Genomic DNA, 54,501 nt, shown 5'->3' on the forward strand with positions numbered 1-54,501 from the left:
AACTCCCGCACCGCTCGGAATGTTCCCCATCAGTCGCGCCGACGGCAGCACAGGTTCAGGCTCGATTTTGTTGATCTAATGGCCGCAAGGGCCGGTTTTGCGTTGCAAACGAACAAGACCTGCCCCGGCCCCGCCGGATCGCGCTTTGGCGGTCAAAGACCGTTCGACCAGCAATCTCAACTGCCTCGCAGCCGGCGGCCGGCCCGACCGTGCAGATCGGGCGGGTCGGCCGCCATCGCGGTCGCCGGGCCTGCAATGGTCGGCTGCACGCGTGTTTTCCCGCAACAGGTGCGGAATTTCGCAGATAGTTGATGCGTTGCGGCGCCGTCGCCTGTAAACCGCTGTCGAGTTTCGGCTGCGCTCCGTTCCCTGCCCCATGTGGTGGAGAGCCAAACGGCCCGGCACCAACCATGAAAGCAACAAGGCCTCGTCGATGGGATTTAAAGAACCGAGTTTTGCTGACCGCCAAAAGGCGGCGCTCGACGCCAAGAAGAACATCCTGACCAAGTTCAAGTCGCAGCCGGGCCCCGACGATCCGGCCGTGAAGGCGCGCGCTGCCGAGCGCGAGGCACAGGCCGCCGCACGCGCTCAGGCCAAGCTGTTGCGCGACGCCGAAAAGGCCGCGCAGAAAATCCGCGAAGCCGAGGAAGCTGCTGAGGCCGCTGCCCGCGCCGCGCGCGAAAAGGAAGAGGCCGCCGCCGCCGAGCTGGCGCTGGAAGCCGAAAAGAAGGCCGCGCGCGACGCCCGCTACGCCGCCCGCAAGAAGCGCAAGTAGATCCAGCAGGTCAATGCAGGGCGGGCCCGCGATATGCGAGCCCGCCGGACGCCGATGCGAAGAAGTTACTTCTTCATCTCGTCCTTCTTCATCATGCCGTCCTTCTTCATTCCGTCGTCCTTCTTCATGCCGTCGTGCGACATGGCATCCTTTTTCATGCCGTCGTCCTTCTTCATCATGCCGTCTTTCTTCATTCCGTCATCCTTGCCCATCTTGTCCTGAGCGAAGGCGGCCGGCGCCAGTGCCAGGCTGAGCGAGAGGGCAGCGGCAGAAATGCCAAGCGCGATCTTGGTGGTGATGGTCATGAGCTGTCGTCCTTTGAACCGGTTCTGAAACGCGACCTCTGTCGCTTCCATACAGACGCATAGGCGAACGGCTTTGTTACGGGCCGGTTTGCACAAATTTTCAATAGCGCCGCGCTTCGCTTTCGCAAAACCCGGACGGGCGTCCGCATTGCACCAAAATCTGTCGTCCGCCTTTCGTCCTCGACTTTGGTGAAGACCGCGTGTGGTCGCCGAGGATACCGCGCAACGTAGAGCGGCGGGGCAATTGAACACCTCATCAGGCTGATCCGAAACCGCTTAGATGGGATCTAAGCCGCAGTATGAATTCGCGGTTTCAATGGCTGTCGTCGACAAGTATGTGGAAAGCATCGCTATCGCCATCTCGACTCGTCTCGGAAGGATCCACCGTGCAGTTGCCGAGCATTACCATTATGGGCGAAGAGGATCCGATCGAGATCAGCTTCGCCGCCGTGGCCGCCTATCACGGCCAGGGGGCACTTGCCATGCTGGCAATCACATTCCAGGCCATTCGGGTCGCATTGGAAGCGCTGTCATCCGACACCCCGCCCAAGAGGGCTGACATCACGGTTGTCAGCGGCCATCCAGGCCCGGGCGTTCGGGATTCTTTCGAGTTCGTGACACGCGCCGTCACTCGCGGTGCATATACGGTCGATCGTTCGCTGCCGCTTGCGCGCTTCGTGGCCGGCGCCGACATTTCCTACAGCTTTCGCGTCATGCTCTCCGGCAGGACGGCCGAGATCACACTGCGGCCGACGACGCTCCCGGCGAGATTCTTCGAACTGACATTCTCCAGGACACGCACGCCATCGGAAGAAGCGGAGTTGAGGCAGACTGAGAAAGTCGATTGCGAGCGATGTCCTTGCTGCAGTACCGGCGGACCTGTTTGAACTAAGCGTCAGCTGAACGATGAAGCCAGCCCTCTTTCTGTCCAATGGCGGGGTCAATCCGGCGATAGGCAAGATGGCCTCGCGTCCGGAGGCGCTCGGCGGCATCGTAGATCACGACATCTACAATCTGGCGACTATCGAACTCGACAACTATAGCGCACTACTGATCGGCATGCATGCGGATCAGCGATTTCTCGCCGGGCACGCCGCGCAAATCGAACGCTTTCTCCGCGGCGGCGGCACCGTCGTCGCCAATGGCCATATCGCCTATCCATTTCTGCCCGGCATGGCTGGATTTCACACGCAGCCATCCGGACGTCTTGAAGACCTGGCGATTGTCCGCATGGCGGAGCATCCTGTCTGGGACGGCGTTTCCGCGCATGAGCTGACATTTCGCCGCGGTGTTGCCGGCTTCTATGGGCGAGTATGGCATGATGCGCCAGAGGGCGCATACGTGATCAATAGCGTCGGGAGCCCCGACAAGCCGCTCGATTTCATCTACCCGGTCGGGCACGGCCGGGTGCTGTTCCATGGCGGTAACGACCTCTGGCAATTCGGCGGTGCCGAAAGCACCGGCCGTATCGTGCCGCAGCTGCTGCGATGGCTGTTCAACACGGCAACAGCGTCCTCGGAGTGCATATCGTGACGCTCGCCGTGCTGGATGGCGGAACATTCTATCATCATACCGCGATTCAAGGTCCGCGCTTTCGCAGCCTGTTCGACCACACGATCTACATGCCGGAGCTCCACACCGGCCAACTCGACGGCGTGACGGTGTTGATCGTCACCGACCACATCAATCCGAATTTGCTGCGCGCACATCGCGACTTGCTGATCGATTTCGCCGAGCGCGGCCATACGCTGGTGGTGTTCGGTGAGAACCAGGCAGAAACTTGGCTGCCAGGCGTCCGCTGGACTTCGCGCCCAACCAATTTTTGGTGGTGGCTGGATAAAGACGCGACGCCGCCGAACCGGCTCGTCTGCCCGGACCACGACTTGTTTCGCGCCGTGCCTTTCGCCGACACGATCTGGCACTTTCACGGCCTGCTGGCGCCGCCACCCGGCGCACAGACCCTGATCGACGTACCGCCGGACCCCGAAGGCCGCGACGACGGCGGCGCACTACTGTATGACGACCGGGCCACCACAGCTGGCCGCCTCATCGTCTCGACGCTGGATCCGTTTTATCACCACGGCAGCAACTTCATGCCCGCCGCCACGCGGTTTCTGGACAGCTTCCTCCCCTGGGCGCGGGAGCTGTCCAGGCTCTGAGGTGTGCCGATCCGCGGGCAGCGTCAGTCCGCCGCCGGGGCCGATGGGCTCAATCCATGCAACGGAACGATCGCCGATACCGTCTCGCCGGCGGAACGGACATCGACGCGGCGGACCGGCACGCCATACATACGGGCCAGATTGTCTTCGGTCAGAACCGATGCTGCAGGACCATAGAGATGCTGGGCGTCGCGCAGCATCAACAGCGTGTTGCTGGCGATCCCCAGCGCGTGATCGGGATGGTGGGTGGTGAAGATCACCGACAGTCCGTGCGACCGAGCCAGCCGCTGGATAAGCCGCAGCACTACCCCCTGATTGGCCAGATCGAGCGCGGATGCCGGTTCATCGAGCACAAGGACATGGCAGCCGGTCGCCAAAGCGCGCGCCAGCAAAACCAACTGACGCTGCCCGCCGCTGAGCCGGTCGTAGCGCTGTTCGGCGACCGCGCTCAGGCCCACCTCTGCCAGACATTCATGCGCGCGATCGGTGTCGCGGCGGCCCGGCGCGTGAAAGCGCCCGAGAAAGCGGCTGCGGCCGAGCAGCACCATCTCGATGGCGCTGTAGGCCTGATCTGCATTCAGGGCCTGCGGCACATAACCGATATGCTCGCCGGCATGCACACTGCCCTCCTTCACCGCTAGCGTACCGCACAGCGCGCGCAACAGGGTGGTCTTGCCGGCGCCGTTCGGACCGAGGATGGCGGTGATTTCCGAAGGCAACACCGCCATCGACAGATGCCGGAACAACCAGCGCTCGCTGCGAAACCAGTGACCGATGTCATCGAGACGGATCATGTGGCCCTGCTCGTGGCGTTACGGCGCAGCAGGACGGCGAACACCGGCGTGCCAACGATGGCCGTGACAATGCCGACCGGGATCTCGGCGGCAGTCAGCGCCCGCGCAAGGGTGTCGGCAACGACCAGGAAGATGGCCCCCATCAGCGCCGACGCCGGCAGCAGGCGGCGGTGATCGGCGCCAACCAGGGTCCGCGCCAGATTTGGAATGATCAGTCCGACCCAGCCGATGGTGCCGCTGACCGCGACCTGCGCCGAGATCGCCAGGCAGGTCGCCGCCAGCAGGATCAACCGGTCGCGCGCCGGATGTACACCCAGGGTGCGAGCCTCCTCGTCGCCGAGCGACAGCACATTGATGCGCCAGCGCATGCCGAGCAGGATCACCGCAGCCACACCGGTGCAGATCGAGATCAGCGCCAGGTTTTGCCAAGTGGCGGAGCCAAAGCTGCCAAGCAACCAGAATACAATGTCAGACAGCTTGGTCTCGGGGTCGGCCAGGTAGGTCGCGAGCCCCACCAGCGCGGCGCAGAAGGCGCTCACCACCACCCCCGCCAGCACGAGGGTGAGGACCGGCGATATGCTGTCGGAGCGATGAATCGCGAGCACTGCGAGCAATGCCAGCGCAGCACCGGCGAATGCGCCAACGTAGACGTATCCACCGAAGCCCACGAACAGGATCGCGACGACGCCACCTAGTGCGGCACCCGAAGACACGCCGATGGTCTGTGGGCCGACCAGGGGATTGCGAAACAATCCCTGCAGCACGGCACCGCATAGTGCGAGGCCGGCTCCAGCGACGACGGCCATCAGCACACGCGGCAGCCGTACGGTCTCGACGACGATCGCGTCGGTCGGCGTCCACGTTGGCGTCACGTCGACGAGACGCGCCGCCAGGATGGCAATGACTTTCGCGAACGGAACCTGGTAGCGGCCCGACGCCGTGGCCCACAGGGCCGACACCAGCAGCGCTGCTGCCAGAAACCACATCAGGGCTACCCAGCGGATGTATGGCCGACCTGCGTCGCTGCGCGCGATCACGCCATCGGGAATATGCCGCGTCATCGCGCGAGATATCGCGCATAGCCCGCAGAGGCCCGGTTCTGCGCAGCAAAAACGATGTCGTCAATCTCGCTGTCGGTCAGCGCGTGCCCATACAGGAACGTATACCAGTCGCGCATCGCGGCGCGAAGATCCTCTTGCGTGCGCTCGGGCTGCAGCAGTCCAGCGAGCCAGATCCACGTCAGCGCGGATTCCTGGCTCGGCGGATCCCAACGATAGCCGCCGAGGGGCACGCGATAAACCCGGCGCGTCTTGACGGCATCGACACCTTGCCACCGCGGATCGCCATAGATATCCGCCGGCATCGTCGCGTCGAAATTCCCCAACAGGATAACCTGCGGATTCCAGGTCAGAACCTGTTCGATGGTGACGGTGCTGATCGCCCGCAGGTCGGCGGCAACATTCTGGCCACCCGTCAGTCGGACATAGAAGTCGTTATAGGTCCCCTTGCCGCTCACGCGCAGCGTCTCAGACGCGCGGTTGAGGTACATGACGCGCGGCCGCTGCTGCGTCTCGACATCGCTCATCGCAGCCTCGATCCTGCTTCGCACGTCCTGCTGCCGCTGAACCAGCGATGCCGCCCGTTCGACCTTTCCCGACACCTCGCCCATCATGGCAACATAGGCTGCAAAATCTTCCTGCGATCCGGCCCGCATGCCCAACACCGCCAGGCCTGCCCGGTCCAGAGCGCCGATCACGTCGGTACTCGCTGTAGCCCATTGGAAAACCACATCGGGACGCATGGCGAGAATGGATTCGACGTTAGGCGCGAAGTTGTTGGCGCCACCGCCGCCCATCACCACATTGGTCGAGATGCCCGCGGCGCGGGGAAACATTTTTCCAAGTATGCCCTCTCGCATGGCGCTCGCCGAGTAGGAATTCATACCGGCGATATGACGCTCGGTGCCGTCAATCGCGATATAGGTCGCGGCCGCCGGAATCGGCAGGAACACCGTGCGTTCCGCAGGCTTGTCGAGATGGATAGTATGGCCGCGCTGGTCGGTGATATCGGCAGCCGACGCGTGACTGATCGCGATTGCAGAAGCGACCGCAGCGACAGCGATCCGGCTGATCGTTCGTGTCTCACACCACAGCAGAATTGCGCGAAAAGGAAAAATCAACTCAGCATAGAACACGGACGTCTTTCACTTATGATCGCGGTGCGCGCCGTTCCCATCAGGCGCGACATCGATTCAATTTCACGCTTGCTTACAGAAAACCCCGGCGCGAGTCGCGCAACCTCATCGACATTTGGAGCAATTGTAATCCGGGCTTCACTTCGCAACGTTTCCCAGTCGCTGATAAAATGACGCGGATTCGACAATCGCTCTAATGTCGACGACACACGCTTGTCTGTCGCAAACACGGCGCGCTAGACGTCCGGCATAAATCGAATGCACGAAAGGCCGGAATATGTCGCGAACACCACAGGCAATGGAGCTGAACGCAGCCAGCCACACGGCTTCATACGTGGCACGGCGCTCTCCCGACCTGATCCGTCACTGTGCTTCGGTGTCGAGCATCGTTCTGATCCAGCTGGTCTGCAGCGGGGCTGCGTTCGCGCAATCATCGAGTGCCGCGCCGACAGACGCCGGCCAGTTGCAGACCATCGACGTGACAGGAACAAGCAGCGCAGACTCGCTGAAGCCGCTCGGCGGCAAGCTGCCCGAGCCCAAACCGCCGCGACAACTCACGCAGAGCGTCTCGGTGATCGGGCGAGGCCAGATCGAACAGACCTCACCCGTCGGCCTGCTCGATATCCTCGCAACGGTACCCGGCATCTCAATTGCGCGCGCCGGCGGCATCGGCGGACAGATCTACCTGCGCGGCTTCAGTTCAAACAGTTTTCGTTCGCCGCTGTTCGTCGACGGCGATCGCTTCCGCGGCCGCAACACGCTTCAGCTGAGCTACTTCGCACCCGAGGAAATCGAACGCGTCGAAGTCGTGCGCGGTCCGGCCTCGGTGCTGTATGGCAGCGAGGCACTGACCGGCCTCGTCAACATCGTAACCAGGACGCCGACCGGCAACCCGAACGGACCGTTTCGATTCACCGGCGGCGGATGGTCGGCGGGATACGGCAGCGCCGCGGATTCCTTCAGTACCTATGACTGGATCCAGGGCGCCGGCGGCGGCTTTGATTTCCTCGGCGGCGTCAGCGGCCGGTGGGGCAGCAATTACAGCAGCCCGCTCGGCGAAGTCCCCAACAGCGACTACCGCAGCCTCGGCGGTAACCTGAAGATCGGCTATTCGCCGGATATCGGCCAGCGCTTCGAACTGTCGCTACGCAAATACAACGAGACCGACGGCCGCGCCGGCGGCGTCGGCGGTGCGCCGGGAGCTCCCTATCTCGGCGTGCGCCAAAGCCCGAACGAGGTCACCACCGCACGGCTGGGTTATGTCGGCGAGCTCGACGGGATCATCAAGCATGTCGAAGCATCGATCTACGCGAACTATTTCGACACCACCCTGCTGACGGTGAACAACACCATCAACGCCCGCGGCGTCGCGACGCGCACCGTGAATTCCACCAGTCACGTGATCGGTCCGTGGACCACCGGCGGCCGATTCCTCGCTTCGATCCCGTGGTCTGGCGGATTCGGCGAAGCCAAGACGACCTTCGGCACCGACGGCTTCATTGAAATGCGGCCCGGCAGCGAAGGGTCCTCGCAAACCATCAACCGCAACGCTGTCGGTGCGGTGACCGGCACTGTCAACGTCGCCAATACCAAGAACGGCCCGGATACCTCACAGTCCAATGTCGGTGCCTTCGTGTTGCAGGATTGGACGCCGATCCAGCCGCTGACGCTGTCGGTTGGCGGCCGCTTCGACTGGTTCAACACCACCACCGAACTCACGCCGTTGTCGGCGGCGACACGGTCGGCCTTCATCGGCAAGGACAACGTCGACGCCACCGCACCGACCGGCAGCGGCGGCATCGTCTATCGGATTCTGCCGACCGTCGATCTGCTCGCCAGCGTCGCCACCTCGTTCCGGCAGCCGACGAATTCGGAACTGTTCGCCTCCAGCGCGACCACCGTTCCCAATCCCTTCCTGCAACCGGAGAAAGGCCTCACCTACGAGGGCGGGTTCAATTTTCACACCGCCGACGCCAACCTCAAAGTGACGGCCTTCAACAGCAACTATGAGAACTTCCTGCAGACCGTGGCCGTGACCTTCAACGGCTCGTCCGGCTTCACCCAGAGCCAGAATGTCGGCAGGGCCGAGGTCAACGGCGTCGAAATCGAAGGGCGCTGGCAGGCCACACCGACGGTCAACATTTTCGGCACGGCGGCCTATCTTCGCGGCGACAACACGGTGACGAATACGCCGCTGCCGTTCCTTGCGCCGTTCCGCGGCCGCATGGGCGTGCAGTACGTGGCAGGCGATGGCAGCTTTTCGGTGCAGGGGGTGGTGGATTGGGCAACCAGCAAGAGCCGAATCGATGCGGCGCAGGAATACCAGACGTCCGGTTATGCCATCCCCAAACTCTATGCGACGCTGCAGCTAGGACAACTCGTGTCGCGGGATCTTGGCGACACCAAGCTGATCCTCGGACTGGAAAACATCTTCGACACCGCCTATCGCGACGCCTCAACCTTCAGCAACATGGCCTACTCGCAGAGTCTGACCAATCCCCTGCTTGAGGTCGGCAGGAATTTCACGGTGAAGGTGCAGCACACATTTTAAGCTTACACGAACTCCGAAGCTCCGCCAATTTCTGCTGCGGCTCCGGGGCAATCGCCGATGCCCGCTTTGCGCCAGATCACCGAACGCGATCCCGGTGGTGATGGCCATGAGCGACCGTCCTTTGAACCGTTCCGAGATGCGATGGCTGTCGCGGCCATATAGAGGCATCGGACGGAATTCTATTATCGCCCCGGTGTGCGGTGCAGCATCGGATTGCAGGGAGCAGCCTTGCACAAACTTTAACTTTCAGACTAGAGCACAGCACCGCGAATGCGGCTAAGGTGATCCAACGCCCGCGCCACGGACAATCAAGAAACGCACCAGGGAGTGAACCCATGCTGACCCGCCGCCACATCCTCGCCTCGGCCCTCGCCGCCCCCGCCATCTTGCGCCTCGGCACCGGCACAGCCCATGCCGCCACGACGCTGAAGATCTCGCACCAGTTCCCCGGCGGCACCATCGACAAGGGCGACTTCCGTGACCGCCTGACCCGCAAGTTTGCCGAGGAAATCGCCAAGCGCAGCGGCGGCGACCTAGTCGGCGAGGTCTACCCGAATTCGTCGTTGATCAAGACCAACGCGCAGTTTTCCGCCATGCGCAAAGGCGCGCTCGATCTCAGCCTGTATCCGATGCCCTATGCCGGCGGCGAATTGCCGGAGACCAATATCGGCCTGATGCCGGGCCTCGTCTCCACCTATGACCAGGGCTTGCGCTGGAAGGACCAGCCGGTCGGCAAGGCGCTGACGGACTTCCTGGCCGACAAGGGCATCATGCTGATCACCTGGGTCTGGCAGGCCGGCGGCGTCGCCAGCCGGACCCGGCCCCTGCTCGCTCCGGAAGATGCCAAGGGCCTCAAGGTGCGCGGCGGTTCGCGCGAAATGGACATGGTGCTGCAGACCGCCGGCGCCGCCGTGCTGTCAGTGCCATCCAATGAAATCTACGCGGCCATGCAGACCGGGGCCTGCGACGCCGGCATCACCTCCTCCACCAGCCTGATTTCGTTCCGGCTGGAAGAGGTGGCCAAACACCTGACCTCGGGCGCCAACGCTTCCTACTGGTTCATGCTGGAGCCGCTGATGATGTCGAAGGCCATCTTCGACAAGCAGCCGAAGAAGCACCAGGACATCATCCTGAGCGTCGGCGCCGAGCTGGAAGCGTTTGGCAAGCAAGGCGCCCAGGCTGACGATGTCGAAGTGGCAAAAGTGTACGAGAAGGCTGGCGCCAAGGTCAGCATGCTCGACGCCGGCATCGTCGCCAAATGGCGCGACATCGCCCGCGACACTGCGTGGAAGGACTACAGCGCCAAGACCCCGCTGGCTGCCAACCTGCTGAAGCTTGCTACCGACGTTGCCGCCTGATGCATGGTCCCCTTCCGGATCACTTCGATCCGCCCTTCCCCGTCACGGGCAATCCGCTCGTGGCGGCTCTCGAGCGCGCTCTGGCGTTCTGTAACAATGTCATCGTGGTGCTTGCGGCGATCGCCCTGATCGCCGCCTGCGTCATCCTCAGCTACAGCGTCGCCACCCGCAGCCTCTTTCACAGCGCCACTTACTGGCAGGACGAAGCCGCGGTGTTCCTGCTGGTCGGCGCCACCTTCCTGACCGCCGCCTATGTCCAAGGGCAGCGCGGGCATATCGGCATCGAGGCCTTTGTCGGGCTGCTGTCGCCGATGGTCAATCGCGTCCGGCTGTGGCTGGTGGATGTCGCCAGCTTCGCCTTCTGTGCGTTCTTCGCCTGGAAGTCGTGGACGCTGACCCACGAAGCTTGGGTCGATGGCCAGGTGTCCAATTCCATGTGGTCGCCGCCGCTGGCGATCCCCTACGCCCTGATGGCCGCCGGCATGACCTTGCTGTGCGCGCAGATCTTTCTGCAGATCCTGATCCCGCTGACCCGCAAGCCCTCATCCGACAAGGCCCGCCCGTGACTGTTCTTGGAATTGGTATCAGCTACGGCGTGGCGACACTGGTGGCGATGTTTTCGGGCATGCCGATCGCCTTCGCGCTGGGCTCCGTCGCCGTGGTGTTCATGGCGATCTACATGCCGTCGGCCTCGCTCGATACGGTGACGCAGAACGTCTACGAGGAGATGGCCTCGATCACGCTGCTGTCGATCCCGCTGTTCATTCTCAAGGGCGCGGCGATCGGAAAATCCCGCGCCGGACAGGATCTGTATTCGGCGCTGCATGCCTGGCTGCATCGGGTGCCCGGCGGCCTCGGCGTCGCCAACGTGTTCGCCTGCGCGCTGTTCGCGGCCATGGCCGGTTCGTCGCCCGCCACCTGCTCGGCGATCGGCTCCGCCGGCATTCCCGAGATGCGCAAGCGCGGCTATTCCGGCGGTTTCGCGGCCGGCATCATCGCTGCCGGCGGCACGCTGGGCATCCTGCTGCCGCCCTCCATCACCATGATCCTGTTTGCCGTGGCTGCCGAGAAATCGCTGGGACGGCTGTTTCTCGCCGGCATCGGCCCGGGCCTGCTGCTGGTCACTTTGTTCGGCGTCTATGCGGTGATCCGCTTCCGCAAGGAATACGCCACGGCGAAGGTGGCGTATGAGGCGACCGGTGTCGAATCCGCGATCCTGCAGCGCGACGAATTCACCATGGCCGAGCGCTTCAGCGCGCTGCCACGGGTGCTGCCGTTCATCATCCTGCTCACCGGTGTGATGATCGCGCTGTATGGCGGCTATTCGACGCCGTCGGAAACCGCAGGTCTCGGCGGGTTGCTGGCGCTGGCGCTGATCGCGGCGATCTACGGCGTGTGGCGGCCCACTGACCTTGCGCCGATCCTGAAATCGACGATCCGCGAGTCGACCATGCTGATGATGATCATCGGCATGTCGCTGCTATACTCCTACGTTATGAGCTACCTGCACATCTCGCAGTCGGTGGCGGAATCCATCGTCGCCATGCACCTGCCGCGCTGGGAGCTGCTGGCCGCGATCCTGGTAATGGTGGTGATCCTCGGCTTCTTCCTGCCGCCGGTATCGATCATCCTGATGACCGCTCCGATCGTGCTGCCGCCGCTGCGCGCCGCCGGTTTTGATATCATCTGGTTCGGCATCGTCATGACCATCGTCATGGAGATGGGCCTGATCCATCCTCCGGTCGGGCTGAACATCTTCGTCATCCGCAATGTGGCGCCCGACATCCCGCTGATGGAAGTGATCTGGGGCACGCTGCCCTTCGTTCTGCTGATGATGGCCGCCGTGGTCCTATTGTGTTTCGTGCCGCAGATCTCGACCTTCCTGCCGGACCTGGTGATGGGGCCGGACGGGGGACGATAGAGGTCACCATCGAATTGGAAGCCGTCATCCTGAGGAGCGCGCTTGCGCGCGTCTCGAAGGACGACGGAGGAAGCACCGTCGATGAACATTCATCCTTCGAGGCTCGCCGAAGACGGCGAGCACCTCAGGATGACGCTGTGCCAGTTCCGATTACTTTGCTGCCTTCGCATTCAGCGCGGACGCCACCCGGCTCACCGGGGGCCGGCCGATCAGCGCACTGATCGCGTTGGTCGCTACCAGCAACCTATCCATATCTACGCCGGTCTTAATCCCCATGCCTTCGAGCATGTAGACCACGTCCTCGGTGCCGACATTGCCGGTGGCGCCGGGCGCATAGGGGCAGCCGCCGAGGCCGCCGGCAGCGCTGTCGATGACGCGGGCGCCCTCCTCCAGCCCGGCATAGATGTTCGCCAAGGCCTGGCCGTAAGTGTCGTGGAAGTGCATTGCGAGATTTTTCATCGGCACCGCCTCGGCGCAGGCCCGCAGCAGCGCGCGCGCCTTGGTCGGGGTGCCGACGCCGATGGTGTCGCCGAGTGAGACCTCGTAGCAGCCGAGGTCCCACAGGGTCGTGGTGACATCCACCACTGCCTGCACGTCGACCTCGCCGTCATAGGGACAGCCGAGCACGCATGAAACGTAGCCGCGCACGCGAATGCCGTCGGCCTGGGCACGGGCGATCACCGGCTTGAAGCGCTCGATCGACTCCGCCACCGAGCAATTGATATTGGCGCGGGAAAAACCTTCCGACGCCGAGGCAAACACCGCAATGACCTTTGCGCCAACCTCTTTGGCCGCCTCATAGCCCTTCTCGTTGGGCACCAGCACATGGAATTCCCCGGGCAGATCGCGCACGCCACGAAACACCTGATCCGAGCCCTGCATCTTCGGGATCGCCTTGGGCGACACGAACGAGCCGACTTCGATGGTGTGCAGCCCGGCGGCGAACAGCGCCTTTGTAAACGCGATGCGGTCTTCGACCGAGACCGGCGTCTTCTCGTTCTGCAGGCCGTCTCGCGGACCGACCTCGACGATGCGGACCTGATCGCTCATACCGGCTTCGGCTCCGTTGGCTCGATCTCGGCGAGCTCGACGCCTTCCTGCACGATATCGCCGACCTTGCACTTGATGCTCTTCAGCACGCCGGCGAATGGCGCGCGCAGCGTCTGCTCCATCTTCATCACCTCCAGCGTCAGGATCGCGGCGCCGCGCTCCAGCATCGCCCCCTCCTCGGCCAGCAAGGCCACCACGGTGCCCGGCAGCGGCGCCACGATGCGGTCGTCGCCGACCTGCTCCTCGTCGTCGCCGCCGAACGGATCGATCAGGTGCAGATCGAAACGGCCGTTACGAGTGCGTAGATAGAGTTCGTGGCCTTCGATGACGGCCGTCACATCGGATCGGGCGCCGTCCAGCGACAGATCGAACCTGCCCTCGCCGCGCGGCGCGGTGGCAAAGGCGAATTCGCGGTCCCCGATGGTCATCGTCGACGGTCCGCTGCCGTAGCTGAGGATGACCTTCGGGCTCGGCTCCAGAGCATGGCGGAACGCGAACACGCGCTTGCGCCGGCCGACCGGCATCCAGCCCGCGGTCTGCCATGGCGACGCGCGATCGCTGGCAGATGTCTCCGCTTCGTTCGCCAGGATGGCGGCAACGGCAGCGCACAGTTCGAGATCGCCCGGTGCGGCCGCAGCCGGAGTCAGTGCCTGCAGCTCACGCTCGATGAAGCCTGTGTCGATCTCGTTGGCAATCACCCCAGGATGCGTCACCAGCGCCGACAGGAACGGGATGTTGGTGACGATGCCGCGGATGTCGGTGTCTTCGAGCCCGCGGTTGAGCCGGGCGATCGCCGCCTCGCGGGTCGGTGCCCAGGCGATCACCTTGGCCAGCATGGCATCGTAGTTCGGCGACACATGATCGCCCGCGCGATAGCCGGCATCGATGCGCAATCCGTTGCTTTCCTCCGGCGTCCGCCAGGTCTTGATCCGGCCGACCGACGGCATGAAGTTCTTGTGCGGGTTTTCCGCATAGACCCGCGCCTCGACGGCGTGGCCGTTCAGCTTGATCTGGTCCTGCGTCAGCGGCAGCTTTTCGCCGAATGCGACGCGCGGCTGCCATTCGACGAGGTCGATGCCGGTGATCAGTTCGGTGACGGGATGCTCGACCTGCAGCCGCGTGTTCATCTCGATGAAGAACACATCCTTGCCGTCGGAGACGAATTCGATGGTGCCGGCGCCGACATAGTTCACCGCCCCCGCCGCCTTGCGCGCGGCGGCGCAGACTTCCTCGCGCTGCGCGGCGTTCAGCGTCGGTGATGGCGCTTCCTCGATCACCTTCTGATGGCGGCGCTGCAGGGTGCATTCGCGTTCGAACAGCGAGACCAAATTGCCCTGGCTATCGCCGACGATCTGCACCTCGATGTGGCGGGGATTGTCGACATACTTCTCGATTAGCATACGGTCGTCGCCGAACGCCGCCTTGGCCTCACGCTTGGCGCTGACGATGGCGGCAGCCAATTCCCCAGCGCTGCGCACCACCCGCATGCCGCGCCCGCCGCCGCCGGCGGAGGCCTTTACCAGCACCGGGAAGCCGATCTTGTTGGCTTCCGCCGCCAGCGTCGCCTCGTCCTGCGCCTCGCCATGGAAGCCCGGCACCAGTGGCACGCCGGCCTTCTCCATCAGTTCCTTGGAGCCGGACTTGGAGCCCATCGCGGTGATCATGGCGGCGGTCGGGCCGACGAAGACAAGACCCGCATCGGCGCAGGCCTGCGCAAATTCAGCGCTCTCCGACAGAAAGCCGTAGCCGGGGTGAATCGCTTCGGCGTCGCTCCTGCGGGCGGCGTCGATGACATTGGCGATGTTGAGATAGGAGTCGCGGGCGCGCGCCGGACCGATCAGCACGGCCTCGTCGGCCATGGCAACGTGCAGCGCATCGCGATCCGCCTCGGAATAGACCGCGACGGTGCGCAGGCCCATGGCCCGCGCGGTGCGGATGACGCGGCAGGCGATCTCGCCGCGATTGGCAACGAGCAGCGTGCGAAAGCGTTGGTAGAGAGCAGTGGTGGCCATCATCACATCCTGAACAGGCCGAAGCGGGTCGGCTCGATCGGCGCATTGGCCGACGCCGAAAGGCCGAGACCGAGCACCAGCCTGGTGTCGGCGGGATCGATCACGCCGTCGTCCCACAATCGCGCGGTGGCATAATACGGGCTGCCCTGGCTTTCGAACTGATCGCGGGTCGGCTTGCGAAAGGCCTCTTCCTCCTCCGCCGACCATTGGCCGCCCTTGGCCTCGATGTTGTCGCGGCGCAGGCTGCTCAGCACCATGGCCGCCTGCTCGCCGCCCATCACCGAGATACGGGCATTCGGCCACATCCACAGGAACCGCGGGCTGTAAGCCCGGCCGCACATGCCGTAATTGCCGGCGCCGTAGGAGCCGCCGACCACGATCGTGAACTTCGGGACATTGGCGGTGGCGACCGCCGTCACCAGCTTGGCGCCGTCGCGGGCGATGCCGCCGGCCTCATATTTCTTGCCGACCATGAAGCCGGTGATGTTCTGCAGGAACACCAATGGGATATTGCGCTGGCAGCACAGCTCGATGAAATGCGCGCCCTTCAGCGAGGACTCGCTGAACAGGATGCCGTTGTTGGCGATGATGCCGACCGGAAAACCCCAGATATGCGCGAAGCCTGTGATCAGCGTGGTGCCGTAAAGCTTCTTGAACTCATCGAATTCCGAGCCGTCGACGATGCGCGCAATGATGTCGTGCATGTCGAACGGCTTTCGCGCGTCGGCGGGAATGACGCCGTAAAGCTCCTGGCTCGGGAACAGCGGCTCCCGCGGCTCGCGCATATTCAGCGACGCGCGCTGCGCCGGCTTCAACGTGCCGACGATCTTGCGGGCGATGCCGATGGCGTGGCCGTCGTTCTGCGCCAGGTGGTCGGTGACCCCCGATTGCCGCGCGTGGACATCGGCGCCGCCGAGTTCCTCGGCGGTCACTACCTCCCCCGTAGCGGCCTTCACCAGCGGCGGGCCACCGAGGAAGATGGTGCCCTGGTTGCGCACGATGATGCTCTCGTCCGACATGGCCGGCACATAGGCGCCGCCGGCGGTGCACGAGCCCATCACGATGGCGATCTGCGGAATGCCTAGCGCCGACATCTGCGCCTGGTTGTAGAAGATGCGTCCGAAGTGGCGCTCGTCGGGAAAGATCTCGTCCTGCTGCGGCAGGAAGGCGCCGCCGGAATCCACCATGTAGATGCATGGCAGGTTGTTCTGCCGCGCAATGTCCTGCGCGCGTAGATGCTTCTTCACCGTCATCGGGTAATAGGTGCCGCCCTTGATGGTCGCGTCATTGGCGACGATCATGCATTCACGGCCGGCCACCCGGCCGACGCCGGTGACGATGCTGGCGGAATGGACGTCGCCGCCGTAAAGGCCGTTGGCGGCCAGCGGCGACAATTCGAGAAACGCGGTGCCGGGATCGATCAGCAGGTCGACGCGCTCGCGCGCCAGCATCTTGCCGCGCGACGTATGCCTCTTGCGCGAGACCTCGCCGCCGCCCGCGGCGACCGCGTCCAGCCTGGACTTGAGCTCGGCGACCTGCGCCTGCATGGCTTCGACGTTGCGCTTGAAATCGGACGAGGTGGGATCGATAGTCGAGCGAAGCGACATCAGCTTCCGTTTCCTGGAGATTTCGTTTTTTCTTATGGGGCAGCCCGTGACCGGCTGAGGGTCATGGTGTCATTGCGCGGCATGCCCGCGCAACCCTAACTTTCGGTCCAGGTGGGCACGGTGGCAGAGGACCGCATGGCCCATCCGCGGTCGCGCCCGGACGTCAGTGCGTCCAGGGTTCGGTGCGCTTGAAGGCAAAATTGTCCGAATAAGCGATCTGACGGGGGGCCGGCGACTTGGGCTCGATCACCTGGTAGGCGATGCCCTCGCGCTCGCAATAGGCAACGGCGTCTTCCCTGGTGTGGAAGTGCAGGGTCAGTTGCTGCTTCATGTCGCCGGAACTGGTCCAGCCCATCAACGGCTCGATCACCCGCGCCTGCTCAGGCTCGTAATCGAGCTGCCATTCCTTGGTCTTGGCGGTCCCCGATTGCATCGCGTTCTTGGCGGGCTTGAAGATGCGTGCGGTCATGGAATGATGCGGCCTGTTGCGTGCGACATTGCGCCAAATTGGTGGAAACGACGGGTTTAGTATAGTCAATTGTCACGAATTTGATGCGTGATTCCGTCGCCGGGCGGTTTCGTTTCGTGATTTGGTATATTCTTTTCGCGGCGGCGTGACAATCGCGGCACGGCTCCGTCTATATCGTTGGCCCTGCAAACCGGCAGCACGAACGGCTCCCATGGAAATTCACGCCATTCTCCCCCCTAAAGGACGCGACCTGCGGCTCGATTTCTTCCGGGGTATCGCCAACTGGGCGATTTTCCTCGATCACATCCCCGACAACGTCGTCAACTGGGTCACCACCCGGAATTACGGCTTCTCCGACGCCGCCGACCTGTTCGTGTTCATCTCCGGCTACACCGCCTCGTTCGTCTATGCCAAGATGATGCTGGAGCGCGGCTTCATCGTCGGCGCGACCCGACTCACCAAGCGGGTCTGGCAGCTCTATGTGGCCCACGTCATCCTGTTCGTGATCTATATCGCCGCCATCGGCTACGTGGCGCAGCGCTACAACGATCCGGACATCATCAACGAATTCAACGTCGCCGGCCTCGTCGACAATCCGATCCAGACCCTGACGCAGGGCCTGCTCCTGAAGTTCAAGCCGCTCAACCTCGACGTGCTGCCGCTTTACATCGTGCTGATGGGGTTCTTCCCGCCGGTGCTGTGGATGATGCTGCGCAAGCCCGACCTGACCATGCTGGCCTCGCTGGCGCTGTATTTCGCGGCCCGCCAGTTCGGCTGGAATCTGCCGGCCTATCCGTCCGGCACTTGGTATTTCAATCCCTACACCTGGCAGCTGCTGTTCGTGTTCGGCGCGTGGTTCGCGCTCGGCGGCGCGGTCGAATCGCGCTCGGTGATCAAATCGAAGGTGCTGCTGTATTTCGGCATCGCCTATCTGATCTTTTCGCTGATCATGACCATGGCCGGCCGCTTCCCGGACTACGGCCACATGATGCCGGACTGGCTGTTCGACGCCTTCAACCCCAACGACAAGACCAACCTCGCGCCCTATCGCGTGCTGCATTTCGTGATCATCGCGTTCTTCGTCACGCGCTTCGTGCCGAAGGACTGGCGCGGGCTGGAATGGCGGGTGTTCCAGCCGCTGGTCAAATGCGGCCAGCAATCGCTGGCGGTGTTCTGCGTCGGCGTGTTCCTGTCCTTTGTCGGCCATTTCGAACTGATGATGAGTTCGGGTTCGCTGGCGGCGCAGATCTTCGTCAGCGCGTCCGGCATCGCGCTGATGACCCTGGTGGCCTATTACATCTCGTGGTCGAAGAAGCAGGACAAGCCGCTGCCCAAGCCCGCTGCCGCCACGCCGCCGGCCACGTCAAACGCCGTATCTGCGGCGTCGTCATCCTCGGTGACGACCGGGCAATCCTGACAAGGTAACGGACGACGCGCATCGATCAGGGAGGCGCGCGGACTAAATACAGGCTTATAGAAGTGCCTGGGGCCGCAGCTCAGCGGCGCGTCGAGGCGGTGCGGTGCCGCTTGCTCTTCGTGAACTTGCGCGCCGGGGCGGCGCGGTTTGCCTTGGCCCGCGACCGGCTCGCCTGCGCGACCTGCTTGCTTGGCGGCGCTGCCTCCGCCTCATCCACAGCCGGCTGTTGCACGCTGGCAAAGGATTGCCGCAGCGCTTCCAGCTTGTCGCTGAGCGCCGCGACCTTGTCGGCTGTCCGCTTGGTCTCCACCCTCTGCGCGGCCAGCAGGTCCTGGACGATCTGCAACTGGTCGACCACCTGCTGCTGGGAGGCATCGAGCGCCTTGGTGGTGCCGACCAGTTCGTCGATGGCGGGGTTTCGTGCTGTCGCAGCGACCTTCGCGGGCAGGCTGGGTGTTGGCGTGCTGCTGGCGCCGATCCGCCAGACAACCGCGCCGCCGACGATCAGCAGCGCCGCAGCCGCAGCGACAATGCCGCGCTGGGCAGGAATGCCCAGGCCGCGAACAGAATGCGCCGTTTTGGTAAAGTGCGATTGTTCGATCATGGAACATCAAAGCCAGAACCGCTGGCATCGTTCCACAGGGCGGGCCGGCAGGCTACCCCGGACGGCGAGATTCTGCCGGGTCGCTCTTGGGCGGCGGATGCGCCAGGAGAGCGAATGCCGGTTAAGCCACTGAAATGATTGGTCGGGGCACAAGGATTCGAACCTTGGACCTGCAGTACCCAAAACTGCCGCGCTACCAGGCTGCGCTATACCCCGGGTGCCGTGTCGATACACGCTTCGGGGGGAGCAGCAAGGCTGTCGGACCTATGATCCCTTGAACAGCGGATGAGCGACCCTGTCGCCCGGCGCGATGCCATACTTTTTGGCAGTACCGGCGATCACTTCCAGAACGCCCTTGGCGAGACCGCCGGAGGAGATGATCTTGGTGGATTGCGGCTCGGTATTCTCGGCGATCCGGAGGATGCGGCCGTCGGCGCGGATGAAGATCATGTCCAGCGGGATGAAGGTGTTCTTCATCCACATGGAAACCTGCTGCTCGGGCGTGAAATCGAACAGCATGCCGCGCCCGTCGGCGAGTTCCTTGCGGTACATGAGGCCGGTTTCGCGCTCCTTCTCAGTCTTCGCCAGTTCGACCGAGAACACCTGCACGCCCGACTTGGTGACGATCTCCAGCGGCTCAAGCTCCGCAGCACGAACGGGAACGGCCGTGAAGCCGACAAATGCCAGCACTGCGGCCAGCACCAATGACGCGCGCATCAGACTCCGACCGCGGCCAGCAACAACAAAGCTCATGAACATCGATCCACACATTGGGCAGATGCGCCCGCGGGCAACACTAACCCGACGATCATGGCAAATACCAGACGTCTGCCGTGCGGGCCCGCAGCTCCGACGACGCGATCGGATCAGTGCGAGGACAGACCGGGTGTACCGGCTTCCGGCTGGATCTCGGCGGCCATCATGCCCTTCGAGCCGGGCCCGAAACGAACGAGCACATACTGGCCGGGCCGCAGCTCGGTCATGCCGAAGCGGCGCAGGGTTTCCATGTGCACGAAGATATCCGGCGTCCCCTCCCCGCAGGTCAGGAAGCCGAAGCCACGCAGCCGGTTGAACCACTTTACCTGGGCCCGCTCCAGACCGCTGGTCGGGGTGACGTTGACGTGGGTCCGCGGCGGCAGCATCTGCGCCGGATGGATCGCGGTGGACTCATCCATCGAGACGATTCGGAACGCCTGGTAGCCCTTGGCACGCTGCACGCATTCAACGACCAGACGCGCGCCTTCATAGGCGGCCTGGTAGCCATCGCGCCGCAGGACGGTGACGTGCAGCAGCACGTCCGCAGCCCCATTGTCGGGCACGATGAAGCCATAACCCTTGGAAGCATCGAACCATTTGATGACGCCGCTGATTTCGACGAGATTGGCCGCCGCGCCTTCGCCGAGACCCGCAAACGGGTCCATCGCGTCGTGATCGGAATGGCCGGAAAAATCTGCTGCTACCGACCGCGATGGCCCGGCAGCACCCGGCGGTAACGCGCCCAGCCTCTTCGAATCAAATCCGTCCGACCCCATGACCCCGGATCCCAAACTCTGCGGGCTGTCCGAGCAATGACAGCACCACCCTACGTGCCCACCGATGACAATTCATGATGACGCAACGCGAATCTCGCGATTCAAAGATAACACTGTCGGAAGCAGCGCAAAGACAAAAAACGAACACAGAAAGAGCTATGAACAGCCTTGCGCGGCAGCGAATCAAGTGCGCATCAGTTACCGACGAACGGCCCCAGCGTCTCACCGATATCGTAGCGGATCACGAGATCGGCGTGATCGTCCTGATCGGTGCGCTCGTTGTTGACGATCACCAGGCGGGCGCCGGAATTTTTTGCCGGCTGTGGAAAACCGGCGGCGGGCCACACCACCAACGATGAACCGATGGCGAGAAACAGATCGCACTGCCGGGCGAGTTCGACGGCGCGCCGCATCGCGTCCTCGGGCATCGACTGACCGAACGAGATGGTAGCCGTCTTCACCGGTTCGTCGCACACTGTGCAATCTGGCGCCCTCCCCTCCCCATCGAAGCGCTCCTTGACCCAACCGAGGTCGTAGGCCAGTCCGCAGCCGATACAGCGGGCGTAGGTTGTATTGCCGTGCAATTCGATCACATCGTCCGGCGCGAAGCCGGACAGCTGATGGAGGTTGTCGATGTTCTGCGTGATGATCGCGGGGATCTTCCCGGCCTTGTACAACGCCGCCAGCGCGCGGTGTCCGCGGCTGGGGCGCGCTGCGGCAAACGTTGCGTCCATGGCGAAGCGCCGCCGCCATGCCTCGTCGCGGGCATCCTGGCTCGCGACGAATTCGTCAAAGGGAATGGGCCGGTTGCGAGTCCACAATCCGCCGGGCGAGCGAAAATCAGGAATGCCGGATTCGGTGGAGATGCCGGCGCCGGTGAACGGAACGATCATCGTCGCGGCGGCGATCATGTCGCCCAGCTGCTCCACCCCGCTGCGAAGATCTGACGCAATCATGGGACATCCGAAGTGTTGCGGGAGCCACGAGGAGGTTCGTCCCGATCGCTGCCATCCATCGGACCACGTGTGACGTTCCGTCGATGACTGCAAGGATGACCTGCGGGACCGGCTTATGTCGTCCAGGACGATGATCGAATGTCTGCCCGCGCGGCACCCGTCAGGTTCCGATCCGCCAAACAGAACCGATCACAACAGAGTGAAACGAGACAGAGAACGCAAAACTGCGTCTGGCTGCTGCCGATACGCTGGGGCTGCCGGTATCAGGCTGCCCTGTCGACGCTATCCTTCGGCGGCTCGTCTTTCTTCGGCTTCGCCACTGGCGTGGCCTGGGATTTCTTGACCGACTTGCCGTACTGCGACAGCTTTTCCAGCTCGGCTTCAAGTTCGGCCTGTCGCGCAGCGACTTTCTCGGCGAGCTTGTCGGTTGCCTGATCACGCAGTGCAGCAAGTTCCTCGATACTCAGCGCGTCCAGATCGATTTTTGCCATGCCAGTCTCCCGTTTGCTCCGGGCTATCTTCAACGCCAATGCGTCGCAAGCCGCCTGCCCTGCTTATCCACTGCGTCCAGTTCCGCGCAATTCAATTGACGTCGACACGCGCATTGGTTGAAATCAGCTGGGTGAGGAAAACATCATGACGTCGTGGATGGAAGAGCGCGACCGGCTGGTGGCGCAAACACTGGCCTTTGTGCAGGGTGTCGCTGCAGCGACCCCGTTTCGCCCGGCAGCGCCGCACGCCGCTCCTCCCCCGGTCCCTCCGCATCAAGCCCAGCCCCTGCCTCCGTCACCGCGGCTGCCCACGCCGGTCTCCGAGCGTGATGAGATCATGCGACGCGTCGCTGCATTCAAGGCGCATCAGCACCGGCTGATCAAGGAACGCGAAAGCTATTACGCCAGCGTCCAGTCACAGATCCGCACCGTGCTGGGAGACGACGTCAAGCCTCGCGGCTTGTAGGTCCGGCACAACCTGGCAGCTATTTGCCGAGATGACGCCTGACCGCAGCAATCGAGGGACCGACCTCGGTGATCGCCGCCGAAAGGTCGTTCTGGGAAACGCTGAGACGGTACGACCAGTAATCGCGCTGCGACGCGTCGCGGACGTCGATCACCGGCGGCGCCATGATGCCGCGATTGGATGCCAGGACGGTGGACACGGGGGCAAGACGGATCATGCCGAAACGTACCACTGCCATGGCGGTCGTCGAGCCCGCGGCGGCGCCAGCATTAACGGAGCGTTTACGCGGTTGGAAAAATCTCTATTGGATAACGCCGAGCGATGCCTGAATTCCGGCGGCCGGGATGCAGGCCTTGCGGCGCCTCAACCCTCGGATTGCCCCGGTGACCTTGAGGATTTTTCCTGCCGAGCAGGAGCCGTCCTCCACCAGTACGACCTCATAGGGAGCCAGAACGAACGGCTCGGCTTTCAGAATGTTCTGCCCAAACCCCGGTGTCGTTCCCACGACCACTAACCCAAACACCCCGAATACAACCTTGCGCATCTCGCGTCCCCAACAGCCGGCAGCAATAAATACCGTCCGATGGGTTAAGGTTTCGCGTCCCTGAGATTTTTTCGTTCGCCCTTCCGTCACGACGGACAATGGCGATGATCATGCACATCTGACGGCTGCCCGCGAGTCGCTTTGGCGATCCACGGCGAAGGCCCGGGTCAGAGCGTCTCCTGCTTGTGTCCGCATTCCTTGCAGACGAATGTCACGCGCGACACGCCCTTGGCGGCGGAGACGCGATTGGGCGCACCGCATTTGCCGCACTTGGTCTCGATGCGCGTGTCACCCTGCTTCACCACCAGGGCCTTGCGCGCCATCGTCTCGCGAATGAGGCGCTCGGCCTCTTCGCGCATTGCCTGCTTGCTCATTCGGTCGTTCCTGCATGAATAGCCCGGAAAACCAACGGCGCCGGTGCATTCACTGTTTATAGCGACGGTCGCGACGGCGTTCAAACGGCCGCAGCGGTCGCAGCGCAGATTGTGACCAACTGAGGCAGCGCCGCAACGCAGCGTCCCGGCCGATCCGAAACGGCCGCTGAGGTCCGACTCGTTTTGGACATCAAGACCGGGATCAACTAGAACAAAACATGAACGAAAGGCCGTCGCGTGAAGTCATATGCAGCTTCGCTCAGGCACCGGTTTCGGCACATGGATAAGCGAGTGGAGGGACGCCATGGATTTGCAGGCCCGCGTTGAATTCTGGAAGAGCATCGATCCGAATCCTGAATTCTGCCGCCGCGCGGAGCGGGAAATGCTGATGCTGAGTTCCAGCGACACGGAATGGATTGCGGCACGGATGCGGGATTTCGAAGAGGCCCTTGGAGCCGAGCCCGCCGAATAGGCGGGAACGTTCTGGGTTCTACGCCGTTGTTTTTGCAGATCGCCTTTCGTCGAAAACAAGGCCCGCCCCACGATCCGTGCGGCGGGCCTTGTTATGGGAGCATTCGCATGAATGTCTGGAGCGAATATTTGAAAGCCCAGGCCGAACTCGCCGACCGCATGGCCGCAACGATGGTCTCCGCGGAATTGCGGCGGGAATTTGCGGAGATTGCTGGGAGATTCAGACGCGACGCGGAGATCGAGGACGAAACCCCGACGCATCCGGCCCCGGAGCGGAGTTATCCACGGACATCTTCACTGTCCTGATTGGCGCCCCAATCGATTCCGATAAACACGTCGGGGCTTGAAACGAAAGATTGCGCATGAATGAAGACCGCATTGCCGCCGAACGCGACACGATTGCGCGACGGGTGGCCGAGTTCCGCGAGACCCAGGCCCGGTTCCAGCGTGCGCGCGAAGATCATTACGAGGCGACCATCGAAAAAGTTCGCAACATCGACTGGAACGACTCCTTCGATCGCACGTTGAGACCCTGAACATCTCCAAGTGTTCTCGTCATCGACTAAGCGAAACTAAAAGGCCCCGCCATCCCACTGGCGGGGCCTTTTGCTGTCTGCATCAGACCTGGCCACGCATCCCCTGCGCCTGCCCTTTCCTCCTTTTTGCTGCTATCTAGCGGCATCCGGCCACGAGATCATCATCGGCCGAAGGAGGTCAGTTCATGCGCTATCTTCACACCATGCTCCGCGTCCGCAATCTGGATGTCGCCCTCAAATTCTACGCCGATGCGCTCGGCCTCAAGGAGGTCCGGCGCATCGACAACGACAAGGCGAGATTCACCCTGGTCTTCCTGTGCGCCGCCGATGATGAAGCGTTGCTGGCTCGGGTCGAGGGCCGCGGCGCGCCGCTGGTCGAGCTCACCTACAATTGGGACGAAGAAAAATACGGCGAGGACCGCTATTTCGGCCACCTCGCTTATGAGGTCGACGATATCTACGCGACGTGCGACCGCCTGATGAAGCTCGGCATCACCATCAACCGGCCCCCGCGCGACGGCCAGATGGCCTTCGTCCGCTCGCCCGACCTGCATTCCATCGAACTGCTGCAGAAGGGCGATGCGCTGCCGCCGCAGGAGCCATGGTCGTCAATGGCCAACACCGGGCACTGGTAGGCGACAGAACCTCCTCCCATTCGTCGATGCATGATGGAACCGGAAGCAATAGCTGGCGTTCTTGATTGCAATACTGGCTTTCATGGAGAAACGACGATGGGACGCGGTCTTTTGCTTTGGTTGTTGGGTGTGCCGATTCCGGTGATCATTCTGCTCTGGCTGTTCTTCGGTCGCTGAGCACATCTGCTTCAGACGACAACAGGCTCCGCATCGCGGAGCCTGTTTTTTTCTTGTGCGGGTCCACTGGCGAAAGCTCCGGCCGCTCTCGGCAACGCGCGAATCCGCGCCTAATGTGGCGCGACACAATGCCGTTGTCGTCCGTAGAGGTGCCGCATGTCCGACGCTCCCGCAATATCGCTTCGGATCTGGGGCCGCGCCAATTCGGTGAACGTACAGAAGGTCCTGTGGTGCTGCAGCGAACTCGACCTCCGCTTCGACCGCATCGACGCAGGCATGCAGTACGGCCGCAACGATCAACCGGATTATCTGGCAATGAACCCCAACGGCCGTATCCCGACCCTGGTGGACGGCGATTTCGTGCTGTGGGAATCCAATTCCATCATGCGCTATCTGACCCTCGTCCATGGAGCAGGCACGACGTTGTATCCATCGGCGCCAAGGCTGCGCGCCAGCGTGGAGCGATGGCTGGACTGGACGCTGTCGACGCTGCAGCCCATCGAACGCCCGCTGTTCTGGGGGCTGGTGAGGACACCGCCCGCAGAGCGCGACATGTCCGCGATGCAGCAGGCTGCGGATGTGGCGGCGGCGCAATGGCGTATCGTCGATGCCCACCTGGCCAACCGCGACAGGGTGGAAGGCGAGAGCTTCACGCTGGCCGATCTCGCACTCGGCACCTATGCGCGCCGCTGGTTCGGGGTCGAGGGCGTGCACAAGCCGGCTTTGCCCCATCTCGCGCGCTGGTTCGACGCGATCTCCCGCCGTCCCGGCTTTCAGGAATATGTCGCGCCACCGATGTCCTGATCGTGGTGGACCGCGCTACCGGATCGAGCGCTCGAACAGCAGCACGCCGACGATAATCACAAGGGTGACGGCTGCCACCGCAAGCCGTGTGCTCCAGCTCATGCCGCGGCTGACCCACCACAACAGCGCACAGCCCATCAGGACGGGAATCAGGATATCCGGTGTCACATCGGCCTCGTTCGGCTCATCGCGATTCGCAACCTAGGCGACGAAACGAACGCCCAGCGTCTTGCCGCGGCGCCACACCACTTCACACATGCGCCCGGTTCGTGCATCCCGCGAAAACGCCAGCCGCACCCGTGCCGTGACGGACTGCGGATCGTCGACGATGATCTTGGCGCCCGTGGACGACAGATCGAGCACGGTGCATTGGCGCGCCGCGAATCCGCCATCCAGCGTAATCCAGCCGGCCTGCTGAACCGACCGCCGCACGTCCCGTTTTTTGGTGATCGCCATCGCACACTCCCGATAAGCATCGCTACACCTTGAGGGTTTACGAATCTGTTGCCATGACGGCGGAAAGACGGGAAATGCCGCGCTCCGCCGGGCTGTTAACACCCCTGCACATAGCTGCAGGAGACGACTTGCCGACCCGCGCAAACGTCACTATACGTTCGCCCGCTGCGGTCGGTCGTTTCCCGACGGGGCGCAGCCACGAACCAGATCGCAACGTCAATCCATTGATTACGCGGTCTTATTCGTGATACGCCTAGCGAAACAGCGGCCTGTTCGGACCCCGGTCCGGTCGACAGCCAACGTTTTTGCTCCCTTCGTCTATCGGTTAGGACGCCACCCTTTCACGGTGGAGAGAGCGGTTCGATTCCGCTAGGGAGCACCACTTGCGTTCAAAACTGCGAACAGAAGCCGCAGGGACGCTTTTTCCAGCAATTACTGTAGCGCTATCCCAGACGATCCGATGCTGTGGTCGTCCATTTGATACGGTCGATGACCGCGCGAAGGTAAGATTTGCGGAACGGAACCTCTCCGTTGGCGATGTTGTCGCGCATGGTTCGGTCGAATTGCCCGATTGCTGCCAGATGAATTTTGCTGGAGGAGCGGCTTGAGCCTGTATGCGATCAAGCTTCAGGCTCGCGATTCGATCGCTCACGATATCGTCCCGTTCGGCAACGCCCTCCTCGACCATCCGATAGAGCCGCTTCAACTTATCGGCCGCGCCCACAACTTCTCGCTGTAGTGACACAACCCGACCGTCGAGTTCGACGGCTTTTTTCGGCTCGACGGGCATCTGCGTCGTGCGCAAGAAAAACTCATTTCGGCTGCCGTGCCTCCCACGGGGCTCCGGGACCGGCCGAAGCGGCGCGCCTGAAATCAGCATCGGCGCCGGCTTGATCGCCCATCTTCGCCTTCATCGAACCGCGCTCGTGAAACAGAGCGACGTTCTTGGTGTCGTGTTTGAGAAGCACATCGTAGTCCGCGATCGATCGCTCGAACTGATCCTTGCGCCCGAGAGCTACCGCTCTGTTGTGAAATGCAGCGAGATAATCCGGCTTCAATTGAATGGTGCGGTCAAAATCCGCGATGGCGCGGTCCAGTTCACCCTTATTCATGAAGGCCACCCCGCGATTATTGACCGCAACGTAGTATTCGGGCTGCAGCCGGATCGCTTGATCGTAGTCCTCAATGGCGCGATCGATTTCGCCGTTCGATCTGAAAGCCACGCCCCGATTATTGTATGCAGCAACGAGCTGGCCCAGCATTCGCTGTCCCGCCTCGATCACCGCTGTGCAGCCGCGGATGGGAAGGGCGATGGAGAGCCCGCCGGCGCGGGCGCAGGAGGTCCAGTCCTCATCCGTCACTGCTGACGTCGGAGTAGCCCAGAATACGGCCAGAAGCGCGGCAGTTGCAGCGGATTGCGACGAGAACGCCGACATCCTCCGCCTGTTGCTGCAAACCATTCGCGACAAGTCCAATCCCCTTCGATAGATCGACACCGGACAGCCGATCACAACGACTGCAAGTCGTGAAAAGCTTGGATAGTTCGTCCAGAGAGCACTTAAATGGCAAACGCCAACGGATGGATCGCTGACATGGATCAAGAACGCGGTCGCTCTAGGCAGTAGCCAACTCGCCTCGGCAAATGGTCTGCCTCTAGTCCAACAAGATCTCTCGCAATTGCGACGCGTTAGCGAATGATGTATTGGGGTCTACTATTGATATGCATCAATCATCCTTCATGCCGTGGATGCAAAACTCAAACATGATCAACTCAATCCTTGGAGGCATAACGAGTGCAATGAAGCGCGTTACGACGATTGCAGTCCTGTTTCTCTGTTTGTCGGGAATGCTCCGGCCGGCGTTTTCGCACGGCGGGATAGCCCAGGATCGCTGGAATCCTGCTCATCTCCAGAATCTGCCGCATGGACTGCGCGCCGTCGTCCAGAAATGGGAAGCAGTCTGTGGTGGATCGATTGCTGCCGCGCAGCAGTTTGCGCTCTATCTCGACGTTCCCGGCGCTGAACTCGTGGCCCTTCATTTTGATGATTTTCGTTGTGGCAACAAATCGGTTCACTGCAGCACGACAGGATGCCTCCACGAAGTCTATGTCGCGAGTAAAGGACAATACCGTCGGGTGCTTGCCGTACATGCGCGCGATATTCGACTGCTTCGCGATAAGAATACCGCCTTGGTCGAGATATCCGGCGTCAATGGCCAGACAAGAGCGCTCCGCTGGAATGGCCGCCGATTTGTCGAGTGACAGGAAGCTCGGACGGCACCGGGCGGGCCCTGACCGGGCTCGTGGGTGCCGGGCACCGCGTGCACGAATGCACTTTGCTCGACACGATCGACCGCTCGATAGCTGACAAGACCGGTTCAATTTCAGCGACAGCAAGTTTCGCTGGATCGCACGCATATGAGACATTGATGAAGACTCTCCGTCAAGCGAACCTGCACCTGCGCACCTGGCACAGCTTTGGTCGAGCCGTGCTCGTGGTCGCGCTCATCGGCCTCCCATCCGTGTCGATCGCTGAGGAGGAGGTGAAGGTCAGTCCCGCGCAGGCACAGACCTTGGGCGTTCGCGTGGTTCATCCGATCCCGAGCCGGACTGACCTTACCCTGCCCTATCCCGCCCAGATTGTTATCCCCACGCCCCAATTGTGGGTCGTGAGCGCGCCTGTGGCCGGCATGGTCACCAGTCTGTCGGTTGCGCGAGGCGACCGGGTCGACTCCGGCCAGCCGCTCGTCACCCTTGAGAGCCCGAGCTTCGTGTCGCTTCAACGAGACTACCTGCAGGCTTTCGCGCAGGACGTTCTTGCGGCGCAGCAGCTCAAGCGAAACACCGATCTGTTTGAAGGAAGGGCGGTGCCGCAACGCGTCCTGGAAACCAGCCAGGCTGAAGCCCGGCAGGCAAGCATCGCGGTTGCGGAACGACGCCAAATGCTTCGGCTCAGCGGGCTTCCGGACGCCGAAATTTCGCGCCTGACCAGCGAGACGGCGATTTCAGCGACGGTCTCGGTCACAGCGCGCCAGCCGGCAACCGTGGTTGAGATCCTGGTTTCTCCGGGCCAGCGGGTGGAACAGGCGGCGCCGCTCGTCAAGCTCGCGCGCCTCTCGGTCCTGTGGGTCGAGATCGCAATTCCAGCGTCGAGCATCCGCGCCATCCGGCCGGGCGCGCGCGTGGAAATCGACGGCTACGCGGCGCCGGGAGAGGTGATCCTGGTTTCGGAAACAACGGACGCTGCGACCCAGACCGTCCTGGTGCGCGCAGAAGTACCGAACAACGGTGAACTGCGACCCGGGCAGACCGCCGCGGTACGGATCGGGTTTCTTTCCTCCGGTGAAAGTGCCTGGGAGGTCCCTTACAGCGCGCTTTTCCGGCGCGGCGACAAGGCGTCGGTCTTTGTCGCCATCGACGGCGGGTTTCGGCTGCTGCCGGTGACGCTCGTCGCCGAGGACCAGGATCACGTCGTCGTCTCGGGCGCGATCACGGACAAGGATGAGGTGGCGGTCAGCGGCATCTCCGCTCTCCGCGGGATCCTGCTGCGGCTCGGAGCCAGCGAGTAATGCTCGAACGTCTGGTTGCTTTCGCGCTCTCGCAGCGCATGTTCGTCGCACTGAGCGTCTTTCTGCTCATCGGTGCAGGCGTCGTTCTTCTGCCCACACTGCCGATCGACGCATTCCCTGACGTCTCGCCCGTTCAGGTGAAGGTGATCATGAAAGCGCCCGGATTGACCCCGGAGGAGGTCGAGCAGCGGATTACGGTCCCCATCGAGCTTGAGCTGCTCGGATTGCCCAACAAGAAGATTCTTCGTACGACGACCAAGTATGCGCTTGCCGATATCACCGTCGATTTTGAGGATGGCACCGACATCTACTGGGCTCGCAACCAGGTCTCCGAACGTCTGTCCAACATTGCGCGCGATCTGCCGGAAGGCGTGACCGGCGGCCTCGCCCCGATCACCAGCCCTCTCGGCGAAATGTTCATGTTCACGATCGACAGTCCCGAGCTCTCGCTGGCCGAGCGTCGGACGCTGCTCGACTGGACGATCCGTCCGGCACTGCGGACTGTTCCGGGGGTCGCCGACGTCAACTCGCTGGGCGGTCATGTCCGGGCGTTCGAGATCGTGCCGCTCAACGAAGCCCTCGCGGCGCGCGGGATTTCGTCGGAAGTCTTCCGCCGAGCGATCGAGACCAATAGCCGCAACGACGGCGCCGGGCGCGTCAACCAGGGCGAAGACAGCGCCCTCGTCCGCATCGAGGGCAGCATTCGCTCGATCGACGATATCAAAGCCATCGTGGTCGATACCAGGGACGGCATTCCGATCCGGGTCAACGATGTCGCCCGCGTTCAGGTGGGCGCGCTGACGCGATATGGCGCGGTCACGATCGACGGTCGCGGCGAAACAGTCGAAGGACTCGTGCTCGGCCTGCGCGGCGCCAATGCCGGCCAGCTTGTCCGCGACGTCCGTCAGCGCCTGCAGGAGCTTCAACCGTCGCTGCCGAAGAGCGTGACCATCAACGTATTCTACGATCGAAGCCGGCTGGTCGGCCGAGCCGTCGGAACCGTAGTCCGAGCGCTCGGCGAAGCCACGATCCTCGTCATCGTCCTGCTGCTGCTGTTCCTCGGCAACTGGCGCGCGTCGCTGGTCATCGCCTTCAGCCTGCCGCTCGCGATCATGATCGCGCTGATCGTCATGCGCCTGGTCGGCATGTCAGCCAACCTGATGAGCCTGGGCGGCCTCGCTATCGCAATCGGCATGCTGATCGACGCTCTGGTGGTCGTCGTCGAGAATATCGTGGGCAATCTCAGCAAGGATCAGGAAGGCAAGACGACGCCGCTGATCCATATCGTGTTCCGGTCGGTGTGCGAGGTACTGGAGCCGGTCGCCACCGGCGTGATGATCATCATCATCGTTTTCGTCCCGCTGCTTGCGCTGCAAGGCCTTGAGGGTAAGCTGTTCATCCCCGTTGCGCTTGCGATCATCTTTGCGCTGGCTGCCTCGCTATTGCTGGCGCTTACCGTGCTTCCCGTCGCGACGTCGTTTCTTCTCAAGGCCGCCCCGCACCGGGAACCGTGGCTGATCCGTCAGGCGTCACGGGGCTACGCGCCGGCGCTTGTGTGGGCGCTTGCCAATGAACGCAAGGTGATGGTCGCGGCAGTGGCGGCCCTCATTGCGGCTGGTTTTGCGTACACCCAGCTCGGCAAGACATTCATGCCAACCATGGACGAAGGCGATATCATCATCAGCGTCGAGGCCATTCCGTCCATCAATCTCGATCAGTCGGTCGCTATCAATGGCAAGCTTCAGGCGGCCATTCTGGCGCGGGTACCTGACATCGCGGGGGTCATCGCGCGAACCGGATCGGATGAGCTAGGCCTCGATCCAATGGGCCCCAACCAGACCGACACGTTTCTGGTCTTGAAGCCTTTGGAGGAGCGAAAGACGACCGACAAGGCCGTGCTCCTCCAGCAACTTCGACGGGTCCTCGCCGACTTTCCGGGGCTGTCCCTCAGCTTCACCCAACCGATCGACATGCGTGTCCAGGAGATGATCAGCGGCGTGCGTGGCGACGTCGCGGTGAAGATATTCGGGCCTGACATTGCAAAGCTCAATGAGATAGCAAGTGGGTTGTCCGCAATGCTGTCCGGGATCGACGGCGCCGAGGACGTCTATACGACGCTGAACGAAGGTGCGCAGTATTACACGGTCGTGGTCAATCGGCTGGAGGCGGGCCGCCTCGGTCTGGCGGTGGACGCGATTGCCGCCTCGCTGCGCACCCAGATCGAAGGCCGGACCATCGGCACAGCGCTGGAATTGGGACGCCGCACGCCAATCCTGGTGCGCGGCAGCGAGAAGACCCGCGAGGCGCCGACCATGCTGGCCAATCTGCCCCTGACCCTCGCGTCCGGGCAGCACGTGGCGCTTTCCCAGGTTGCCCGCATTCAGCGGATTGACGGTCCCGTCAAGATAGACCGCGAAGATGGCACACGGATGAGCGTGGTTCGAACCAACGTTCGGGGGCGCGACATGGTCGGCTTCGTCCTGGCTGCCCAGCAGAAGGTGGCGGCAGAGCTGACGCTTCCCCAGGGTTATCGTCTCACCTGGGGCGGGCAGTTCGAAAACCAGCAGCGCGCCGCCGCGCGCTTGTCGGTCGTCGTCCCGGTTGCCATCGGGCTCATCTTCGTCCTGCTGTTCACCACGTTCGGTTCGATCCGGCAGGCGCTGATGGTCCTGGTCAACATCCCCTTCGCTCTCATCGGCGGCGTCTTTGCGCTGGTCCTGACCGGCGAGTATCTGTCGGTGCCGGCTTCGGTCGGATTTATCGCGCTGCTCGGCATTGCCGTTCTGAACGGAGTCGTACTCGTCTCCTACTTCAATCAGCTCCGCGCACGCGGCGTTCCCGAGGATCGCATTGTCCTGGAAGGTGCACAGCGCCGGCTTCGGCCAGTACTGATGACCGCCAGCATTACCGCGCTCGGACTGGTTCCTTTGCTATTCGCAACCGGCCCCGGATCTGAAATTCAGAAGCCGCTGGCGATCGTGGTCATAGGCGGCCTGCTGTCGTCGACGCTTTTGACACTGATCCTTCTGCCGATCCTCTATCGCCGGTTCGGCAGCATTGGGAGGAAGGCTACGTGAGGAGTGAACCGGTTTGTCTGACATTGATCGCTGCCCGCAGGCTCCGTGAGGAGTTGTTCGATTATCTTAGCGAGCAGCGCGATCTGGTATCTGGTTTCACGGCATCCGACGGCGCCGGCTATGGCCCGACGGTTCGCCTGCACTCGACGGCCGAGCAGGTCAAGGGCAATGCCGACGAGGTCCTGGTGCGCATCATCCTTGAAAGGCCGGATGCTGCCCAACTGCTCGCCCGGCTCAAGACGGCATTCGCAGGAACCAGACTCGTCTACTGGATCATGCCCGTCATAGAGTTCGGCGTAATCGACGAGGTTGGCCTTTAAGTAGCCCGGAGTCCCACTTCGTTGCGCATTCACAGCCGATTCGTCGAAGTGGGAGACGTTACAGATGAGACAGCGCTCCAAATGGACGCGATCCATACAAATTATACAGCAATTTCAATAGCATATTCCAGAACTTGTCGAGGAGCGGCTACTGCCAATCGCCACGTCTGGTTGAGCGAGGTCGGCGGCACCCCAGCCGCCTCACCCTGGGTATCCATCCAATAGACCAGTGCTCGTCGCGGAAAGCTGCGCCTGAGATGGATCAAGACTTCACGTTCGTTTGAAGTCGCCCCCTCCCGATATGGGAACGTCTCTCGCCATGGGGTGTTGGCTCAACATCATTCCCGCGAAGGAGATGCCCATGACGAAAATCAAATTTCTCGCCGCAGCCGCTGTCCTGTCCGCGCTGATCGCCTCCCCGGTGTTGGCGGGCGACATGAACCACAGGCACATGAACCATAAGCATGCGATGTCGCAGCGCGCCTACGATGCCAACGCCTATCAGCGCGACAGCAGCGGATTTTGGCCGGCCGACGTTGCTGCCGGCGTGGTAAGCGGTGCCGTCGGCGCTGCCGGTGCCATCGCGACGGCGCCTTTCCGCGCCGCCGATGCCTACGCCTATGACGATGGCTTCAACGGCTACAACGGCGATTACCGCTACAGCCAGAGCTATGCGCAAAAGAACGGTTTTGTCTGCCAGCCCGGGACCGTGTTCCGCGGCGAGGATGGCCGACCGCATCTCTGCCAGTAAGCGGCGACGCGATGTAAGACGAAGGGGCGGCCCATGGCCGCCCTTTTTCGTGTGGCCGGGGAAGCGCGGTCGCGGAGATTTCATCGTCAGGATCACGAATCCTTCAACACTTCGCGTCGGCGACACGGTATTTTCTTCCGATGAACCTGCTCGAATCGCTCCCGACCGTCATAGGCATCGCCGCCGTTGCGCCAGCCCTGCTGGTGCTCTGGCTGGTGATCGCTGCCGACGAGCGGCCGGGGCCGCCCGGGCTGGTGTGGGCCGCGTTCCTGCTCGGAGTCATCAGCATTTCGCTGCTCGGGCTCGCCCGTGCCCCCTTCGCCTCCATGGCCGGCCTCAGCGGCAATCCGTGGCTGGCCATGCTGCTGCATGCGATCTTCGGCATCGCCGCGCCCGAGGAAATCGTCAAGGTGTTGGCGATCCTGGCGATCGCCACGCAGCGGGCGCGTTCCGACGATCCGATGAACACCGTGGTGTATGGCGCGGCGGTTGGGCTCGGCTTTGCCGCCTATGAAAACCTCGTCTATCTCGTGAAATTCCCGGAGATGTGGCGATCGCTCGCCGTGTTGCGCAGCGTCTTGACCGTGCCGTTTCACGGTGCCGTGGGCATCATCGCCGGCGCCTATATCGCCCTTGCGCGCTCCGGCGGCGCGCTCGGCGCGCATCGCCGCGACAGCTATGCAGGCATCAAGACCGCCGCGCTGATCGTCCTGGCGCCGGTCGCGTTGCACGGCTGCTTCGACCTGCCGCTGCTGACACTGCAGCAATATCCCGAGATCCAGGGGCTACCGCGCCGCCTGCTGGAAGCGACCGGATTGTTTGTCGGGTTCGGCACCATCTTCCTTGCGGCACGTCTGGTGTGGCGCATCGGTGCCCATCACGCGCCGCGCAGCGAAGCCTCGCGGCAGCGGCTGCGCCAGTTGCGCAGCATGTGGGCGCTGTTGGTGGCCGGCGGCGGCGCGGGCTTCGTCGGTACTGCCTTCGTGCTGTCTTCCATCCATCACTGGTTCGTCAATCCGGATCGCAACGTGACGCTCGTGCTGATCCCTCTGGGACTGGTCTCGATCGCCATCGGCCTTGCCTTGCTGCTGCTGACCACCACCGCCTATATCCTTGGCCGCAACAGGTTGCGGCGTTATGCGCCTGCCCTGGCATCGGCGTTCGGCGATTTCTGACTGTACAATCTTTACCGCGGCGCGCCGTCCCGGGGTATGTTGATGCCACCCGCACCTTCCCGGAACGGCACCAGGATCTCCCCCATGACACTCCCCGATGACATCGCCGCCCTGCAGGCCAAAATGACCACCACGGTCAGCGCTCACTGGAAGGCATTCCTGTTCGAAGGAATCCTGCTGGTGGTGCTGGGACTTGCAGCCATGATCGTGCCGCCGCTGGCGAGCATTGCCGTGACCATCTTTCTCGGCTGGATGTTTCTGATCACCGGCGTCGCCGGTCTGGCGCTGACCTTCTGGGCACGGGCCATGCCCGGCTTCTGGTGGTCGCTGATCTCGGCCGTGCTGGCCATCGGCGCCGGCATCGTCCTGCTGATCAAGCCGGTCGAAAGCACCCTGACGCTGACCCTGGTTGTCGGCGCCTACTTCCTCGCGGAGGGCGTTGCCTCGATCATGTACGCCCTGCAACACCGCAAGGAACTGTCGGAGCGCTGGAGCTGGATGCTGTTTGCCGGCCTGATGGACATCCTGATCGCATTCCTGATCATCAGCGGCCTGCCGGGCTCGGCGCTCTGGGCCATCGGCCTGCTGGTCGGCATCAACCTGGTGTTCGGCGGAGCCTCGCTGATCGGCATGGCGCTGGCGGCACGCAACAAGGTCTGATCGATTTCTAAGTGGCAGCGAGCCGGCGTGGGGACGGCGCACGTCGGCCGCTTATGCGGCACGCGCATTGCCGCTGTCGCGGACAAGACGCGCGCTCAGCGGACGGGCGCAACGATCACGTTATGCCACCGCAAGCGCTCAGCAGCCCTTGCAGATACCCTTGATCATTCGATCGAGCTCGCGATCCTGGGCGTCGATCTTGCCGGGGTCGTTGCTGCCGGTCTCGGACGGAATGTCGCCCGCGCGCGGCTGGCGATGGCCGACCGGAGCTGCTGCCGTCGCGGCCGGCTGCTGCGGCTGCTGCGCGCGCTTGACCGCGGCCGGCGGCGCATTGCGCGTCGAGATCTTGCGCCAGCGCGATCGAACTTCCCAGCGTCGTCAGACAAGCGATTGTCACGAGCCATTTCTTCATTTTGCTTCTCCGACTTCTCAATTGCATCTCATCGCGTCCGCTCGGGAACGTCAATCGTCGCACAATTTCGCCGTCCCTGCGCGGAGCAGTCCTGCACCTTTCGCACGTCGGCCATGGTGCCGAGCAGCCAGATTCCGGCGGCCACCAGCACCACGAAAAATCCCAGCATCACCGCGTTCTCGAATCCGCGATTGCCCTCATCGTCCGGCGGTTCACGCTTTACCTCGGTCATGGGCACCGGTCATGGCTTCGGCGGATAGGCGTGAACATCGCCGCAGTAGTCAACGACACGATAGCCCGATTCCGCCGCGGCTTCATGATCGTCCGCAGGATTTCGCGTCAAATATTCCGGACCGAGCGGCACCTTGCCGAAACCGCCGGGAATATCCAGCACGTAATCCGGCTGGCAAAGTCCCGAAACGTTGCCGCGCAGCGTGCGCATCAGCGCCTGCCCCTGCGCGATGGTGGTGCGCAGATGCGCGGTGCCCGGCGCCAGATCGCCATGGTGAAGATAATAGGGTTTGATGCGGCATTCGACGAACGTTCGCATCAATTGCTCCAGCGTCGCGGCATCGTCATTGACGCCGGTCAAAAGCACGGACTGACTGACCATGGGAATCCCGGCGTCGACGATCAGCGCGCACGCGGCGCGTGCAGCCGCGGTGAGCTCGCGCGGATGGTTGGCATGCAGTGCCACCCAGGTGGTGGCGCCCGGCGTCTTCAGGGCCGCCACCATCTCGGCGGAGACGCGCGCCGGGTCTGCCACGGGCACGCGGGTGTGCAGCCGGATGATCCTGACATGATCGATGGCCCCGAGGTCGGCCGTGATCTCGGCGAGCCGCCGCGGCGACAGCATCAGCGGATCGCCGCCCGTGAGGATCACCTCCCAGATCTCCGGATGTGTCCGGATGTAATCCAGCGCCGCAGCATAGGCCTCGCCGGAGAGCGCGTTGTCCTTGCCGGGCCCGACCATCTCGCGACGGAAGCAGAACCGGCAATACACGGCGCAGACATGCACCAGCTTGAACAGCACGCGATCGGGGTAGCGATGCACGATGCCGTCGACCGGCGCATGGACGTGGTCGCCGATCGGATCGGCACTCTCCTCGGGCAGAACGGTCAATTCATCCATGCTTGGGATGTACTGCCGTGCGATGGGATCGTGGGGATCGTTGGGATCGATCAGCGCGGCTACGGCCGGCGTCACCGCCACCGCATAGCGCGCCGCGACCTTCTCCAGATCAGGCAGCACGGCCGCCGGCGCCAGACCATGGGCGACCAGTTCGCTGGGCTGGCGCAGCGTGGTGGCAAGCGTGCGGATCGGACTGCTCATCGCTCGCCCGCGGGCGGCTGCCACACCACCTGGTCGATCCGGGTGGCGCCTGCGGCCAGCATCACCAGCCGGTCGAAGCCGAGCGCTATGCCGGACGCATCGGGCATGTTGGCGACCGCCTCGAGGAATTCTTCGTCGAGCGGGTAGCGCTCGCCATAGCGGCGCTGCTTTTCATCCATCGAGCCGACAAATCGTCGGCGCTGCTCATTGGCGTCGGTCAGCTCGCCGAAGCCGTTGGCCAGTTCGACGCCGCAGGCATAGACTTCGAAGCGTTCGGCCACGCGCGGGTCGTGCTGCCGGGTCCGCGCCAGCGCGGACTCCGGCGCAGGATAATCGAACAGCACCGTGAGCCGCCCCTGCCCGAGATGCGGCTCGACGTGTTCGACCAGAACCTTGCTGAAGATATCGGACCAGGTGTCGTCGTCAGCGATCCGCACCCTGCCGGCAACGGCGGCGGCTAGCTTTGCGCGGTCGCCATCGCCGTGGGCAACGGTCGCCAGCAGGTCGACGGCGACAAATCTATCGAAGGCGGCGGCGACCGTCAGCATTTCCGGCTCGGCGAACGGATCGGCGGTCCTGCCGCGAAAGGCGAACTGCCTCGTTCCGGTCGCCTGTGCGGCATGGCCGATCACCACGATGCAGTCGGCGATCACGGCTTCAAAATTCGCATTCGCCCGGTACCATTCCAGCATGGTGAACTCGGGCAGATGCAGGTCGCCGCGCTCGCGGTCACGAAACACGCGAGCGAATTCGAAGATCTTCTCCTCACCGGCAGCCAGCAGCTTCTTGCAGGCAAATTCCGGCGAGGTGCGCAGGTAACGCGGCAGCCGTTCGCCGCCGGCGTCGGTCAGTTCGGTGCGCGGCGCGTGCAGATGGGTCTCGTTGCCCGGCGACACCTGCAGGATGCCGGTCTCCACCTCGGTAAAGCCCTGCTCCTCGAACCAGCCCCGGGTCGCCCGGGTGATGGCGCCGCGGGCCTGCAGGAACGGCCGGCGGTCTTGGTGCCGCCCCGGTTCCCACCAGGGCGACGGCGGCTTCGTCCCGCTCATCGCCGGTCCGCCCGAATAAGTTGCAAAAGGCTGGCATCATCAGGCGAAATCAGTATGTTGCAGCCCGAAACCGCTTCGCTGGCCTCGGGACATCGTCCGGATCGGTCCCGGGCCTGAAATCTAGGAAACATATCTGTGAAAGTCATCGCCAGTTCTATTCGCAAGGGCAACGTGATCGAGCAAGACGGCAAGCTCTACGTGGTTCTGACCGCCGAGAACATCCATCCCGGCAAGGGAACCCCGGTCAGCCAGATCGAAATGCGCCGAATCAGCGACGGCGTGAAGATCTCGGAGCGGTACAAGACCACGGACGCGGTGGAAAAGGCGACCATCGAGGACCAGAACTTCAATTACCTCTACAAGGATGCCGACGGCTTCCATTTCATGAATAACGACAATTACGACCAGGTGGCCGTGCAGAAAGACGTGATCGGCGATGCCGAGCCCTACCTGCAGGAAAACATGACCGTGAAACTGTCGCTGCACGGCCTGGTCCCGGTGGCCATCACCATGCCGCAGCGCGCCACGGTGGAAGTCGTCGATACCGAGCCGGTCACCAAGGGCCAGACCGCGTCGTCATCCTACAAGCCGGCGATGCTGGCCAACGGCGTCCGCACCCTGGTGCCGCCGCACATCGGTCCGGGCACCCGCATCGTGGTGATGACCGAAGACGGTTCCTACGTCGAGCGCGCCAAGGATTGAGCGGCGACTGACCGGCTACAAACGCAACTGTCGTCGCCCGGCTGGCGCGCATCCGCGCGCCAGCCGGGCGACCCAGTATGCGGCGCTGCCAGTGCCAGAGCCGTGCCGCCACCGTCTACTGGATCGCCCGCTTTCGCGGGCGATGACAACCGAGAGCGGGGCGTGCACCGCGCAGCTTGCGCCGCGCCATGCGTGGCTCCCTGGTCTACTTCCGCGCCGGCGGCGTCCAGCGATAGGCTGCGCCAAACCTGTTCCAGACATTGATGCCGGCAATCGCCGACGACAGGTATAGCAACTCCGTCTCGGAGAACTCTGCGCTGGCTTCCGCATAGACATCGTCGCTGACACCGTTCGCAACCGATGTGAGCGCCTCGGTCCAGACCAGCGCCGCGCGTTCGCGCACCGAATAGACCGGCGCTTCGCGCCACACTGCCAGTAGATCCAGCTTGGCTTTTGGCACGTCGAGCCCCTCAGCCAATATGATGTGATACTGCACGCAGAACGCGCAGCCATTGATCTGGGACGCGCGGATTTTCACCAGTTCGAGCGGCTGCTTGTCGAGCCCGTACAGCGCCGCGGCGCTGCCGAGCGCGCGCACCATGGCGTCGAGCTCGGGCGCGAGTTTACTGAAATTCTTGTGTTCGCTGCGCGGGGGATGGGCAAGTGACATCGCCGTCATTTCCTTTATTATAAGTGCACTGATATATTATAAGTGGGCTTATACCATGCGCAAGCTGATCAGTTTAGCCGACAGGTCACACGCTGCAACGTCGCGAAAACTGGCCAAGGGGAAAGTCCGGAAATCGGCAAAATCCGTCATCCCAGAAAAACGTACCGGACGCAAAATGGCCCCGGTGCCCGGCGTCCTTCCGCCTTCGCCCGGCATGGGCAAGCGCGGCGAGGCCGGCCATCTCGGCTACTTGTTGCGGCAGGCGCAGGCGGCGGCGCGGCTGACGCTGGAGCGGGCGCTCTCCGAACTCAATGTCACCCCGCCGCAATTCGCCGTGCTGACCATGCTGAAGGCCTATCCCGGCCTGTCCGGCGCCGACCTCGCCCGCGTGTCCCTGCTGACGCCGCAGACCGTCGGCCAGATCATCCGCAACCTCGAACGCGCCGGCGCCATCCGCAAGACGCCGCACCCGGTGCATGGTCGCGTCCTGCAATGGACCCTGACGACAAGGGGCACCGTGCTGCTTGGCAAATGCCGCCGCCATGCGATGGCGCTGGAGCGGCGACTGGCGTCCAGCCTGTCGGCCCGCACCGAAGTGACAGTGCGGCGCTGGCTTGTCGCCGTGGCGACGGAACTGGGGTGACCGGTTCCAGCGACGCAATGTCCCTGCCGCGTCCGCTTTCGCGGCGCTAAGCTGCCGCCATGACCCAGAATGATTCTCGTCTCCCGCTGTCGCGGCGCGCCATGCTGCAGGCCGGCCTGGGCGCAGGCGCCCTGCTCGCGCTGCCGGCCTCGGTGATCGCCGCACCCGCCGGCTTCGACGCGTGGCGCGAGGGCTTTCGCGCCCGCGCGCTGGCCAAGGGCGTGTCCGACGCCACCTACGCCCGGGTGATGGGCCGCATCGAACCGGACATGTCCGTGTTCAAGGCGATGCAGAAACAGCCGGAATTCCATGAGGAGCTCTGGCAATACGTCAACCGCCGCGCCTCCGACTGGCGCATCATCGCCGGCAAGGAGGCGCTGAAGAAGAACGCGGCGCTGTTCGGACGCATCGAGCAGGATTTTGGCGTCGAACGCGGCACGCTGCTGGCGCTGTGGGGCGTGGAGTCGGCCTATGGCGATCCCATCGTGCAGCAGAACCACATGCGGCCGGTGTTTCCGGCGCTGGCGGCCCTGGCCTGGAACGAGCCCCGGCGCCGCGCCTACTGGGAAACCGAGCTGATCAACGCGCTGAAGATCGTCGACAAGGGCTGGGGCACACCGGACGAAATGCGCGGCTCCTGGGCCGGCGCCATGGGTCATACCCAGTGGATGCCGGAAGTCTGGCTCAATGTCGGCATCGACTATGATCGCGATGGCAAGGTGTCGCCGTTTGGCCGCCCCGACGATGCGCTGGGCTCCAGCGCCAAATTCCTGGTCAACCGCGGCAAGTATCCGCGCGGCGAACACTGGGGCTATGAGGTCCGCGCTGTCGGTGCGACCTCGTCCGATGCGAAGCGCACCTTCGCCGCATGGTCGGCCGCCGGCGTCACCCGCGCCGACGGCCAGCCGTTCCCGCAACCGGGCGCCAGCGCCAAATTGTGGGTACCGGTAGCGGGCGGCCCCGCCTTCCTGCTCGGCCAGGGTTTTTATGCGGTGCGCAGCTACAATCCGTCGATGAACTACGCGTTGGCGATCTGCCATCTCGGCGACCGCATCTTAGGCAGCCCGCCGTTCATCCAGCCGTTCCCCGGTTCCGAGCGCATCCTGACGCTGGCCGAAGTGCAGGAAATACAGACCCGTCTCACCCGCGCCGGTTTCGACACCGGCGGCACCGACGGCCGCGTCGGCAACGACACCATGAAGGCGGTGAAGGACTATCAGTTGAAGATGGGCCTGCTGCCGGCCGACGGCTATGGCGGGCTGAAGGTGCTGGCAAGGTTGCGGCAGGGATCGTAGACCACACAAAGCGCGACTGTCATCGCCCGCGAAAGCGGGCGACCCACTAGACGCAGGTGCTGGTGATCGAGCCGGAACGCTGCCGTATACTTGGTCCCCCGCTTGCGCGGAGGACGACAGCGGCGATTGGGGCACCGTCATCGGCACCCACAATTATTTCGAGCTACCTGATCCTCGCCGGCCCCTCGTCGGGCACCGCCACATCGATCACCCGCATCTGCACGCGCTCCGCGCCCTGCCAGCGGTCCACTGTCAGCGACCCCGCCACATGCAGCACCTGGCCGCGGTTCGCCTGCAGCGCATTGCCGAGCTTCTGGCCGATGGAGCGAAACGCGATGCCGTTGACCATCGAGCCGTCACTCGACTTGAAGCGCAGCCGCAGATGCGCCTGGCCGACCTCGTCGGCATAGACCAACTGGTGCGACGGCAGCGCGATCACCGGCTCTGGATTGCCGGCGCCGAACGGCCCGGCACGGTTCAGCGTGTTCACCAGATCGGTGGTGACGCCGCGCGCGGTGACGGCGCCGTCGATGAACAGCTCCTTCTCGTTGCGCGATTTGGCAACGTCGCCGGCCAACGCCGCTTCCATGTAACCACGGAATTCGGCGAGGCGTTCCTTGCGCAAGGTGACGCCCGCTGCCATCGCGTGGCCGCCACCTTTGATCAGGATGCCCTCCTTGACCGCCTGCCGGACCACCTTGCCGATATCGACGCCGGAGATCGAACGGCCCGACCCCGTCCCGATGCCGCCCGGCTCCAGCGCAATGGCAAAGGCCGGCCGCGCGAATTTTTCCTTGAGCCGCGACGCCACCAGCCCGACCACGCCAGGATGCCAGCCCTCCGCCGCGGTCACGATCACCGAGCCCTTGTCCTCAAGGCCCAGTGACGCCATCGCCTCGGCTTCGGCCTGCGCCTCGGCCATCTGCTCGATGACCCGGCGCTCGGTGTTGAGCCGGTCGAGTTCGGCGGCGATGCGCGCGGCTTCGGAAATGTCGCCTTCGAGCAGCAGTTGCACGCCGAGATCGGCGCGGCCGATGCGGCCGCCGGCATTGATGCGCGGCCCCAGCATGAAGCCGAGATGCCAAGCCTCTGGCGGACCGCTGAGGCGCGACACATCCATCAGCGCGGTGTGGCCCACATGGTCGCGGCGGCGCAATGCGATCAGTCCCTTGGCGACGAAGGCGCGGTTGAGGCCGGTCAGCGACGCCACGTCGGCGACGGTGCCGAGCGCCACATGATGCAGCATGCCGAGCAGGTCCGGTTCCGGCATGGTCGGCGTCCAGAACCCGCGCCTCCGCAGTTCGCGGTTGACCGCCACCAGCGTGATGAAGACAAGGCCCACGGCAGCCAGATGGCCGAGGCCGGAGATGTCATCCGGGCGGTTTGGATTGACCAGCGCGTCGACCTCCGGCAGGTCGTCGCCGCATTGGTGATGGTCGATCACCACCACGGACATGCCGAGCTTCCGCGCTTCCGCCAGCGGTTCGAAGCTGGTAGTGCCGCAATCCACGGTCACCAGCAGCGTGGCGCCCTTGCCGGCCAGCATGGTGATGGCGTCGACGTTGGGACCGTAGCCCTCGAAGATGCGATCGGGAATATGGATCAGCGGGTCGAGCCCGCAATGGCGCAGATGCCAGGCCAGCAGCGCCGCAGACGTCGCGCCGTCGACGTCGTAGTCACCGAAGATCGCCACCTTCTCGCCGTTGGCGGCGGCATCGGCGATGCGGATCGCGGCGGCTTCCATCTGGGTCACGGTGAACGGATCCGGCATCAGCTTGCGGATGGTCGGATCGAGAAAATCCTCGACAGCGTCGAGTTCGACGCCGCGTCCAGCCAGCAGCCGCGCCAGCATTTCCGGCGGCTGATAGCGCTGCACCATGGCCAGCGCCCGCGCCGCGCCGCGCTGGTCGACCCGGTCGCGCCAGGTCTTACCGGTCGCCGACAAGGCGACGCCAAGAAATGCTGGCTGGGATTCAACGGGAAGGCTGATGGGGGGCGTCATGATGGCGGGACATAAGCACGAAGCAGCGGCGAGGCAAACCGTCCGAAACGAGCGATCTTCATCTCAGATATCGTCATCCTGAGGAGCGAGCCCTTGCGAGCCTCGAAGGATGCGGCAACGAGCGCGCGGCCCATCCTTCGAGGCCGTCGCAAGAGCGACGGCACCTCCAGCCGAAACGCAGTTGCGTTTCGGCTGGAGGTGACGGTGGAGTGTGCTGGAGACGCGTTCAGAGCCCAAAATGACGGAAAATCGACGCCGCGATGAAAAGGCCGATAGCAAGGATCACAAGCTTCTTCTTGGTCGGCATCGCATCAAGCCGAGCACGAATGTCGCTCAGGTCCTGAATGACTTTGGCGTCGGATTTTCGTTCCGACACTTCAGCACCCCATCCGCTTCGCCATGTCGTTAAAATCCTCCGCCACCACGTCCCAGGCGCCATCGGCCTTGAAATCGCGGCTCTGGTGCGGGCCGTATTCGGTCACCCGCGGCACGAAGCCGGTCTTCAGGCCGAGCGCCTGCGCGGCGGCGAGATCGTTGTTGTGGGCGGCCACCATCATCACCTGTTCCGGCTTCAGGTTCAGCAATGCAGCGGCGCCGAGATAGGATTCCGGATCCGGCTTGTAGTGCACGAACAGTTCCGCGCTCATGACCAGGTCCCACGGCAGACCTGCGAATTTCGCCATGTTGGTGAGCAGCGCCACGTTGCCGTTGGACAGCGGGCTGATGATGAATTTTGACTTCAGCCGCGTCAGACCGCTGACCGAGTCCGACCACGGATGCAGCCGGTGCCAGCCGAGCGTCATGTAGCTCAGGTCGGCGTCGGTCAGGCCCTTGATGTCGAACTTCGCCACCAGCATTTCCAGCGTTTGCCGGTGCAGCGTGTCGAGCTTGACGAAGCCGCGTTCGGGATGATGGCGCACCCGGTCCATGGACGGCGCATACCCCTGCCGCCAGGCATCGACCAGTTCGGCCCAGTCGGCGGTGATCCCGCGGGTTTTGCCCCATGCCGTGAAATCGGCAATCAGGCTGCCGCGCCAATCCACGACGGTGCCGAACACGTCGAAGATGAGGGCTTTGACGTCGGGCATCTCGCTCATGGTTCGCTCCCTGATTTGTTTTTCGTTGATAGCACCCACGCTGTCATTCCGGAGCGCGAGCGAACCCGGAACGACGGCTTAAAGAATCTTCCGGTACTGCATGAAGCCGGAATTATCGGCAACCTGATCGTACAGGATGCGCGCCTGCGCGTTGTCGTTCTGGGTCAGCCAGTGCACGCGGCTGCAGCCGGCGGCCTTCGCCTCCGCATAGACGCCCTCGATCAGCTTACGGCCAAGGCCGAGACCGCGCGCGCCGTCGGCGACGAACAGGTCCTGCAGATAGCAGTAGTTGCCGACCGTCCAGCTCGAGCGGTGATACAGATACTGCACGATGCCGGTGAGCTTGCCGTCGACATAGCCGCCGAGCAGGAACATCGGCTCGGCGGGATCGTGAAACCGCGCCCAGGCGGTGTCCGTGGCGATCTGCGGCAGCGTCGCCTTGTAGAAGGTTAGATAGCCGTTCCACAACGGCTCCCAGGCGGCGCGCTCATCGGCGCCGACCGGGCGGATCACGACTTCGGTCATGTCTGCTACTCAATCCAGGTGGAATTTCTCGAGCTGGCGATGCTCCGCCTTGATGTAGCGCACGGTACCGGTCACCGAACGCATCACCACCGTATCGGTCTCGATGACGTCCTTGCCGAACTTGACGCCCTCCAGCAGAGAACCGGTGGTCACGCCGGTGGCCGCGAACAGGCAGTCACCCCGCACCATGTCCTCGATTTCGTATTTCTTCTTAGCGTCCTTGATGCCCATCTTCAGCGTGCGTTCCCGCAGTTCCTCGCTGTCGATGATGAGCCGGGTCTGCATCTGGCCGCCGATGCAGCGCAAGGCGGCCGCAGAGAGCACGCCCTCGGGTGCACCGCCGCTGCCGAAATAGATATCGATGCCGGTCCGCGCCTCGGCCGTATGGATCACACCTGCCACGTCGCCGTCGCTGATCAGGCTGACCGCAGCGCCGAGCTTGCGGATCGCCGCGACCATTTCCGCGTGACGCGGGCGGTCGAGCAGAATGGCCGTGATCTCCGACGGCTTGACGCCCTTGGCCTTGGCCAGCGAGCGGATGTTGTCTTCGATCGATGCATCGAGATCCACGGTTCCCTTGGGATAGCCCGGACCGATGGCGATCTTGTGCATGTAGCAGTCCGGTGCGTGCAGCAAGGTGCCGCCGTCGGCCATGGCGATGGTCGCGATGGCGCCGGGCATGTTCTTGGCGCACAACACGGTGCCTTCCAGGGGATCGACGGCGATGTCGACCTTCGGGCCGTGGGTGCTGCCGACCTTCTCGCCGATGAAGAGCATCGGCGCCTCGTCGATCTCGCCTTCGCCGATCACGACGGTCCCGTCGATCGGCAATTTGTTGAGCTCCCGCCGCATGGCATCGACAGCCGCCTGGTCCGAGGCCTTTTCCAGGCCGCGGCCGCGCAGCCGCGCCGCCGACACCGCGGCACGCTCCGTCACACGCACGATTTCGAGCGTCAGGATGCGCTCGAGCAATTGCTGCGGAGGCACGGAAATATGGGTCGACATCGGCGAAACTCCTTGGACACGGCGGGCAACAGCCCGATCAACTCAAACGAACGCGATCAGTTCTTTTCGATACGGATCACCTGCGGGCGACCGCTGATGACCTTGTCCTGCTGCACGGCTTTCAGGGCGCGGCGCACCGCGTCTTCAGACGTCGCATAGGTGATCAGGATCACCGGCACCGGCGATGATTTCTTCGACGCGCCACCGGCATCGACATGGCCATCAGGATGCCGCTGCACGATCGACTCGATGGAAATCTTCTGTTCGGCCAGCCGCGTGGCGATGGTCGCGGCAGTGCCGGCGAGGTCGCGCGCCATCAGGCGGATGTAATAACCGCCCTCGTGGCGCTCCATCGGTGCCTTGGTCGTGGCCGCGAGCTTGGCAACCGGGCGTCCGAACGGCATCGCGCGCACATTGCGCGCCACGTCGGCGATATCAGCCAGCACGGCAGATGCCGTCGCAGCACCGCCTGCCCCCGGACCGACCAGCGTGATCGGCGCAATGCCGGCGCCGTCGATGGTCACCGCATTGGTGACGCCCATGACCTGGGCGATAGACGAGGTCCGGGGCACCATGGTGGGATGCACGCGCTGCTCGATGCCCTTGGCGGTGCGCACCGCCACGCCGAGCAGCTTGACGCGATAGCCGAGTTCCGATGCGGCGCGCAGATCGGCGGCGTCGATGGACGAGATGCCTTCCACATAGACCGCGCTCTGCGCCACCTTGGTGCCGAACGCCAGGCTCGCCAGGATGGCGAGTTTCTGCGCGGTATCGTGGCCGTCGATGTCGAATGACGGATCGGCCTCGGCATAGCCGAGCCGCTGCGCGTCGGCCAGACATTCGGCGAACGACAGCCCCTCCTGCTCCATGCGGGTCAGGATATAATTGCAGGTACCGTTGAGAATGCCGTAGACGCGATGAATGTCGGTGCCGGCGAGACCTTCGCGCAGCGTCTTGACCACCGGGATGGCGCCGGCGACCGCCGCCTCGTAGTTCAACGCGCCGCCATGCTTCTCGGCCAGCGCCGCCAGCTTCAGCCCATGCTTGGCGATCAGCGCCTTGTTGGCGGTGACCACCGATTTACCCAGGGTCAGCGCCGCCTCGATCGCCGACAACGCGGGGTCGCCGACGCCGCCCATCAGTTCGACGAAGCAGTCGACCTCGGGATCCTGCGCCAGCGCCAGCGGGCTCTTGGCCCACGTGACGTCGCGCAGATCGATGCCGCGCTTCTTTGTCCTGGAGCGCGCGGTCACCGCGGTGACGCGCATACTGCGGCCGCAGCGCGCTGCCAGCACCTTGCCTTGCTGTTCGATCAGACGGACTACTTCGGCCCCGACGGTGCCGAGTCCTGCGATACCCACCTTCAGGGGTGAAACCATAACGTCTAAAGCCTGCCGGAGAACTGGATTTGGCATGATCCGGTCGTACGACCGGATGCCGATTTGAGAGTTGGTCCTTACCGCCGGGTGGCGAGAGGAACCACGTTGTGCAATGTTTCGACGCCGCTTTCAAGGAAGCGGCGTACGCCGCGCGCAGCCTGGCGGATGCGCTGTTCGTTCTCCACCATGGCGATGCGCACGTAGCCCTCGCCATGTTCGCCGAAAGCGACGCCCGGCGATACCACCACGCCGGACTTCTCCACCAGCAGGGTCGAGAACTGCATGCTGCCGACATCGCGGAACGCCGGCGGCAGCGGTGCCCAAGCGAACATCGATGCGGACGGCGGTGGGATCTCCCAGCCGGCGCGGCCGAACGACTCCACCAGTGCATCGCGACGCTTGCGATAGATGTCGCGCATTTCGCGGATGCAGTCGTCGGGCCCGTTGAGCGCTGCCGTGGCCGCTACCTGGATCGGCGTGAACGCGCCGTAGTCGAGATAGGATTTGACCCGGGTAAGCGCCGCGATGATGCGCTCGTTACCGACCGCAAAGCCCATGCGCCAGCCGGCCATCGAGAACGTCTTGGACATCGAAGTGAACTCGACGGTGACATCGATGGCGCCCGGCACCTGCAGCACCGAGGGCGGCGGATTGTTGTCGTCGAAATAGACTTCGGCGTAAGCGAGGTCGGACAGGATGTAGATCTCGTGCTTCTTCGCGAAGGCCACCAGGTCCTTGTAGAAGTCGAGGCTGGCCACCTGTGCCGTCGGGTTCGACGGGTAGCAGACGATCATCGCAATCGGCTTCGGGATCGAATGGATGATTGCACGCTCGACCGCGTGGAAGAACTCCGGGCCGGGCTCGGACGGAACCGAACGGATCACACCGCCCGCCATCAGGAAGCCGAACGCGTGGATGGGGTAGCTCGGGTTGGGACACAGCACCACGTCGCCGGGCGCGGTGATCGCCTGCGCCACGTTGGCAAAGCCCTCCTTCGAGCCCAGCGTAGCCACCACCTGGGTGTCGGGATTGAGCTTCACGCCGAAGCGGCGGGCATAATAGCCGGCCTGGGCCTTGCGCAGGCCGGTGATGCCCTTGGACGCCGAATAGCGGTCGGTGCGCGGCTTGCCGAGGGTTTCCTTCAGCTTCTCGATCACATGCGGCGGCGTCGGCAGGTCCGGATTGCCCATGCCGAGGTCGATGATATCGGCGCCGGCGTTCCGCGCGGCTGCCTTGGCCCGGTTGACCTGTTCGAACACGTAGGGCGGCAGGCGGCGGATGCGGTAGAATTCGTCCATGGTCCTGGCTCCGGAACCGGTCAAGCGGGAATCGCGGTTGTCTGAGACGGTCAAAGTAAGCTGGTTGGCGCGAAAAGCCGCGTTGTTTCCGTGATCTCTACGAATTCAGGCACCGAACCGGTCCAACTTCGCCGAACTCGCTTCAGCATGCGGTTGAATCGGGATCTTTTTATCACGGAAGCCCGCCGACACCACCCTCCAGAGGTGGCTTTCGCTCACTTGGCGCCAGGTTTTGCAGGCAGGACGACAGCCTGGCGGTCGCGTGCGGCGATCAGCTCGGCCTGCATCTTGGCCTGGTCCGCCGCACTCATCGCCGTGCCTTCACGGCTGGTGGGCAGATCGTGCACTGGCAGGTACTCGCCGGCCTGCGCCGGTCGCGTCGGAGCGCCGGCCGGCGTTCCGACCATCGGCAGGTCGGCGATGGTCGAGGCGCAGCCGCCCAACGCAAGCGCGAGCAGCAATATTGCCGCTGCCGCTCCTGTTCCGCTGCCCCTGCCACCTGTCATCGATCTCAACATTCCCGAGCCACATCCACCGGCGATCCGCGACGGCTTCATCTACGCCGCGTCGCACCATTAAAACAAAATTCGCCGCAAACAATTAAGGTCCAGCGAACAAACCCGCCGCCTGGGTCGTTAGTGTGACCTAACCAAGGTCATTGTCGCATTGCAGCACATCGAATCCTGCGACATCTGCCGAACTGTGCCATCATCCGTCTGCAGGTGGCGCGGCGCCACCGGAAATGAAGTTGTTGCCTGGCCATGACTGACGTGACCACTGAGACTCCGACGGCGAAGAAATTCGATCCGGAAGCCTTTGCGCTCAACCTGGCGCGGGCCATGGAAAGCAGCGGCCAGGCGCTCGCCGCCTACCTGAAACCCGCCGAAAACGGCGAGATCAAGGACAAGCCGCCCAGCGAGGTCACCGAGGTCATCAAGACCTTCGGAACGGTTGCCGAATACTGGTTGTCCGACCAGACCCGCTCTGCCGACCTGCAAGCCCGGCTCGGCAACGCCTATCTCGACCTCTGGGGCTCGGCGGTGCGCCGCATGGCCGGTGAGCAGGCTGCCCCGGCCGCCGAGCCGCCGCCGCGCGACAAGCGTTTTGTCGACCCGGAATGGAAATCCAACCAGTTCTTCGATTTCGTCATGCAGGCCTATCTGCTGACCACGCAATGGGCCCATGATCTGGTCCACAACGCCGAGGGGCTCGATCCGCATACCCGCAAGAAGGCGGAGTTTTACGTCCAGCAGATCACCAATGCGCTGGCGCCATCGAATTTCGTGCTGACCAATCCGGAGGTGCTGCGCGAGACGGTGGCCTCGAATGGCCAGAATTTGGCGCGCGGCATGCAGATGCTGGCCGAGGATATCAATGCGGGCGGCGGCCAGTTGCGCATCCGCCAGTCCGATCCGGCCAATCTGGCCGTCGGCGTCAACATGGCGACGACCCCCGGCAAGGTCATCTTCCAGAACGAGATCATGCAGCTGATCCAGTATCAGCCGAGCACCGAAAACGTGCTGCGCACACCGCTGCTGATCGTGCCGCCGTGGATCAACAAGTTCTACATTCTCGACCTCAAGCCGGAAAAGTCCTTCATCAAGTGGTGCGTCGACCAGGGCGTCACCGTTTTCGTGATCTCCTGGGTCAATCCTGACAAGAGCCTCGGCGGCAAGACCTTCGACGACTACATGAAGCAGGGTCCGCTGGCGGCCATGGACGTCATCGAGCGGGTCACCGGCGAACTCAAGGTGCACACCATGGGCTATTGCGTCGGCGGCACCCTGCTCGCCTCGACGCTGGCCTGGCTGGCGGAGAAGCGCCGCGTGCGCGCCACGTCGGCAACGTTCCTGGCCGCCCAGGTCGACTTCACCCATGCCGGCGACCTCATGGTGTTCGTCGACGAGGAGCAGATCTCGGCGCTGGAAAAGGAGATGCAGGCCGCCGGCGTGCTCGACGGCGGCAAGATGGCCATGGCCTTCAACATGCTGCGCTCCAACGACCTGATCTGGTCTTACGTCGTCAGCAACTATCTCAAGGGCAAGCCGCCCTCCGCCTTCGACCTCTTGCACTGGAATTCCGACGCCACCCGGATGCCGGCAGCCAATCATTCGTTCTATTTGCGCAACTGCTATCTGGAGAACCGGCTGTCCACCGGCAGCATGGTGCTCGACAACACCCGGCTTGACCTGTCGAAGGTCAAGGTCCCCGTCTACAATCTCGCTACCCGCGAGGACCACATCGCGCCGGCCGAATCGGTGCTGTACGGCTCGCAGTTCTTCGGCGGTCCGGTGAAGTATGTGCTGTCTGGGTCCGGCCATATCGCCGGCGTCGTCAATCCCCCGGCATCGGGAAAGTATCAGTACTGGACCAACGACAAGATCGGGGCCGGGTCGGTCGCCGAGTGGCTGAAAGGCGCCCAGGAGCACAAGGGCTCGTGGTGGCCGGACTGGCGCGAATGGCTGGCCGCCATCGACCCCGAAGAGGTCCCGGCCCGCGCGGTCGGCACCGAAGCGCTACCGCCGCTGGAAGACGCCCCCGGCAGCTACGTGCGGGTGCGGGCGTAATCGAAACTGTCATTCCGGGGCGCGAGAGCGCAGCTCGAGCGAACCCGGAATCCCGACACGATGAACGGCTTGAGGTTCCCCGCCACTCCAGTTGGAGCGGCTGAGGTTCGCGGTCGACTTGCGCCGCCCCGCCCCGGAACGACGATGGCTCTCCACAGGCCCGCATTGGCGTTGTCGCATCAACCGTCTATGGTCCGGCAAAAGCACTACGTGAGAGCGGCAATCCCGATTTCAATCACCAATGATACGCCGCGCTGAGCGGAACCTGACCCCAAGAGGACGATGCTGATGACGCGCGAATTATTCTGGCTGACGCTGACCGTAATTCTCACCGGCCTGCTCTGGGTGCCCTATGTGCTCAACCGCTGCATGATCCGCGGCATTGGCGGCGCCATGGCCAATCCGTCGCGCAACGACAAGCCGCTGTCCGAATGGGCGAACCGGCTGCTGTTCGCCCATGACAACGCCGTCGAAAACCTCATCGTATTCGCGCCGCTGGTGCTGATCCTCAATGCGGCCGATGTATCGACCCCAACCACCGTGCTGGCTTGCGCCGTGTACTTCTGGTCGCGTCTTGCCCACCTCATCGTCTATGCCCTCGGGTTGCCGGTGTTCCGCACGCTGGCCTTCGTGGTCGGCTTCGGCGCCCAGGCAGTGCTGGCCGTTGCCATCCTGCGGCTGGCGTGATGTGAAACCTCTCCCCGCGCTCGGGAGAGGTTCTCTAAACAACTGAAGTTCATCGACATGATCCACCCGCCGCCGCAGCTCGAAACTGTCGTTCAGGAAATCGCCGAAGAGATGGCTGATCGGGCCGACCGCGGCGAGGTCGCCAGCTACATTCCGGAGCTGGCCGGCGTTGACGCCAGGCAGTTCGGCCTCGTGGTCATCGATGCCTCCGGTAACGTCGCCGCCGGCGGTGACGCTGACGTACCGTTCTCGATCCAGAGCATCTCAAAGGTGTTCACGCTGACGCTGGCGCTGGGCATGGTCGGTGACCGCCTCTGGCGCCATGTCGGCCGCGAGCCGTCCGGCAATCCGTTCAACTCCATCGTCCAGCTCGAGCGCGAGCGTGGCGTGCCGCGCAATCCCTTCATCAATGCCGGCGCCATCGCCGTCACCGACGTCATCCTGTCCGGCCACCAGCCGCGCGAGGCGATCGGCGAAATCCTGCGCTTCATGCAGTTTCTCGCCGGCGACACCTCGATTGTCATCGATGAAACCGTCGCCGCCTCGGAAAAGCGCACCGGCTTTCGCAACACGGCGCTGGCCAACTACATGAAGTCGTTCGGCGTGCTGGAAAATCCCGTGGATTTTACGCTCGGCGTTTATTTCCATCACTGCGCCATCGCGATGTCGTGCCGGCAGCTGGCGATGGCCGGTCGCTACCTCGCTTATGCGGGCCGCAATCCCTCGACCGGGCTGTCCGTGGTGTCGCCCGAGCGGGCGCGGCGCATCAATGCGCTGATGCTGACCTGCGGCCACTATGACGGCTCCGGCGAATTCGCCTATCGGGTCGGCCTGCCCGGCAAGAGCGGCGTCGGCGGCGGCATCATGGCGGTGGCGCCCGGCAAGGCCTCGATCGCGGTGTGGGCGCCCGGTCTCGACAAGGCCGGCAATTCCCACCTCGGGCGCGTCGCTTTGGAGGCCCTTACCCGACGGATGGGCTGGTCGATCTTCGGCATCTGACGTGGCGGCATCTGCTCAAAAAAGAGGGCCGAAACATTGGTGTTTCGACCCTCAATCGCATCTGGTGTACGCAAGTTACGCGGTGGCGGCCTTACAACTGCAAAGCGCATTAGTGCTCGCGAGCCAGTTCGGTTTCGCGACGGTCGTCCTGGATCGCCTGCTCGTGGTACCAGCTGCCGAACGCTTCCGTGCAGATGCTGGGTGCCGCGATCTGCGCAGGCTGCGCATGATTGCGGAAGCCCGCCGCGGCGCGTGGCCTGACGGGGAATTGGTAGATCTTTGCAGATCCAGTGAAGAAGCCCGTAGTCATCTTTGTTTCCTCTCAATACAACTCGTGGTGAGTCATATATTGTAGCAGAATTGCACTTCGATTGCGCGATTTGCCTCCATAAATGCAGAAAATGCCTACAATATGCTCACAGATGCCTTTGCCCCTTTGAGGCGCAGCCATCCGGAGCCAACCGCTTGGGCGATCCCGGGTTCCACGCGAGCAATCGCGCAATCCGGCCCATAGCGAGCAGCGATGCCAAATTTTCCGCAGTGCGGGCCCGCGCAGCGTTGTGCTGCGGAAAACCACTGGAATTAGGCGCGACAATGCGCCGCGGCGGCAGCGTGCGGCCCGAGCATGTC

The 54,501-nt window shown here is 63.4% G+C and carries 62 protein-coding genes and 2 tRNA genes; 32 read left to right on the forward strand and 32 right to left on the reverse strand.

The features are described from left to right. The first annotated feature begins 433 nt into the window (after positions 1-433). Complete coding sequence (locus ACUXVA_RS22140) at positions 434-775, forward strand: DUF6481 family protein (RefSeq protein ID WP_265078365.1); 342 nt, start codon at positions 434-436, stop codon at positions 773-775. Between the two features lie 65 nt (positions 776-840). Here the strand turns inward: ACUXVA_RS22140 and ACUXVA_RS22145 are convergent, their stop codons facing one another. After that, positions 841-1,080, reverse strand: coding sequence for a pentapeptide MXKDX repeat protein (locus ACUXVA_RS22145; RefSeq protein ID WP_265078364.1), 240 nt, complete (start codon positions 1,078-1,080; stop codon positions 841-843). A gap of 386 nt (positions 1,081-1,466) precedes the next feature. Between ACUXVA_RS22145 and ACUXVA_RS22150 the strand changes: the two genes are divergently transcribed. The 3 genes from ACUXVA_RS22150 to ACUXVA_RS22160 all read left to right on the forward strand — a co-directional run bounded on the left by ACUXVA_RS22150 (position 1,467) and on the right by ACUXVA_RS22160 (position 3,239). After that, positions 1,467-1,967, forward strand: a complete 501-nt coding sequence (locus tag ACUXVA_RS22150; RefSeq protein WP_445488123.1) for a hypothetical protein — start codon at positions 1,467-1,469, stop codon at positions 1,965-1,967. Between the two features lie 73 nt (positions 1,968-2,040). After that, the gene (locus tag ACUXVA_RS22155; protein ID WP_445488125.1) at positions 2,041-2,613 is read left to right on the forward strand and encodes a hypothetical protein; all 573 of its coding nucleotides are present in this window, start codon (positions 2,041-2,043) and stop codon (positions 2,611-2,613) included. Continuing rightward, positions 2,610-3,239, forward strand: a complete 630-nt coding sequence (locus ACUXVA_RS22160) for a hypothetical protein (RefSeq protein ID WP_445488127.1) — start codon at positions 2,610-2,612, stop codon at positions 3,237-3,239. The genes ACUXVA_RS22155 and ACUXVA_RS22160 overlap by 4 nt, the downstream gene beginning before the upstream one ends. A gap of 23 nt (positions 3,240-3,262) precedes the next feature. Here ACUXVA_RS22160 and ACUXVA_RS22165 read toward each other — a convergent pair whose 3' ends face one another. Genes ACUXVA_RS22165 through ACUXVA_RS22175 form a run of 3 tightly spaced genes read right to left on the reverse strand, consistent with a single transcriptional unit; the run spans position 3,263 to position 6,227 of the window. Further along, positions 3,263-4,033, reverse strand: a complete 771-nt coding sequence (locus tag ACUXVA_RS22165) for an ABC transporter ATP-binding protein (RefSeq protein WP_445488129.1) — start codon at positions 4,031-4,033, stop codon at positions 3,263-3,265. Beyond that, on the reverse strand, positions 4,030-5,094 hold the full coding sequence (locus ACUXVA_RS22170) for a FecCD family ABC transporter permease (RefSeq protein WP_445488131.1): 1,065 nt from the start codon (positions 5,092-5,094) through the stop codon (positions 4,030-4,032). Before ACUXVA_RS22170 ends, ACUXVA_RS22165 begins: the two co-directional genes overlap by 4 nt. Beyond that, positions 5,091-6,227, reverse strand: coding sequence for an ABC transporter substrate-binding protein (locus ACUXVA_RS22175; protein WP_445488133.1), 1,137 nt, complete (start codon positions 6,225-6,227; stop codon positions 5,091-5,093). The genes ACUXVA_RS22170 and ACUXVA_RS22175 overlap by 4 nt, the downstream gene beginning before the upstream one ends. Positions 6,228-6,561: 334 nt before the next feature. Here ACUXVA_RS22175 and ACUXVA_RS22180 point away from each other — a divergent pair, with 334 nt between their 5' ends. The 4 genes from ACUXVA_RS22180 to ACUXVA_RS22195 all read left to right on the forward strand — a co-directional run bounded on the left by ACUXVA_RS22180 (position 6,562) and on the right by ACUXVA_RS22195 (position 12,057). Then, positions 6,562-8,778 (forward strand): TonB-dependent receptor, encoded by a 2,217-nt coding sequence (locus ACUXVA_RS22180; protein ID WP_445488136.1) that lies wholly within the window; start codon positions 6,562-6,564, stop codon positions 8,776-8,778. A gap of 335 nt (positions 8,779-9,113) precedes the next feature. Next, positions 9,114-10,136 (forward strand): TRAP transporter substrate-binding protein DctP, encoded by a 1,023-nt coding sequence (gene dctP, locus ACUXVA_RS22185; protein ID WP_445488138.1) that lies wholly within the window; start codon positions 9,114-9,116, stop codon positions 10,134-10,136. Beyond that, positions 10,133-10,702: a TRAP transporter small permease gene (locus ACUXVA_RS22190; RefSeq protein WP_445493332.1), complete on the forward strand. Its 570-nt coding sequence runs from the start codon at positions 10,133-10,135 to the stop codon at positions 10,700-10,702. Before dctP ends, ACUXVA_RS22190 begins: the two co-directional genes overlap by 4 nt. Beyond that, positions 10,699-12,057 carry a TRAP transporter large permease gene (locus tag ACUXVA_RS22195; protein WP_265078354.1) on the forward strand — a complete coding sequence of 453 codons (1,359 nt, stop codon included), beginning with the start codon at positions 10,699-10,701 and terminating at the stop codon, positions 12,055-12,057. Before ACUXVA_RS22190 ends, ACUXVA_RS22195 begins: the two co-directional genes overlap by 4 nt. Before the next feature lie 150 nt (positions 12,058-12,207). On the opposite strand, the gene ACUXVA_RS22200 is transcribed toward ACUXVA_RS22195, so the two are convergent. From ACUXVA_RS22200 to ACUXVA_RS22215, 4 genes are all read right to left on the reverse strand, one after another. Continuing rightward, complete coding sequence (locus tag ACUXVA_RS22200) at positions 12,208-13,107, reverse strand: hydroxymethylglutaryl-CoA lyase (protein WP_445488140.1); 900 nt, start codon at positions 13,105-13,107, stop codon at positions 12,208-12,210. Beyond that, on the reverse strand, positions 13,104-15,119 hold the full coding sequence (locus ACUXVA_RS22205; protein WP_445488142.1) for an acetyl/propionyl/methylcrotonyl-CoA carboxylase subunit alpha: 2,016 nt from the start codon (positions 15,117-15,119) through the stop codon (positions 13,104-13,106). The genes ACUXVA_RS22200 and ACUXVA_RS22205 overlap by 4 nt, the downstream gene beginning before the upstream one ends. Positions 15,120-15,121: 2 nt before the next feature. Beyond that, positions 15,122-16,726, reverse strand: a complete 1,605-nt coding sequence (locus ACUXVA_RS22210) for a carboxyl transferase domain-containing protein (RefSeq protein WP_445488144.1) — start codon at positions 16,724-16,726, stop codon at positions 15,122-15,124. Positions 16,727-16,889: 163 nt separating this feature from the next. Further along, complete coding sequence (locus tag ACUXVA_RS22215) at positions 16,890-17,195, reverse strand: ETC complex I subunit (RefSeq protein WP_265078351.1); 306 nt, start codon at positions 17,193-17,195, stop codon at positions 16,890-16,892. Between the two features lie 211 nt (positions 17,196-17,406). Between ACUXVA_RS22215 and ACUXVA_RS22220 the strand changes: the two genes are divergently transcribed. After that, positions 17,407-18,612 (forward strand): OpgC domain-containing protein, encoded by a 1,206-nt coding sequence (locus ACUXVA_RS22220; RefSeq protein ID WP_445488146.1) that lies wholly within the window; start codon positions 17,407-17,409, stop codon positions 18,610-18,612. A 79-nt stretch (positions 18,613-18,691) separates the two neighbouring features. On the opposite strand, the gene ACUXVA_RS22225 is transcribed toward ACUXVA_RS22220, so the two are convergent. The 6 genes from ACUXVA_RS22225 to ACUXVA_RS22250 all read right to left on the reverse strand — a co-directional run bounded on the left by ACUXVA_RS22225 (position 18,692) and on the right by ACUXVA_RS22250 (position 22,195). Then, complete coding sequence (locus tag ACUXVA_RS22225) at positions 18,692-19,216, reverse strand: hypothetical protein (protein WP_265078349.1); 525 nt, start codon at positions 19,214-19,216, stop codon at positions 18,692-18,694. Positions 19,217-19,355: 139 nt separating this feature from the next. Next, positions 19,356-19,432: transfer RNA gene (locus ACUXVA_RS22230), tRNA-Pro, on the reverse strand. Between the two features lie 48 nt (positions 19,433-19,480). Further along, positions 19,481-19,969, reverse strand: coding sequence for a DUF192 domain-containing protein (locus tag ACUXVA_RS22235; RefSeq protein WP_413776358.1), 489 nt, complete (start codon positions 19,967-19,969; stop codon positions 19,481-19,483). A 113-nt stretch (positions 19,970-20,082) separates the two neighbouring features. Further along, positions 20,083-20,748, reverse strand: coding sequence for a cold-shock protein (locus tag ACUXVA_RS22240; protein ID WP_445488149.1), 666 nt, complete (start codon positions 20,746-20,748; stop codon positions 20,083-20,085). 194 nt (positions 20,749-20,942) lie between these two features. Then, positions 20,943-21,704 carry an SIR2 family NAD-dependent protein deacylase gene (locus ACUXVA_RS22245; RefSeq protein WP_445493333.1) on the reverse strand — a complete coding sequence of 254 codons (762 nt, stop codon included), beginning with the start codon at positions 21,702-21,704 and terminating at the stop codon, positions 20,943-20,945. A 263-nt stretch (positions 21,705-21,967) separates the two neighbouring features. Beyond that, positions 21,968-22,195, reverse strand: a complete 228-nt coding sequence (locus ACUXVA_RS22250) for a hypothetical protein (protein WP_265078346.1) — start codon at positions 22,193-22,195, stop codon at positions 21,968-21,970. 145 nt (positions 22,196-22,340) lie between these two features. Here ACUXVA_RS22250 and ACUXVA_RS22255 point away from each other — a divergent pair, with 145 nt between their 5' ends. Beyond that, entirely contained in the window at positions 22,341-22,661 is a 321-nt protein-coding gene (locus ACUXVA_RS22255) for a hypothetical protein (protein ID WP_445488151.1), read from the forward strand. A 19-nt stretch (positions 22,662-22,680) separates the two neighbouring features. On the opposite strand, the gene ACUXVA_RS22260 is transcribed toward ACUXVA_RS22255, so the two are convergent. The 3 genes from ACUXVA_RS22260 to ACUXVA_RS22270 form a co-directional block, all read right to left on the reverse strand. Further along, positions 22,681-22,899: a DUF3606 domain-containing protein gene (locus tag ACUXVA_RS22260; protein ID WP_265078344.1), complete on the reverse strand. Its 219-nt coding sequence runs from the start codon at positions 22,897-22,899 to the stop codon at positions 22,681-22,683. 63 nt (positions 22,900-22,962) lie between these two features. Beyond that, a complete protein-coding gene (locus ACUXVA_RS22265) occupies positions 22,963-23,304 on the reverse strand; it encodes a DUF6719 family protein (protein WP_445488152.1) in 342 nt (113 codons plus the stop codon). A gap of 68 nt (positions 23,305-23,372) precedes the next feature. Further along, on the reverse strand, positions 23,373-23,579 hold the full coding sequence (locus ACUXVA_RS22270) for a hypothetical protein (RefSeq protein ID WP_265078342.1): 207 nt from the start codon (positions 23,577-23,579) through the stop codon (positions 23,373-23,375). Positions 23,580-23,883: 304 nt separating this feature from the next. Between ACUXVA_RS22270 and ACUXVA_RS22275 the strand changes: the two genes are divergently transcribed. The 6 genes from ACUXVA_RS22275 to ACUXVA_RS22300 all read left to right on the forward strand — a co-directional run bounded on the left by ACUXVA_RS22275 (position 23,884) and on the right by ACUXVA_RS22300 (position 26,202). Then, on the forward strand, positions 23,884-24,051 hold the full coding sequence (locus ACUXVA_RS22275) for a hypothetical protein (RefSeq protein WP_265078341.1): 168 nt from the start codon (positions 23,884-23,886) through the stop codon (positions 24,049-24,051). Between the two features lie 107 nt (positions 24,052-24,158). Beyond that, positions 24,159-24,356 carry a hypothetical protein gene (locus tag ACUXVA_RS22280; protein ID WP_265078340.1) on the forward strand — a complete coding sequence of 66 codons (198 nt, stop codon included), beginning with the start codon at positions 24,159-24,161 and terminating at the stop codon, positions 24,354-24,356. A 56-nt stretch (positions 24,357-24,412) separates the two neighbouring features. Beyond that, positions 24,413-24,586: a hypothetical protein gene (locus tag ACUXVA_RS22285; RefSeq protein WP_265078339.1), complete on the forward strand. Its 174-nt coding sequence runs from the start codon at positions 24,413-24,415 to the stop codon at positions 24,584-24,586. A gap of 185 nt (positions 24,587-24,771) precedes the next feature. Beyond that, a complete protein-coding gene (locus ACUXVA_RS22290; protein ID WP_265078338.1) occupies positions 24,772-25,221 on the forward strand; it encodes a VOC family protein in 450 nt (149 codons plus the stop codon). 33 nt (positions 25,222-25,254) lie between these two features. Next, positions 25,255-25,398, forward strand: coding sequence for a hypothetical protein (locus ACUXVA_RS22295; protein WP_445488155.1), 144 nt, complete (start codon positions 25,255-25,257; stop codon positions 25,396-25,398). A gap of 156 nt (positions 25,399-25,554) precedes the next feature. After that, positions 25,555-26,202, forward strand: coding sequence for a glutathione S-transferase family protein (locus ACUXVA_RS22300; RefSeq protein WP_265078336.1), 648 nt, complete (start codon positions 25,555-25,557; stop codon positions 26,200-26,202). 15 nt (positions 26,203-26,217) lie between these two features. Here ACUXVA_RS22300 and ACUXVA_RS22305 read toward each other — a convergent pair whose 3' ends face one another. Both ACUXVA_RS22305 and ACUXVA_RS22310 read right to left on the reverse strand, forming a co-directional pair. Continuing rightward, positions 26,218-26,370 (reverse strand): hypothetical protein, encoded by a 153-nt coding sequence (locus tag ACUXVA_RS22305; protein ID WP_265083917.1) that lies wholly within the window; start codon positions 26,368-26,370, stop codon positions 26,218-26,220. A 33-nt stretch (positions 26,371-26,403) separates the two neighbouring features. Continuing rightward, positions 26,404-26,658, reverse strand: a complete 255-nt coding sequence (locus tag ACUXVA_RS22310) for a PilZ domain-containing protein (RefSeq protein WP_265078335.1) — start codon at positions 26,656-26,658, stop codon at positions 26,404-26,406. A 307-nt stretch (positions 26,659-26,965) separates the two neighbouring features. On the opposite strand from ACUXVA_RS22310, the gene ACUXVA_RS22315 reads away from it, so the two are divergent. Both ACUXVA_RS22315 and ACUXVA_RS22320 read left to right on the forward strand, forming a co-directional pair. Then, positions 26,966-27,040: transfer RNA gene (locus ACUXVA_RS22315), tRNA-Glu, on the forward strand. Between the two features lie 222 nt (positions 27,041-27,262). After that, complete coding sequence (locus tag ACUXVA_RS22320; protein WP_445488157.1) at positions 27,263-27,397, forward strand: hypothetical protein; 135 nt, start codon at positions 27,263-27,265, stop codon at positions 27,395-27,397. Between the two features lie 73 nt (positions 27,398-27,470). Here the strand turns inward: ACUXVA_RS22320 and ACUXVA_RS22325 are convergent, their stop codons facing one another. Further along, complete coding sequence (locus ACUXVA_RS22325) at positions 27,471-28,094, reverse strand: tetratricopeptide repeat protein (protein WP_445488159.1); 624 nt, start codon at positions 28,092-28,094, stop codon at positions 27,471-27,473. A gap of 326 nt (positions 28,095-28,420) precedes the next feature. Here ACUXVA_RS22325 and ACUXVA_RS22330 point away from each other — a divergent pair, with 326 nt between their 5' ends. The 8 genes from ACUXVA_RS22330 (at position 28,421) to ACUXVA_RS22365 (ending at position 36,880) form a co-directional block, all read left to right on the forward strand. After that, positions 28,421-28,918 carry a hypothetical protein gene (locus tag ACUXVA_RS22330; RefSeq protein ID WP_445488161.1) on the forward strand — a complete coding sequence of 166 codons (498 nt, stop codon included), beginning with the start codon at positions 28,421-28,423 and terminating at the stop codon, positions 28,916-28,918. Between the two features lie 167 nt (positions 28,919-29,085). After that, positions 29,086-30,225 (forward strand): efflux RND transporter periplasmic adaptor subunit, encoded by a 1,140-nt coding sequence (locus tag ACUXVA_RS22335; protein WP_445488163.1) that lies wholly within the window; start codon positions 29,086-29,088, stop codon positions 30,223-30,225. Further along, the gene (locus ACUXVA_RS22340; protein ID WP_445488165.1) at positions 30,225-33,302 is read left to right on the forward strand and encodes an efflux RND transporter permease subunit; all 3,078 of its coding nucleotides are present in this window, start codon (positions 30,225-30,227) and stop codon (positions 33,300-33,302) included. The genes ACUXVA_RS22335 and ACUXVA_RS22340 overlap by 1 nt, the downstream gene beginning before the upstream one ends. Next, positions 33,299-33,622 (forward strand): DUF3240 family protein, encoded by a 324-nt coding sequence (locus tag ACUXVA_RS22345; protein WP_265078330.1) that lies wholly within the window; start codon positions 33,299-33,301, stop codon positions 33,620-33,622. Before ACUXVA_RS22340 ends, ACUXVA_RS22345 begins: the two co-directional genes overlap by 4 nt. A gap of 361 nt (positions 33,623-33,983) precedes the next feature. Beyond that, positions 33,984-34,373: a hypothetical protein gene (locus ACUXVA_RS22350; RefSeq protein ID WP_445488167.1), complete on the forward strand. Its 390-nt coding sequence runs from the start codon at positions 33,984-33,986 to the stop codon at positions 34,371-34,373. A gap of 140 nt (positions 34,374-34,513) precedes the next feature. Then, positions 34,514-35,548, forward strand: a complete 1,035-nt coding sequence (locus ACUXVA_RS22355) for a PrsW family intramembrane metalloprotease (RefSeq protein WP_445488169.1) — start codon at positions 34,514-34,516, stop codon at positions 35,546-35,548. Between the two features lie 84 nt (positions 35,549-35,632). Further along, positions 35,633-36,208, forward strand: coding sequence for an HdeD family acid-resistance protein (locus tag ACUXVA_RS22360; RefSeq protein WP_265078327.1), 576 nt, complete (start codon positions 35,633-35,635; stop codon positions 36,206-36,208). Positions 36,209-36,235: 27 nt separating this feature from the next. Next, the gene (locus ACUXVA_RS22365) at positions 36,236-36,880 is read left to right on the forward strand and encodes a hypothetical protein (RefSeq protein ID WP_445488171.1); all 645 of its coding nucleotides are present in this window, start codon (positions 36,236-36,238) and stop codon (positions 36,878-36,880) included. Here ACUXVA_RS22365 and ACUXVA_RS22370 read toward each other — a convergent pair. Together ACUXVA_RS22370 and epmA are read right to left on the reverse strand one after the other, a co-directional pair. Continuing rightward, positions 36,862-37,953: a lysine-2,3-aminomutase-like protein gene (locus tag ACUXVA_RS22370; protein ID WP_265078324.1), complete on the reverse strand. Its 1,092-nt coding sequence runs from the start codon at positions 37,951-37,953 to the stop codon at positions 36,862-36,864. The two genes, ACUXVA_RS22365 and ACUXVA_RS22370, sit on opposite strands and share 19 nt — an antisense overlap. Further along, positions 37,950-39,002 carry an EF-P lysine aminoacylase EpmA gene (epmA, locus tag ACUXVA_RS22375; protein WP_265078323.1) on the reverse strand — a complete coding sequence of 351 codons (1,053 nt, stop codon included), beginning with the start codon at positions 39,000-39,002 and terminating at the stop codon, positions 37,950-37,952. Before epmA ends, ACUXVA_RS22370 begins: the two co-directional genes overlap by 4 nt. A 135-nt stretch (positions 39,003-39,137) precedes the next feature. Between epmA and efp the strand changes: the two genes are divergently transcribed. Next, positions 39,138-39,704 carry an elongation factor P gene (gene efp, locus ACUXVA_RS22380; protein WP_265078322.1) on the forward strand — a complete coding sequence of 189 codons (567 nt, stop codon included), beginning with the start codon at positions 39,138-39,140 and terminating at the stop codon, positions 39,702-39,704. Between the two features lie 205 nt (positions 39,705-39,909). Here the strand turns inward: efp and ACUXVA_RS22385 are convergent, their stop codons facing one another. Further along, positions 39,910-40,374 carry a carboxymuconolactone decarboxylase family protein gene (locus ACUXVA_RS22385; protein ID WP_445488175.1) on the reverse strand — a complete coding sequence of 155 codons (465 nt, stop codon included), beginning with the start codon at positions 40,372-40,374 and terminating at the stop codon, positions 39,910-39,912. Positions 40,375-40,549: 175 nt separating this feature from the next. Between ACUXVA_RS22385 and ACUXVA_RS22390 the strand changes: the two genes are divergently transcribed. Then, complete coding sequence (locus ACUXVA_RS22390; RefSeq protein WP_265078321.1) at positions 40,550-41,017, forward strand: MarR family winged helix-turn-helix transcriptional regulator; 468 nt, start codon at positions 40,550-40,552, stop codon at positions 41,015-41,017. 59 nt (positions 41,018-41,076) lie between these two features. Beyond that, positions 41,077-42,312 (forward strand): lytic murein transglycosylase, encoded by a 1,236-nt coding sequence (locus ACUXVA_RS22395; RefSeq protein ID WP_265078320.1) that lies wholly within the window; start codon positions 41,077-41,079, stop codon positions 42,310-42,312. A 163-nt stretch (positions 42,313-42,475) separates the two neighbouring features. Here ACUXVA_RS22395 and recJ read toward each other — a convergent pair whose 3' ends face one another. The 8 genes from recJ to ACUXVA_RS22435 all read right to left on the reverse strand — a co-directional run bounded on the left by recJ (position 42,476) and on the right by ACUXVA_RS22435 (position 50,079). Next, positions 42,476-44,314 (reverse strand): single-stranded-DNA-specific exonuclease RecJ, encoded by a 1,839-nt coding sequence (gene recJ, locus ACUXVA_RS22400; protein ID WP_445488178.1) that lies wholly within the window; start codon positions 44,312-44,314, stop codon positions 42,476-42,478. Between the two features lie 226 nt (positions 44,315-44,540). Further along, a complete protein-coding gene (locus ACUXVA_RS22405; RefSeq protein ID WP_265078318.1) occupies positions 44,541-44,690 on the reverse strand; it encodes a hypothetical protein in 150 nt (49 codons plus the stop codon). A gap of 1 nt (position 44,691) precedes the next feature. Continuing rightward, positions 44,692-45,411 (reverse strand): haloacid dehalogenase type II, encoded by a 720-nt coding sequence (locus tag ACUXVA_RS22410; RefSeq protein ID WP_265078317.1) that lies wholly within the window; start codon positions 45,409-45,411, stop codon positions 44,692-44,694. Between the two features lie 78 nt (positions 45,412-45,489). Continuing rightward, the gene (locus ACUXVA_RS22415; protein WP_265078316.1) at positions 45,490-45,936 is read right to left on the reverse strand and encodes a GNAT family N-acetyltransferase; all 447 of its coding nucleotides are present in this window, start codon (positions 45,934-45,936) and stop codon (positions 45,490-45,492) included. A 9-nt stretch (positions 45,937-45,945) separates the two neighbouring features. Continuing rightward, positions 45,946-46,941 carry a class II fructose-bisphosphatase gene (gene glpX / locus ACUXVA_RS22420; RefSeq protein WP_265078315.1) on the reverse strand — a complete coding sequence of 332 codons (996 nt, stop codon included), beginning with the start codon at positions 46,939-46,941 and terminating at the stop codon, positions 45,946-45,948. Between the two features lie 56 nt (positions 46,942-46,997). After that, positions 46,998-48,320 (reverse strand): homoserine dehydrogenase, encoded by a 1,323-nt coding sequence (locus ACUXVA_RS22425; protein ID WP_265078314.1) that lies wholly within the window; start codon positions 48,318-48,320, stop codon positions 46,998-47,000. 77 nt (positions 48,321-48,397) lie between these two features. Further along, a complete protein-coding gene (locus ACUXVA_RS22430) occupies positions 48,398-49,618 on the reverse strand; it encodes an LL-diaminopimelate aminotransferase (protein ID WP_265078313.1) in 1,221 nt (406 codons plus the stop codon). 215 nt (positions 49,619-49,833) lie between these two features. Continuing rightward, positions 49,834-50,079 carry a hypothetical protein gene (locus ACUXVA_RS22435; protein ID WP_320109624.1) on the reverse strand — a complete coding sequence of 82 codons (246 nt, stop codon included), beginning with the start codon at positions 50,077-50,079 and terminating at the stop codon, positions 49,834-49,836. Between the two features lie 300 nt (positions 50,080-50,379). Here ACUXVA_RS22435 and ACUXVA_RS22440 point away from each other — a divergent pair, with 300 nt between their 5' ends. The 3 genes from ACUXVA_RS22440 to ACUXVA_RS22450 all read left to right on the forward strand — a co-directional run bounded on the left by ACUXVA_RS22440 (position 50,380) and on the right by ACUXVA_RS22450 (position 53,871). Then, positions 50,380-52,185 (forward strand): PHA/PHB synthase family protein, encoded by a 1,806-nt coding sequence (locus ACUXVA_RS22440; RefSeq protein ID WP_265078311.1) that lies wholly within the window; start codon positions 50,380-50,382, stop codon positions 52,183-52,185. A gap of 288 nt (positions 52,186-52,473) precedes the next feature. Further along, a complete protein-coding gene (locus ACUXVA_RS22445; protein WP_265078310.1) occupies positions 52,474-52,872 on the forward strand; it encodes an MAPEG family protein in 399 nt (132 codons plus the stop codon). A gap of 57 nt (positions 52,873-52,929) precedes the next feature. Next, on the forward strand, positions 52,930-53,871 hold the full coding sequence (locus ACUXVA_RS22450) for a glutaminase (RefSeq protein ID WP_265078309.1): 942 nt from the start codon (positions 52,930-52,932) through the stop codon (positions 53,869-53,871). A 109-nt stretch (positions 53,872-53,980) separates the two neighbouring features. Here ACUXVA_RS22450 and ACUXVA_RS22455 read toward each other — a convergent pair whose 3' ends face one another. Next, positions 53,981-54,181 carry a DUF2735 domain-containing protein gene (locus ACUXVA_RS22455; RefSeq protein ID WP_265078308.1) on the reverse strand — a complete coding sequence of 67 codons (201 nt, stop codon included), beginning with the start codon at positions 54,179-54,181 and terminating at the stop codon, positions 53,981-53,983. Between the last annotated feature and the right edge of the window lie 320 nt (positions 54,182-54,501).

This window comes from Rhodopseudomonas sp. RCAM05734 (genome assembly GCF_052658035.1).

Bases quoted from the DNA above. Each gene is read 5' to 3' on its own strand.
- ACUXVA_RS22385 (WP_445488175.1), bottom strand. From the start codon at position 40,374: ATGTCACTTGCCCATCCCCCGCGCAGCGAACACAAGAATTTCAGTAAA.
- ACUXVA_RS22370 (WP_265078324.1), bottom strand. From the start codon at position 37,953: ATGAGCAGTCCGATCCGCACGCTTGCCACCACGCTGCGCCAGCCCAGC.
- ACUXVA_RS22350 (WP_445488167.1), top strand. From the start codon at position 33,984: ATGACGAAAATCAAATTTCTCGCCGCAGCCGCTGTCCTGTCCGCGCTG.
- ACUXVA_RS22260 (WP_265078344.1), bottom strand. From the start codon at position 22,899: ATGGCAGTGGTACGTTTCGGCATGATCCGTCTTGCCCCCGTGTCCACC.
- ACUXVA_RS22300 (WP_265078336.1), top strand. From the start codon at position 25,555: ATGTCCGACGCTCCCGCAATATCGCTTCGGATCTGGGGCCGCGCCAAT.
- ACUXVA_RS22210 (WP_445488144.1), bottom strand. From the start codon at position 16,726: ATGTCGCTTCGCTCGACTATCGATCCCACCTCGTCCGATTTCAAGCGC.
- ACUXVA_RS22255 (WP_445488151.1), top strand. From the start codon at position 22,341: ATGACGTCGTGGATGGAAGAGCGCGACCGGCTGGTGGCGCAAACACTG.
- ACUXVA_RS22245 (WP_445493333.1), bottom strand. From the start codon at position 21,704: ATGATTGCGTCAGATCTTCGCAGCGGGGTGGAGCAGCTGGGCGACATG.
- ACUXVA_RS22290 (WP_265078338.1), top strand. From the start codon at position 24,772: ATGCGCTATCTTCACACCATGCTCCGCGTCCGCAATCTGGATGTCGCC.
- ACUXVA_RS22140 (WP_265078365.1), top strand. From the start codon at position 434: ATGGGATTTAAAGAACCGAGTTTTGCTGACCGCCAAAAGGCGGCGCTC.
- glpX (WP_265078315.1), bottom strand. From the start codon at position 46,941: ATGTCGACCCATATTTCCGTGCCTCCGCAGCAATTGCTCGAGCGCATC.
- ACUXVA_RS22200 (WP_445488140.1), bottom strand. From the start codon at position 13,107: ATGAGCGATCAGGTCCGCATCGTCGAGGTCGGTCCGCGAGACGGCCTG.
- ACUXVA_RS22295 (WP_445488155.1), top strand. From the start codon at position 25,255: ATGGAACCGGAAGCAATAGCTGGCGTTCTTGATTGCAATACTGGCTTT.
- ACUXVA_RS22145 (WP_265078364.1), bottom strand. From the start codon at position 1,080: ATGACCATCACCACCAAGATCGCGCTTGGCATTTCTGCCGCTGCCCTC.
- ACUXVA_RS22280 (WP_265078340.1), top strand. From the start codon at position 24,159: ATGAATGTCTGGAGCGAATATTTGAAAGCCCAGGCCGAACTCGCCGAC.
- ACUXVA_RS22395 (WP_265078320.1), top strand. From the start codon at position 41,077: ATGACCCAGAATGATTCTCGTCTCCCGCTGTCGCGGCGCGCCATGCTG.
- ACUXVA_RS22430 (WP_265078313.1), bottom strand. From the start codon at position 49,618: ATGGACGAATTCTACCGCATCCGCCGCCTGCCGCCCTACGTGTTCGAA.
- ACUXVA_RS22355 (WP_445488169.1), top strand. From the start codon at position 34,514: ATGAACCTGCTCGAATCGCTCCCGACCGTCATAGGCATCGCCGCCGTT.
- ACUXVA_RS22310 (WP_265078335.1), bottom strand. From the start codon at position 26,658: ATGGCGATCACCAAAAAACGGGACGTGCGGCGGTCGGTTCAGCAGGCC.
- ACUXVA_RS22235 (WP_413776358.1), bottom strand. From the start codon at position 19,969: ATGAGCTTTGTTGTTGCTGGCCGCGGTCGGAGTCTGATGCGCGCGTCA.
- ACUXVA_RS22390 (WP_265078321.1), top strand. From the start codon at position 40,550: ATGGCCCCGGTGCCCGGCGTCCTTCCGCCTTCGCCCGGCATGGGCAAG.
- ACUXVA_RS22415 (WP_265078316.1), bottom strand. From the start codon at position 45,936: ATGACCGAAGTCGTGATCCGCCCGGTCGGCGCCGATGAGCGCGCCGCC.
- ACUXVA_RS22225 (WP_265078349.1), bottom strand. From the start codon at position 19,216: ATGATCGAACAATCGCACTTTACCAAAACGGCGCATTCTGTTCGCGGC.
- ACUXVA_RS22250 (WP_265078346.1), bottom strand. From the start codon at position 22,195: ATGGCAAAAATCGATCTGGACGCGCTGAGTATCGAGGAACTTGCTGCA.
- ACUXVA_RS22335 (WP_445488163.1), top strand. From the start codon at position 29,086: ATGAAGACTCTCCGTCAAGCGAACCTGCACCTGCGCACCTGGCACAGC.
- ACUXVA_RS22425 (WP_265078314.1), bottom strand. From the start codon at position 48,320: ATGGTTTCACCCCTGAAGGTGGGTATCGCAGGACTCGGCACCGTCGGG.
- ACUXVA_RS22445 (WP_265078310.1), top strand. From the start codon at position 52,474: ATGACGCGCGAATTATTCTGGCTGACGCTGACCGTAATTCTCACCGGC.
- ACUXVA_RS22215 (WP_265078351.1), bottom strand. From the start codon at position 17,195: ATGACCGCACGCATCTTCAAGCCCGCCAAGAACGCGATGCAATCGGGG.
- ACUXVA_RS22275 (WP_265078341.1), top strand. From the start codon at position 23,884: ATGGATTTGCAGGCCCGCGTTGAATTCTGGAAGAGCATCGATCCGAAT.
- ACUXVA_RS22220 (WP_445488146.1), top strand. From the start codon at position 17,407: ATGGAAATTCACGCCATTCTCCCCCCTAAAGGACGCGACCTGCGGCTC.
- ACUXVA_RS22325 (WP_445488159.1), bottom strand. From the start codon at position 28,094: ATGTCGGCGTTCTCGTCGCAATCCGCTGCAACTGCCGCGCTTCTGGCC.
- dctP (WP_445488138.1), top strand. From the start codon at position 9,114: ATGCTGACCCGCCGCCACATCCTCGCCTCGGCCCTCGCCGCCCCCGCC.
- ACUXVA_RS22360 (WP_265078327.1), top strand. From the start codon at position 35,633: ATGACACTCCCCGATGACATCGCCGCCCTGCAGGCCAAAATGACCACC.
- ACUXVA_RS22165 (WP_445488129.1), bottom strand. From the start codon at position 4,033: ATGATCCGTCTCGATGACATCGGTCACTGGTTTCGCAGCGAGCGCTGG.
- ACUXVA_RS22240 (WP_445488149.1), bottom strand. From the start codon at position 20,748: ATGGGGTCGGACGGATTTGATTCGAAGAGGCTGGGCGCGTTACCGCCG.
- ACUXVA_RS22450 (WP_265078309.1), top strand. From the start codon at position 52,930: ATGATCCACCCGCCGCCGCAGCTCGAAACTGTCGTTCAGGAAATCGCC.
- ACUXVA_RS22270 (WP_265078342.1), bottom strand. From the start codon at position 23,579: ATGAGCAAGCAGGCAATGCGCGAAGAGGCCGAGCGCCTCATTCGCGAG.
- epmA (WP_265078323.1), bottom strand. From the start codon at position 39,002: ATGAGCGGGACGAAGCCGCCGTCGCCCTGGTGGGAACCGGGGCGGCAC.
- ACUXVA_RS22205 (WP_445488142.1), bottom strand. From the start codon at position 15,119: ATGGCCACCACTGCTCTCTACCAACGCTTTCGCACGCTGCTCGTTGCC.
- ACUXVA_RS22170 (WP_445488131.1), bottom strand. From the start codon at position 5,094: ATGACGCGGCATATTCCCGATGGCGTGATCGCGCGCAGCGACGCAGGT.
- ACUXVA_RS22410 (WP_265078317.1), bottom strand. From the start codon at position 45,411: ATGAGCGAGATGCCCGACGTCAAAGCCCTCATCTTCGACGTGTTCGGC.
- ACUXVA_RS22455 (WP_265078308.1), bottom strand. From the start codon at position 54,181: ATGACTACGGGCTTCTTCACTGGATCTGCAAAGATCTACCAATTCCCC.
- recJ (WP_445488178.1), bottom strand. From the start codon at position 44,314: ATGACGCCCCCCATCAGCCTTCCCGTTGAATCCCAGCCAGCATTTCTT.
- ACUXVA_RS22440 (WP_265078311.1), top strand. From the start codon at position 50,380: ATGACTGACGTGACCACTGAGACTCCGACGGCGAAGAAATTCGATCCG.
- ACUXVA_RS22330 (WP_445488161.1), top strand. From the start codon at position 28,421: ATGATCAACTCAATCCTTGGAGGCATAACGAGTGCAATGAAGCGCGTT.
- ACUXVA_RS22155 (WP_445488125.1), top strand. From the start codon at position 2,041: ATGGCCTCGCGTCCGGAGGCGCTCGGCGGCATCGTAGATCACGACATC.
- ACUXVA_RS22285 (WP_265078339.1), top strand. From the start codon at position 24,413: ATGAATGAAGACCGCATTGCCGCCGAACGCGACACGATTGCGCGACGG.
- ACUXVA_RS22340 (WP_445488165.1), top strand. From the start codon at position 30,225: ATGCTCGAACGTCTGGTTGCTTTCGCGCTCTCGCAGCGCATGTTCGTC.